We start from the raw sequence: 44351 nt of genomic DNA on the forward strand, positions 1-44351 counted from the left end.
ACGGATGAGGCTTTGAGAAAAATTATTTATTTAGCAACTATAGAGGCTTCAAAAAAATGGACTATGCCGGTGAGAGGTTGGAAAGAATGTATATCACAGCTAGCCATTCATTTTGAAGACCGTCTAAAGCCCGAACTATCAGCCTAAGCGGTTGGTTGGTGCCGGCTTGACATGGAGCCTCTCCACGTAAAGCCTTTTTACTTTATTAAGAGCAATTCCCATTTACACAAAATAATTTATACTCCCATTTTAAGGTTTGTTATTTTTGGTTTTACATCTGTCCACATTAAATCTCGACATTACATTATTTATCTTCGTTTATAATCCTGGTCTCACCTTTAGTTTCTACATCTACTTCTTTTTTGGGAGACATACCACGAACTTGTTCAGTTTCCTGAACCTCAATTTTATTAAAAGAATTTTCTCCTGTTTTCGCGATATCATTACTTACATTCTTCATATGGGAATCAGTACAATCGAGATGGATATCCTCTTTAGTCATCGCTTCATTATTTATTTTATCCTTAAGCGCTTTCTTTCCATAAACTACAAAACCACGTGAACCGAGGACTGGCTTGCTAGCATTCCTCACATTTCTGATTAGTTTATAATTAGTTATCGTCCCACTCTCGCTTCTGATTAGTTTATAATTAGTTATCTTCTCACTCAATTTTTGCTCTAATTCGTTTTGTAGTTTATTTACACTACTAAAACCGGCTATTGCACTTGCGTAGAGAAATGGGTTTCGAATTATTTCACCATATAGATTTGAATCATTAATTAAAGAAAAGCTTTTATATCCATACCTTTTATTTATTTCCAATATCCAGACATGTAAATCGTTATCTAGAATAAAATCGATAGCAACGTCCCCGTAACAACCATGTTGATCAAGAAGCTGACATGCTTTTATACAAATATTTACAACCTTTTGCTCTAGTAACTCCATTTCATCTTGATCTAATCCGAAGAGTTGTTCAAAAGCTTCTTTTCCTGGAAGCAAATAATCAAGATATCGTAAATTAGTAGTAATGCTGCCCGGTTTGGAAAATCTAGCAATTAAACCCGAACATTTCCATTGAGTCGTTTCATCTTTTTGCATGTAAATTCGAAAATCAACATTTCTTGAATCATGCTTTAAAGGAACTCCTTGCTGGATCATATATTGATTTTTCCTCTTCAGAACACTTTCAAAAATCGGATGCTGATCTAAACTATCGACCTTTGTTACTTGATTTTTGGCAGTTATTTCAAGTGATTGATCATCACGTTTAATCTGAATAATCCCTTTCCCTCCAGATCCATTTTTTGGCTTCAAATAAATAGATTGAAAAACATCTAACATATTATTAATTTCATCTAAGGTGGTTAACTCTGTTGTGTAGGGCAGATGGTTTCGTATAAATTTATCAGGTGCTAACCACTCCCACATTTCCCATTTACTAAAGAATTTAGAATTAAATATGCAGCCATTCGTCATTTCGTATAAATGTTCATTTATACTGTTTGGAAGGGGAACTCTTTTAAAAATAGCCCCTGGGTACGGAAAAATCCCTTTTTCCCAATTAGATTCACTTGTATCAGAACTAGGTTGAAGATAGTACCCTTCAATCGTCTGCTGTTCGGTATTAATTCCTGACACAGTACTAATAAATATCAAACCATTGAATGGAGAAAAGTTTTCAATACGTGCTTTTAATTTATCCAAACGTTTTATAAGTCGCTTTGATATTAAATACAAAATAACTGGTCCTAAACTCACACTATCTTTTGTAATATTTGTTTCATATGAAATATCATCCGGAATGAAAACATCATCTTTTAAATTTCTAGAAAGGCCAATTGTATCATTAGGAAGATCTTCTATAAACCGTACAGATAGTTCTCTTTTCCAGGAACCAAAGTGAAAATTAATTTTGTCTGAAGAAGCCATTTCCGCTCTTTGAAAATTCTCTGGAAAATAAACTTCGTCTACCTCCCATGTTGTTATCCATTTAATATACAAGCCTACACCTCCTTACATAACTTCTTCATAGTATATGAAGAAGTTGTTGAGCCTAAATAGACTAATAGATGGAGGTTTTCGCCCTTTTTTTAAAAATAAGAGTCGTGGATTTCGATGGTTATTTTCAATGCTCAAGAGGTTTCGATTGCTATCTATTCCCAAGTCAACCCCAAAAATTTCCTCAGCACCATCAAAGGAAATTTTGACCGTTTTCTTTCTAATTTTAATAGCCTCAAACTTGGCATTGATAATAAATTGACAAGGCTGAATTTTCACTCTTCACCATACCTATAGTACTCACAATCCCAGTTGCTCTAAAACAAAAGTCCTCAAGAAGCCTGAATTTATTAGTGTATACAATTGTTTTCCTCCAAAAACAAAAAATATAATAATCCCAAATTAGTATACTCATTAGATAATAAAAGCTATCTATCGTAGAAAAATCTACAATAGATAGCCCCAATTTCGCAACAACCTAACTGTTATCCCAATAACCCTAATATTCTTCTAACAATCCCAAGAACTTCTTCTACAGTTTCATCTGGCAAGTCCGTCCCTGCTGGAATTTGAATACATAAATCTGAAATTCGGAGACTAACTATCCCTCCTAAAAGAACGACGTCAATACATGGAGCTCCTACACAGACAAGATCATCCGGGTTACAGCAAGTTTCGCACTCATTATTAACTCCCATTCTTTCACCTCCTTTCTGTTAAAGCTAATAACATAAGTATGAAATAAAAAGAAAACTTGTTTGTGTTCATTCCCTATATAAATATGTTTATTTTCTTAGGTAATGTTTTCCTTTTAAATAACGGATATATGAATAGCTCATCCAATGAAGCCTGAATTTATTAGTATTTACAATTATTCCCTCCAAAAACAATTGTATTTATGATTCGTAGAAACTACATTATAATAATCCGAAATTAGTATACTCATTAGATAATAAAAGCTATCTATCGTAGAAAAATCTACAATAGATAGCCCAAATTTCTAAACAACCTAACTGTTATCCCAATAACCCTAATATTCTTCTAACAATGCCAAGAACTTCTTCTACAGTTTCATCTGGCAATTCCGCTCCTGCTGGAATTTGAATACATAAGTCTTCAATTCTTAAACTAACTACTCCTCCTAAAAGAACAACATCAATACATGGAGCTCCTACACAGACAAGATCATTCGGATTACAACAAGTTTCGCACTCATTATGAACTCCCATTCTTTCACCTCCTTTCTGTTAAACCTAATAATATAAGTATGAATTAAAAGAAAACTAGTTTGTATATATTACCTATTTTAAAAAAATTAATTAAACTTTTCCCTTCCAAGTTACGTCGATATTAATTACCCTTTCGTCCATGCTCTTTATACATGTGAATCATAAAATATAAAAGTAGCTAAACAACCTTTAGAAAGTGGAAGTTACAGAGGGGTGAAAATTTTGGAGAAACAAATCAGAATTAATATTGTAGATTCAGATCAAAACCTTTTGATAATTAACCCTAATACAATATTAGATATTAAAAGTTTAGAGTACTCTCTTTGTTTTGGGATAAAAGAAATAAAAATTATGGTGTCTACTACTTTAAATATGAAGGTAAATGAAATTCAATTATCAAGAGCGGTCATTGACTATCTAAATATACCAACCTCCTCTCAATTTGAATATAATTTAGTGGATAACCAGCTTATAATAGGACCATTTATTGGTATTTTGGCAACAAGAAAACGCAAAAAACTAAAGAAAAAACTAATGAATATAAATAATTATGTTAAATACTATGATAAAATCGGGGGAGCTGTAATAGCGTTCTCCTTAGAAGGAATAAATAAAAACAATTACACGGTTGAAGGATATTATTATAACCCTCAGAAAAATGATTGGGAGTTTGGTATATATCCTTATCCAGGAGCTATAATTAAAACAATTAAAATAAGCCAATATTGGAAGGACCATTTCCAGACTGTGTTAAAAAATAAAGTTTTCAACTTAAATACCTTTAATAAATGGGAGATGCATCAATGGCTTAGCAACGATAGCAAGATCAAGGATCATTTACCAGAAACTCTTCTTTATCAAACTCCCTCAGATCTCATAGATTTTTTGGATAAACATTTACATGCCTATATTAAACCAATCAATGGTAGCTTCGGTAAGAAAATAGTTAAAGTATCAAAAACTACAGAAGGTTATTTAATTTATTATCGTAAAAAGTTAAAGCGCTATGAATTAACTTTGGAAGATTTTCAAAGAAGCCTAAGTAAGGGCAAGTACATTATACAAAAACCTTTAGACATTTCGGTAAATAATCGAATCGTTGACTTCCGCCATATCATTGTTAAAAATGAGCTTGGTGAGTGGGAAGACATGGGGTGTATCGGAAGACGCGGACCAGTGGGAAGCACTATTACTAATCAAAATAGTTATATTAATATGGGCTATCCGATGCTAACAACTGTACTTTCATTCAAGAAAGAGGAGGCACTTTATTTAAGTGAAAAAATGTCACAGCTTGCATTACAATCAGCTGAAAGTATAGAAAACCATTCACCATTCTGTGGAATATACGGAAACTTTGGAATTGACCTTGCAATTGACAAAGATAAAAGAATATGGTTGATAGAAATAAACAACAGAAATCCCCGTCATACCATGGCGACCCTTGCACGCCAGCCCGATGTTTATTATGAAACTTTGTTATCTCTTATGCAATTTGCAAAACGACTTAGTTTAAATTAATAATACTTTTGTACACTCCTAAGTTATAGATTAAAGAGGTCATTGTTTTAATTATAATTAAGCCTAATAAAGCAAATGCTGATGATGAAAGCATGAATATTGCTAAAGATAAAATGATAATAACTTTAGTTTTTATTGATGTGATAAATTGTCTTGGCACATACTCACGTTGCACTTTCACCAACTAGCAATTTAACGGCTTGCTGGGCACGCTAAAAATAATAAGAGCCCTTCTTAAACGAAGAGGCTCTTTCCTCACTGTTATATCTCTTATGGATCGTCAACACTAAACTAGACAACTTATTAAAGTGTTCAAGTTTGTATTCAATTGGGCTTAAATATCCTAATGTTGATCTAGTTAATATTTCCTTTCATGGCAAGATTCAGTTTTCTTTTATGATCTGTGTTATCTTATTATTCTCATCCATTACAGCTACAGTTGCTTTATGATTTGTCACATCTTCATCTAATACTAAAACATAAGAGAGGATGATGATTATATCATCCTTTTGAATAAGGCGTGCAGCTGCTCCATTCAAACAAATAATTCCACTACCACGTGTTCCTTTAATGACATATGTTTCAAAACGGGCCCCATTGTTATTATTAACAATCTGAACTTTTTCGTTAGGAGAGATACCTACTGCGTCCAAAATCTCTTCATCAATCGTAATACTACCAATATAATTCAGGTCAGCATCAGTGACACGAGCCCGATGTATTTTAGCCTGCATCATTGTCCGATACAAATTTATTCCACCCTGCTTCATTCATTTAAGATTGGTTGAATTTATCTTGTTACTCTCAAAGCAATTTATGAAATCTGTTCTAAAAAGTTCGGCTGGAATCACTATAAGAAGGCAATATGATTAATTCGTTTAAAAACTCCTTATATCATCTATACATTTTTTCTCATTACAACATAACTTATAAGAAAACAGAAAAGGAGGTTAATTATGTCACAGAAACCGTATGTAGGAATTATATATTCGAGATTAAAGTACAACCGGATATCTAGAGGAGAAGAGAAAATAAAGAAACAATTATTATATATTGAAGAAGCTGCAAAAAAAAATGACGTCATTCCTTGTTTTTTTCGTCTAGATAACATTGAACCTGAGAATCATTATATAAAAGCTTATGTATTAGGTAAAAATGGCTATGAACTTCAAATAGTTCCTCGTCCAACCGTCATTTATAATCGTGGATACGATAGAAAAAATGTCAGACCAAAGATTCAGCAGTTAATAGCAGAGGGGATCACGATCTTTAATGTGAGAAATCTTAGTCATGGCAAATTCTATATTAAGAATATACTTTCAGAAAATATCGACATTTCCAAGCAACTACCATTTACCCTTAGAGCTACAGAAACAAATATAAAAGCAATGATGAAAAAATATAATAGTTTAATAATAAAACCTAATAAAGGATCTTATGGAAGAGGTATAATGAAATTAGAAAAAATAGAAGAGAAGTGGTGTTTTACATTTACAGAGAAAGAAGGTACTACAGTAATAAAGAAGAATATTTATTTTAAAACCAAACTTCCATTCACATTAAAAAAACGAATAAAACAGGCTTTTTATATTGTACAAGAACGAATCGATTTGGCGACGTACAACAATAATCCGTTTGATATAAGAGTAGCTGTTCAAAGAAATAATAATGGAGAGTGGGAGACTACCTCCTTTATCACAAAGGTAGCACAAAAAGGATATTATATAACCAATGTAGCTCAAGGTGGAACCACCTATACATTAGAAACCATATTAAAGGATCATCCTTATCTATCTTATAAACAAGTTATTGAGAATACTACTAATTTCACAAAAAATATTGCAAACCTTTTAAGTAAGCGATTACCGCATATCGGATGTTTAGGCATGGATATTGGAATAGCAAAGGACGGAACACCCTATTTTATAGAAGTAAATTATATATCTGATTTTGAAGGTCTAACCTTCCAAAATAATGAACTTGTTGTTGAAGAATGGAAAAAGGTATTTACAACACCAATAGACTATGCAGCATATTTAGTTAAGAAAAAGAAGTAACTATTTTTCAAAAGACATAAAAAAACTTAATATACTATTTAACAATAACTCTGACTTTCGCCCATGGAAAAGCTAGCTTTGTGTAAGTTTACAAAGTTTAGATTGTACATTGCTTTACAAGTACCTTTTAAACAGGAAAAAGCACCCCATTCTTTGGTATAATGGAATAAATTTGAATTCCCTATTATCATTACCACAATGAAGAGGTGCTTTTCTAATTGAGATAAAATACACTCGAATCAGCAACTATAAACTTCTGCTTCGTAAAGTCCTTTTACGTTCTAAACAATAGAGAACTCTCAAATAAAGTATAGTCGTCTTGCCGATAACCATCCTTTCAAAATCTTTCCACGGATTGGATGCTACTTCCTTATGCGCTTATTTTCAAATATCATGCAATCTTAATCTCCGTCCTTCCTGAACATCCACGGTTATGGTACATATCGAATTTCGTCTTGTTCCCATAATACAAAAAGAACGCAATGTGCATAAATAAGTTACTATAGCAATAATGCCAAGCATAATCCCTAATAAACCTAAGAGGTAGCCATACTAATTAAAAGCGTCGTTAGAACCATTTCATGATGATATGTTAAAACAGCTACATACAGCGAAGGTAATAAAAGAGATATTACAATAAATAAAGAACGCAACCAGCGAATAGCTGCACTCAACATCAAACGTTGGTAATAATCTTCTGACGCCTGAAATGTAATAGGCGCAACGAGCACAAAAGGAATGCCATCCACTAAGATTGCTGCATGACCTTCTAATAAATAAGACGAAATGAATCGACCCGTTCTGAATTTAATAGATGTGGAAAAGGAATAAGGGTTAACCTTGATAAATTCCTCAATATATTCGCTTTCTAAGATACCGTCGACATCAATTCGGTTCAACCGACTTTTTGATTCATCGATTAAGGTCTGATCTGCTACTCCCTCAATATAAGCAAGTGCTACACTTGGTTTCGTTTTACTCCCCAATTCCATTTCTTCCATTTTCAACTTTGGACTTCTAATCTTTTGTCAAAGAAGAGCGATGTTTATCCCAATTGATTCAATAAATCCTTTTCGAGGTAGCTCAAGTTATGGAAACCCTAACATTTTATAAGAGTCTTTCATGCTAGAACTATTGAAACAAGGGAACAAGTCTTCTCTCATTTGCGTCACTCGTTAATCTTTTAATTGCAGGTATTCGAGGTGGTGCGTGGTTTGTCACAGGCAATACCGCAATGTTTTCCGAGTTTATGCATGCCTTAGCACATTCTGCTAACCAAGGGTTTGTCTTTATTGGGACTGCCCTGTCAAAAAAAGCGCCGACTCCTCGCTTTCCAAATGGTTTCGGTCGTGTTGTAAACCTTGTATGTCTTGGTGCTGTTTTAGTTGTTGTAATTATGTCTTATGAGACTGTAAAAGAAGGAGTTCACCACATTTAGAGCAAGCCTGTATCCTTATTCTTTGTCTACTTCCTCTGTTACATTAAGACCTGCTGTAACTTCAACAAGGCCTGGAATCTGTCCCTTAAAAGAAAGGAGCTTTTGTACAAGTTCCTCTTCCTTTTCGGGTGTGATCGAATCATTAAATTGAAATAAAACGAGGTGCTCAATCATTTGTACCCTCTCCTTTATTTTGTTCCTGGCTCGAAAAATTCAATTCTTTCTCGATCAGGGCCATAAAAAAAGATAAGTTTTGATCCATTAGGAAGCGTACTGATGCTTTCATTTACAAAAGAAATATCCATAGATTTTAGACATTCAACTTCAGCCTCCAACCCTTTTACAGTATTGATGATTCCATATCCGATACCATAATACCAACATGTTCTATTTTTTCAACTGACATTTCACTTTCCTCCCTACTTTAAAATCTCCCTTTGCTTCGTTGTTCCTCAGCATCTAGATTGTATGGATAGGTGACAAACAAGTCACTCGCTTGATTTAGCTGATCCATCTGTTCGTTCTTTAATGCCCAGGCAGAAGAGCCGAGATTGGCTTCAAGTTGCTCCATCGTTCGTGCCCCGATAATTGGAGCCGTTACCCCACGTGATTGTAGCAACCAATTAATCGCTACTTGCGCAGGTGTTTTTTCAACTTTCTTGGCAACATCATATAGTGCATCAAGAACTCGCCACGTATTCTCGTTGTTGTATTTGCTTCCATGATTCACCCCACCCATTTTCTTCTGCTTGGGCAATGCGAGTATCTGCTGGAGGCTTGTTCATATCTCGTGTAAATTTACCACTTAGCCAGCCACCACGTAACGGGCTCCATGGCATGACACCTAATCCTTCATTCACACATACATCAATTAATTCCCATTCAGTTGCACGTGAAAGTAAATTATATTGAGGCTGCAAGCTGATAAACAATTCCCAGCCATTCTGTTTGCTGACATCAATGGCTTTTTGCAGCTGCCATCCTTTGAAATTGCTTGCTCCTGTATATCTGATGAGTTCCTCGCGCACAAGGTCATTTAGTGTACTTAATGTTTCTTCAAGCGGGGTAGCCGGGTCCATGCATGAACTTGGTAAAGGTCAATATAATCGGTTCCTAACCGCTGTAAGCTGTCTTTTACCGTTGAGAGAATAAGTTTGCGACTAAGTCCGACTTTGTTCGGTCCTTGTCCCATACCAAAGCGGATGGTGATGTCAGGGTCGATCAACATTAGAAGTTAATTCATTTAGCGCCAGGAGAGATAAGAAATGTAGTTGGATTAGATTATGCCATAAATGTAATTTGAAATTACACAGTAGCCGTCATTGATTGCCCTGTCACTTATCATATTATTGAATAAAATTATATAGTAAGAGAATTCTCATAAAATTCAAATAAGGAGGGATTTTCCATGTCTCATGATAAAAAGCCAAAAAATGATTTTCCTTTAGTCGTTGTGTTGTTTATCTTATTAATCATTGTTGGAGCAGCGTTTGTTAGACCTTCTTACTACTAAGAAAAAAACGAAAACCTTAGTAAATTAATCATTAAAGAGCCAATATAATTATATGTTGGCTCTTTAATGAATTAATTTAAAAATAGGTTTGTAACGGAAGAAGATTATCACGTTCAAAGAGCAAAGGTAAAAGATAATGCTGTTAACCTAGTAACAGCACTTGTACCATGTAGTGACCCACACTTTTAGGCTATTCACTCAATGGTTATTGGTGTTTTAGGAAAATATTATGTCGGTACTAGAAACGTAGTTTATGCGACAATAAAGAAAAGTAAATCATTCCCTAGGACAGTAAAAAAGCCCCAAGAGATTGCAGTCTCTTGGGAGCAACTTTCATTATAAACCCATGATAATTATAAAATACCCCGGGAAAAGGCATCAAGAGTTACCTTAAGTATTACCAAGAAGTACCTCCTTACTTTAAAGGAGAGTGTCCTTGTATTCAATGGACGATATCTCCGTTCAGTCATCAGAAGACAGAAGATTTCTTGGATTCCCATCTACCGATGGTTATGTCTAGCATGTGGGAAAACATTTTCAGACGAAAAAATTAACGAATCAACAAACGTTGTTATATTTACTCAACAGACTCTGGCCTAAAAAAAGAGAGGACACCCCCTGAGGAAAACCCAATCCGCTTGCGTCGATGCGAATCGATGAGTGAATTTGGTGGAGAGGTCGTGTGGAAACCATAAAATTTTCTTTCTCTCGACATCGGAATCCTAGCCACGGCAAGAGTCTTCCTCCCCTCTCTCCATTCGAGGCTTTCTGTTTTCCCCCCGTGGTGTCTATACTAAGACATGGTTGTTTTGAACAGACTATATAAAAAAACTACCAAAGAACGTGCAAAAGTATACATTTCTTTCATTTTTCGCTAATCTATTTAATTCAGTATAATATTTTCACTCTTTTGACATGTGTACCGTTTTGCAGTTCCGTTGATGACCGTTTCAAGATGAACCGGCTTGCCCCAGAGCGAACGGACGTAAGGCAACGTTTTTTCGACATAGTGACGATCTAGGTCCATTCCCTCATGTTTGTGCTTAATTAACAGCTCTCCACTTCCATGATAGTCTCCGTCCAATACAACTAAATAAGGGAAGCCGCCATTTACTTTTTGCTGTAATAATTTTTTCTTGACTTCATTCCATTCTTTATTCGTGATCACATAGCCCTGCTTACGCCAACCATACAAATACATATCCGATTTTGCGATGAGATCCTTGGTCAGAAAATTACGTAAAAAAGATAGATCATTGTACGTCTCTCGCGCTTCAAACAAAAAAGCTTCCCCGTATTCCTGTTCCAATGCTTCAAATATTTTCAAACCGAGAAAGTAAGGGTTAATGCCTTGCTGAGACGGACGAATGATCTTAGCATTGGCTTTGGAAAATTCAATCAACTCCGCTTCACTTAGATCTATTTCGCGCATAAGACGAATATGCCAATACGTCGCCCAGCCTTCGTTCATGATCTTCGTTTCAATTTGCGGCCAAAAGTAATACATCTCCTCTCGAAGCATATATATCAACTGTTTTTGCCATTCTTTCAGCTTACGGCTGTTTTCGGCAATGAACAGAAGCAGGTCTTTTTCCTCATAACCATATTGTTCCCCTGTATCCTCTTTAGCCTGTTGACTCTCATGTTCTTTACCGCTCCGAACATTTGCCCCCGAAAGTTCTTGACCATCAACAGTATGATGATTTCTCGGGGAAGTGCCATTCCGTTTCGACTTCAGCCCTTGTCGTGTTCCATCATGAAAAACACGCCACGGATCAATGTGCTCCTGAATAGCTAAAATCGCATCCAGACAATGTTCAACCTCATCTAAACCATAGGCAAACTCCATTTCCTTGATCTGATTAGCATACAGTGACATCATCTGCACCATATCCCGATTGGTCAATGAAAAATAGACATTATTTTTGAAAAAGTCACTGTGTCCCAGTACATGAGCGACGATCAGTTTGTTTTGCAACAATGAATTGTTTTCTAAAAGAAAGGCATAACATGGATCTGAATTGATAACAAGTTCGTAAATTTTGCTCAGACTGAAATCGTATTCCATTTTCATGCGGCTGAACACTTTACCAAAGCTCCAGTGGGAAAATCGAGTTGGCATCCCGTACGCCCCGATTGTATAAATTATATCGGCAGGGCAAACTTCGTAATGCATAGTGAAAAAGTCCAGTCCTCGTTCCATGGCAAGCACAGTCAACTCTTCGATCCCTTGACTTAATTCTGTATAATCTTGGACATTCACAACCTTCACCTCCCACCTTCTCTCATTCATTGAGGCAATTGTGTACCAAAAAAGGTCTTTAACGCACTGTAAACGTCCTCCTTTTCACGTATTGTACAAGTAATAAAAGCCGGATCCTTAACCTCTTTGACAACTTCCATTAATGTCGAAACACTTCCGCGTGGATTGATTTCACCATACCCCGTCATGCTACATTTTCCTACCAATTCAGTGGCATATTTAATCGTCAAATGATTATCTGAGGGCCAGTTGTCTCCATCTGAAAAATGAAAAGCATAATTGTTATAAAATTCAGGAGAGTAACGTTCATCGATAATTTCATTAGCCAGCCTATATACTGAAGAACATTTCGTTCCCCCGCTCTCTCCTTTTTGGAAAAATTGCTCCTCCGTAACTTCTTTGGCTTCTGCATCATGGGCGAGAAAGAGAATCTCTACTTGCTGATATTTCGACCTTAAAAAGCGTACCATCCAAAAATAAAAACTGCGGGCAATATATTTCTCAAACGTCCCCATCGAAGCGGAGGTATCCATCATAGCTAAGACAATCGCATTCGTGATTGGTTTTTCTTTCATATCCCATGTTTTAAAACGTAGGTCATCAGGTGTAATGTTAATCTCTGGAACACTGCTTTGCGCAGTGAACACATTGCCACGTGCCTGGCGTTTAAAGCTTTCGATAATCGTTCGCTTTTTGTCGATATTGCTCATGATGCCTTTTTTGCGAATATCGTTAAATTCCACTTCCTTATCAGTTAGTTCATTGTGTTGTTTTGGTTTCAAGTTAGGCAGGTGCAAGTCGGCAAAGATCAGTTCAGCAAGCTCGTCTATATTGATTTCCGTTTCATAATAATCTTCACCAGGAGCTTCTCCAGCCTGATCAACCTGTCCCTTTTTTGCCTTGTCGATGATATCCCCTACACTGGAGTCGCCACTTCCCTGTCCGACCTGCTCCTGATCCTTGTCATTAAAACGAAATTTGAACTGTTTGATGGAACGGATCGGTACCTTGATTATATCCTTGCCACCTGACATGATGATTGACTCTTCACTGACGATATCAGCTAGATTTTTCTTGATCGCTTCTTTTACTTTTTGTTTGTGCCGCTCCTGATCCAGATGCCCTTTGCGGTGCAAGGACCAATCATCTCGGGATATCGTAAATAAGGGTTCCATCTCCACATACCACCTTTCTGTCATTCATTTGATGTCTCTATCGGTGATTTGAATCATGGTAGATCATCTTTAATCCTACCTATTTAACAAACTGCCCACATATTGCAGCAATTCATTAGCACAGGAGGAACAATAACCGTGATTCTCCATGAGTCGTTTGCTCACCTCATTTATCCGTTTTAACTGGTACTCATCCGGTGTTTTCGATGAAGTCGTAATTTTAACGACATCTTTCAGGTCGGTAAACAACTTTTTCTCAATTGCTTCCTTCAACCCTTTATGGGAACTATAATCGAACGTTTGTCCTTTACGAGCATAAAGAGAAATACGAATTAAAATTTCCTCTCGGAACGCTTTTTTAGCATTTTCGGACACTTCAATTTGTGCTTCTATGGAACGCATTAATTTTTCATCGGGATCCATTTCTTCACCTGTAATCGGATCTTTCATCTTATGCCCGTGGCAATAAACTTCAACATTGTCCAAATAATTGTCCAGCAAACTTTTGGCTGACTCTTCAAACGAATAGACGAAAGCGCGTTGCACTTCATTTTTAGCCAGATCATCGTATTCCTGGCGAGCAATTGTAATAAACTTCAAAGTGCGTTCTTTTTCATCAGAAGTGATTGATGGATGCTGATCTAACCCGTCCTTTAAAGATTTCAATATGTCGAGTGCGTTGATGCACGTTTTATCGTCTTTCATTAAAGCGCTGGAAATCCGGTTTAACACGTAACGAGGATCGATACCAAACATGCCCTCATTTTCCGCTTCCTGCTTTAATTCTTCCACATCTTTGTCCATGTAACCTTCGACGGTCTCTCCATCATAAAGGTACATTTTTTTCAACAGATCCATGTTTGTTTTTTTAGAAGGTTCCAAGCGGGTTAATATTGAGAATGTTGCAGCGGTTCTTAATGAGTGCGGGGCAATGTGCATGTGATGCAAATCACTCTTTTTGATGAGCTTGTCATAAATGCGTTCTTCCTGACTCACTTTCAAATTGTAGGGGATCCGCATAACCAAAATACGTGAATGTAACGCTTCATTTTTCTTATTACTAATAAAATTGCGGTACTCTGTTTCATTCGTATGAGCGACAATCAGTTCATCGGCACTGATCAAAGCAAACCTTCCCGCTTTAAAATTTCCCTCCTGAGTCAGTGAAAGCAAGTTCCACAGAAATTTTTCATCACATTTCAACATTTCCTGAAATTCCATCAAACCACGATTGGCCTTGTTCAACTCTCCATCAAAACGATAGGCTCGCGGGTCGGACTCTGAACCATATTGACCAATCGTGGAAAAATCGATGCTCCCGGTTAAATCGGAGATGTCCTGTGATTTCGGATCTGACGGAGCAAATGTACCGATACCTACACGGTTTTCTTCTGAAAAAACAATGCGCTCCACAGGCATCGCTTCCATATTTCCACCATATTCTTCCTTAAGGCGCATTCGGCATATAGGGCACAAGCTGCCTTCAATTTTCACACCGAATTCTTTTTCTACCTCCGGCCTAAGTGATTCAGGAATTAGATGCAAGGGTTCTTCATGCATCGGACACCCTTTGATGGCATACACCGCTCCTTCATCGGTGCGAGTGTACCTTTCTAAGCCTTTTTTTAGCAGCATAACGATGGTTGATTTCCCCCCACTGACTGGCCCCATCAGCAGTAATAGACGTTTGCGTACGTCAAGCCTTTGCGAGGCTGGATAAAAGTACTCCTCCACCAGTTTCGTAATGGCATCTTCGAGACCAAACAATTCCTCACTGAAAAACAAGTATTTCCTATTACCCTTGTGTTTTTCAATTCCGGCACTTTTAATCATGGCGTACATACGGGTATGTGCGGGCATGGCAATGTGCGGACTCCTTTTTACTAATTCTAAATATTCAGAAAATTCACCTTCCCAGTTCAACTTTTCCTCTTCTTCTCGATAAATACTAAGCTTGTCTAATAAATTCATCGAATCTCCCTCCTCAGAATAGAAAATTGAGATAGACGATACGTTTATTCTTCTCTCTTAAGTCATATCGTTACTAGTATGCTTTTCAATGACTTTGTGATCCATCACCCCAAAAAGAATGAAAAAAAAGCACAGACGATGGTCTTTGAAACGGCAACAACTGTTATATTGCAAACAACATAAAATGCAACCTTCTGGCTGTTCATGTCAAAGAACCCGATAAGTACTTTTTTCGAAATATTCAATTTTCTTTATTATACCACGAATTTACTGTTTTGAATATGGTAGAGCTTTTATTCCAAAAGTAGACTCCAAAGCGGCTCTTCTAAAACCCCTTCACACTGTTAGTATCTTCTATGGAAGACAAACATATAAATTCTTATAAAAAAACACCGAAATTCCATACGTATCAATGGGTTTCTGTATTTCACCTATCTTCTGGTTAATAATCTAATTAAGAAAGACTTTACTGCGGCAGCGTATTTACCGTTAGTTTTGTACAATAAATTCACGAACTTAGATAAGCTCGTGAATGTCTTTCATGACTTTTTTCAATTACTTCCCTACCGCCCAATTTTCTTCAACACATCATCAAGCGGCTCCGGCTTCAAAAACTCCACAGGCGAAACCCCCTTCTCAAACGTAAACGCATCCCCTTCAATCACAATTACGTATCTTCCATTCACCTTTGCAATATGAAGAGATTCACCAAAATCAGACAACATCGCCTTTACATCAATATGGTCAAGTTTAAGCTTCAACGGAATTTCTGGCTGATGTTCAATGATCGGAGCTGATGCTTCTACAACTTGTTCTGGTGTCCACTTTTCCTGCATTTCACGTACAGGTGTATTCGACCAAGCCTCGATGTACTCCTCTTCTTGAATTCGTTCAGGACTTTCCTCTTGATACGTCTCAGCAATATGCTGCTGTGCCATTTGCACGACTTGTGTTTTGACGATTTCAGGCACGGATTGATGGTACTCGACGAATTTTAAGAAGTCTTCAAAGTATCTTGCATGAGAAGATTGATGAATTTTCAGTTCCCACTCTTCAACCATTCCCTCTTCCGGCATGTAGGGGTCAACTTTCTACCACCCCTATATACAAGCCTCTTGATATCCTTTGTTTCGTAAGGTTTCTTCTATGCCTTTAACAGTATATCCAAGACTTACGAACTCTTTTAAATCGTTTATATATGGATCAATGGAAGAAGGACGATATCCACGTTGAGTATTTGGTGGTTCTTTCATGTCGATATACTTAGTTACCGTTCTTCGGTTGAGATTAAACATACGGGCAATTCGTTGGATTGGTAACCCCTTTTGACGCATTGATTGTACCTGTAGGGCCAATTCCCATTTCTTCTGTGCATTTTGTTCCCGTTTCTTTTCTTGCTTCGTAAGTGTAGACGTTTCATTTGAGCTTTCCATAGCGTAGGAAGAATAATTTTTTATTCTTATTTTCGCAGGCAATTCCTTAGCTAGGACTCTATCTAGTAAGAAACCTAAATTGTGAACAAGATGAAAGCGATCGCTTATTTGAATAATGGAGTCATTAGCCCGTTCAATAGCCAGTCTAAACGTACGTGAACGGTCCCGACTAACCATGAGAGTAGAAGGGTGTTTAGTGAACCAGTTTCTCACTGTTTCTTCCTCTCGGTTTTCTAATAGATCAACAGGTTCATGTGTTTTTAAATCACATAATAAAGTGCCATAATAATGACCTTTCCTCCAAGCGAAGTCATCCAATCCGACGAAAGGGAGATGGCGACTTCACCACCTCTTTTCGATAGATTAAAGATAATAATGCATCATGACTTACAGACATACAGAGATTTTGACAGATCTTTTCAGCTTGAAGACAACTCATTGAAAAGGCAAGTTGAGTTAATTTTTCCTCTAAGCGCTTGGTTTTTCTACGATAAGATTCTAACCAAGGTAAACGTTCCGTAAATATACGAGCTGAACAATCAGATTGATCGCAAAACCACTTGTTTGAACATAGAAGGATATGAACTTCCTTATCGTCTAATGGTACATCCTTCAGAATACGTGTATAGCGGCTATGCTTACGTGTTGATAAGGAAGAGCACTTAGGGCAAACTGCATTTTTTGATAATAATTCCATAACAAAAGAGAATTGACCTTTCCCCTGCTGCTGATGTAGTAATTGAAGATTATAATTAGACTCTTCTGCTAAAATCATTTTATAATCACCCCTTACAGGTCTTTACCCATAAGGGAAACATAGAAACAAAATCACCAAAATTGCGTAAGAGCCACTTTTATTTTGCAATAAACAAGACGTTTGACTGTATGAGAATTATTATAATCTAACTTATTAATTTACGTCCCAAAATAAAAGCTTCTGCAGCATTTACACCAGTCGAAGCGCCTCTCCATTTAGCTAAATAATCGACAGCCAAAATAGAACGAGGATGTGGCCAATCACGCATCTCACTTTCGTATTCCTTTAAAGCTTCCAACTTCAGATCTAATGTTTCTGATATATCAACATACCAATTAGGAACAAAAGGTTGAGCAGATCCTGAAGGCTGCCATTCGGTACTGGAAGGAACTTCAAAAAATAATAACTCATTTACTTTATGTTTGAAAGGTATTGGTCTACATGCAGTTACTACTGCCTGATGGATACAACGATGGTCTATATTCACATCTCCAATATGATGTGAATATATAATATGAGGTTTATGCTTATCTACTATTTGTTCTATTAACTTTGTAACATCTAAACGATCGATAGAATCCATGCGATTATCAGGAAGATCATACAATTTTAATGAAGATACCCCTAATACTTTGTTTGCTTTTTCAGCTGCCAAAGCCAATTTTGACAATTGATTTGAATAGAATGTTCTATCCCTTTCATTTTTTCTACTAGTAAGTCCCTCTGCAAGGATAACTACATGTACTTCGTCACCTGCTTTAGCATGCTTTGCTATTGTACCTCCACACCCTAACACCTCATCATCTGGATGAGCTGCGATTACAAGAATTATTTGTTTCATAGAAAAAGATCGTCTCCTACCTTTGTTTATTTTGCCAAATTAAATTATATTGGTCTGTATTCATCCAAAAATCTAAAATACTCATATTCGGAAGGAATTCTCCCCATAATTGTTCATATTTAGGATATTCAAAATTTTGATATTCAATTGATATTCCTTCCAGCTTAAAATCATAATCAATTAAATAATCCTTTCCTTTTTCTCCTGAAATATATTTTTTTACATTAAAGTGTTTACATATATCTAAGATCAAATCGGATTTTCGACTCTGTATATAAAGGTCTTTTGATCTAACTATTGTTGTTGTAATGTCTAATTCATCTAACCAAAATAATAAATGATCGTAACATAAGTCCGCTAAATACTTGTGATCCTTTGAATACAAGTTTTCTAATTTCGCAAAACACTTTTCAAAATGTTTTGCTTTCTTATAATTAAAATATATAGAATTCAAATGCTTTTTTTTCCATTTTTTATTCGTGTCAATAATGACTTCCTTAATTTCAGGAAAACTTCTACTCTTTATGATAGGAACAGTAATCCAAGTAGAACCTTGTGGTGTCTTTATTTTGTTTCTATTTATAAAACTATTTTTTTCAAATTGAACAGAATCTAAGAATATAAATATATCACTATTTTTTATCCTCTCAAAATAACCCAACCAAGGAAGATATGCTGGTTGATTAATTGAAATGCAGCTCATTATGACTCCCCCAAGCTAAACTTTTTCCTTTAAAACGTACATAATGTTATTCGATTTTTAATTTTAAAAACAGAAATTCGTGATCCTTAGAAAAAAGAGTGAAATGATTTCTTTTAAAGAAGTTTAGAGAAGTTTCATTATTATGTCGGATTCTCGCAATAATTCCCTCTATATTTGTATTTTTCTTTAAAAATTCAATACCCTTTATTAATAAACATCTTCCATAACCTTTATGTTGGTATTCTTGTGGGTAAATTGAGATACTTACTTCACTGATATTAGATAAGTTATTAAATGGTTGAAACCTTACTACCCCAATTCTTTCATTATTGAATTCACCAATAAAATAAAAGTTATTTTCCGATTGTAAAAATTGATTTAACCAAATTCTATGCTTTTCTCTACTTACAACTTCATTCACCCCTGAAGTCGTTCTTATTTTCATATCATTTCTTATATTCAGAATATAATCAGCATCTTCTATTGTAACTTTTCTAAGATTAATCAATTTATCCCCCTCGCTTTTTCTTATTCACCTATTTTTCCAAAAGCATTAACAAATCTCCATCATCTTCTATTCCTATAACTTTAAATCCATGCTTCTTATAAAAATTAAACGCTCTGATATTATCAGGTCCCACCTTTAAACTTAAGCCTTTTAATTCATTTGAGTGTTTTTCTTTCAATCTTTTCATTACCATATTTATTAAACTTAATCCAATACCTCTAGATTGATATTTTTCTTTTATCATTAAATGATGTAAATGAATATATTCATTTTTTTGAGAACAAATAGCATACCCAATAATTTCACTTTCTTCGACAACATAAAAACTATATTCCCATTTACATGGTAAATCTAAAATAAGTTGTTGTTCTGTCCAATAATATGGGCTATCTCCTTTTACTACTTGTATAAACCCCTTTATATTTTTTTGTAAAAAATCTAACGATAACTTTCTAATTTCCATTTTTATCAGAATCTTTATCTTTTAATATTTTAAAATGCTTCCATTCCAAAACCGTATTTTTCGGTAAATTTTGAGTTACCTTCATTCCGATTACTTCATTGATAAATTTTGATGGGATCCCATATCCAGGCCTTGTTATTTGTAGTTTTTCTTTAGTTATAGTTTCATTCTTACTTATTTCAACTTTTGTAACAATACTTCTTCTAAAAGTCTCCCTTTTTTCTGTTTCTGCTAAACTAATTACTCTGTTAGATCCAATTGCTAATTCAACTTCTCGAATTCCATTTACCAACATTTTTACTTCATTTGGTTCTAGAGAAAACGAATGGTCTGGTCCGTTCATTTTTCGATCTAATGTTATATGCTTTTCTATTACCTTTGCTCCTAGTGCAACAGCTGCTATACTGCTATTTACTCCTAAAGAATGATCTGAAAATCCTACTGGTACATTGAAACTCATTTCTAACAAAGGGATTTGTTTTAAATTAAGTTGCTCAGCTTTAGCTGGATAATTGGAAACACAATGTGTGATAATAATCTGATCGTTTCCATTTTCCTTAATAAATCGAATTGCTTCGTCAATTTCAGATAGGTAACCCATACCTGTAGATAATATGATAGGTTTATTTGTCTTTGCCAACTTCTCTAAAAGCGGAAAATAATTTAAGTCCATTGATGCAACTTTGAAAGCTGGGGTATTTAAGGTCATTAAAAACTCTGTACAATAAGAACTTACTGCAGTAGAGAGCACAATTAATCCTTTTTTGTGAGCATAATCCCATAATTCAGAATACCATTCTTCTGGCAATACTAAATCATTTAGTATTTCAGCCCAATACTTATGATTCTCCCCCTGATAATGACCGTAAATATTAGCTGGTATTTCAGAATGAACAATATCGGTTGGACGAAACGTCTGAAACTTAACAGCGTCAACCCCAGCATCTGCCGCAACATCAATTAATTGTTTTGCAATCTCTTTATTTTTATTATGATTTGTGCCGATTTCTCCAATAATAAAACATGGTTTATTGCTACAAATTTCTTTGTTACCAATCTTTATTACTTTCATTTTCTAGCACCCCTCCTCATCATGAAGAATCATATTCATTACCCTATATATTCCCTTCCCATCTACTAATTGCATTGCTCTTTCCGACATCCCTCTAATCGTTTCCGGTTCCTTAAAAAGTCGACATAAAGTTTCGTAAATATCATATGCAGATACATCAGTATGCTCTCCTAAATAAATTAGACCACCAAGTTCTTCAACTTTTTTTGTTAAACTTCTCTGGTTTTCAGCAACTGTAATAACTACACTAGGTAAACCTAAACAACATCTCTCCCAAGTTGTACTGCCACCAGCACCTATTGCAATATCTGCCTTATGCATTAAACTAGCCACATTATTAACTTGAAGTAAATAATTTACATTAGGAATTGAAGAACACAACTCTTTAATTTGCTCCTTTTGTAAATTTGTACCTCCAATTACAACATCAACAGTCAAACTTCCATTATCTTGAATGAGAAGTTCAATTGCTTTTATTGCTTTTGCAGTTTCATTAGTAGGATCAGTTCCTCCTAACGAAATGAAAATTGTATGAATGTGACCTTTTTTAACTTTTACCTTCTCTCTAAAGATCCTAAATTCCGGGCGCAAAACTGCATACTTAGAGCCTAATAACGTTTTACAGTAGTTTGGTACTAAGCTAATATATCGGGTTTTCCAGTTCTCAACTAAATTTTGATCTAATAGCAAATCACAGTCATGAGGTCGATCTGCTAAATCATCTATAACCATTATTTTTTTTACAAAAGAGCGGATTTCTTTCTCCCAATTTTCATCAATTGCATAATGATCAATAATTAACCAATCAGAAGTTCCATACTTATTAAATATTTCTTTAGTTTGGTTTACATCTGTCTCCCAATTAACTCCTAACCAATTTGAATGTTTTATATTCGGATCAGTTTTAAAAGTTATCTTAATTGGGTCAGGTAAAGAAAAAACAAAAAAACCTTTTTGCTTTATATACTGATGGCAGTTCCCCTTATGATTCCGACATATGAACTTGACATCTGCCCCTTTACTTCTTAGTTCCTCAGCAAGTGTTAGACAGCGCATGACATGACCCGTACCAATGTCGATCGACGCATCGGTTCGAAAGTAAACTTTCATCAAAACCACCAACCTGAACTTATTTAGATTATCTTATTACCAAGCAGTCCAACCACCATCAACACAAATATTCTGGCCTGTAACATAACTTGATGCTTGTGAAGATAAAAAAATCGAAACACCTATTAAATCTTTTGGTTCACCAATTCGATTAAGTGGATTTTTTTCAACTAACTTCTTAATAAAATCTTGGTTCTTTTGAACTTCACTATTTGGAAACGGACCAGGAGATATCGAATTTGCTCTTATTCCATGTTTACCGTAATGACACGCGACATATCGAGTTAATTGAAGAATAGCAGCCTTTCCAGCTCCATAACTTGGAGGATTATGTGAGTTACTGCTTACATAGATTTCAGGATTGGGAGACACAACACCATACATAGATGAAATATTTACGATTGAACCACTTTTTTGTAACACCATATACGGTAGCACTGCTTTTGTGCATCGGAAAACACCATTAATGGTCCCATCCATACCTAATTGCCAATCGTCTTCCGTCATTTGTTCAATAATTCCACTTTTTCCGTAATATGCATTGTTTACTAAAATATCAATTGATCCAGTTTCTTGATTAATCTTTTCTAGTCCTTCTTTAATTGAAATAGGATCTGCAATATCCAAATTAATCGAATGGCAATTTACATGGAGATTTTCGTTGAACTTATCAGCTATTTCTTTACCTTTCTTATCATTTCTGCTTCCTATATAAACTGTTGCACCTGCTTTTGCAAGCCCTTCGGAAATTGCCAATCCAAGATGGCCGGTACCACCTGTGACAACAGCGGTTTTACCAGTTAAACTAAAAATTTCTTCTAACATACCTTATCCCTACTTCCACAAGCTTGGATTGATTATTTTTTCAGGCATACTATTAAACAGATGGTAAATTTCCTTCACTATATCCTCTTCTAATTTCGGGCTAGTAATTAGATTTATATTATCTTCTAATTGAGTTTTAGTATCACAGCCGATAACAATTCTGTCTATTTCAGGAAGGTCTCGAACAAAGAGCATTGATAATTTAGCAGGATTTAAATTTGTTGCAGTCGCTAATCCATAAAGCTTCTTTAAAGGCTCTTTAGCAACCTCTAATTGATTTGGTAATTGATTAATGTTTAAAAATAGTAACCCTTGCAAATATACACTCCTTGCATATACTTCTATTTTTCGATTTTTTAATTCATTTAATAGACCACTTGTAATAAGCCGATGATCAAATACATTAATTGGAACTTGGATAACATCAAAGCAACCAGCAGATAGGAACCTCCTTACTTCTTCTGGCTGATATACTGATACACCTATTTTTTTTACAAAGCCCTGTTCCTTTAAGAGCAATAGGCTCTTTACAATTTCGCCATTAAATGTAATCATGTCCTCAGGGTCATGTAATAAAACGACGTCAATTGATTGGACTTTTAATTTGCTCATTGATGACTGAAGGCTATTCTTTACATACATATATATTTCGTCAGGCATAGAATGTTCTTGAAGCATAACCCTTGGAATTTTAGTGACAATACTAGGTAAGTTTATATCCTCTGTTTTATATTGTTGAAGAAATTCACCTATTAAATGCTCACTTTGACCGTAACTTGGAGCTGTATCTATCATGTTAATTCCCATTGAAATTCCATATCTCAGAATTTCTAAAGCGTCTTTTTTGTGTCGTTTTCCAAACATATTTGAAATTCCATAATTTTGACCTAACTGTGCAGTTCCTAACATTAATTTTGAAATGGATTTTTGGTTACTAGTTTCCATAATAATTAATCCAACTTTGTTCGTTCATTAATTTCTTTAAATAACGACTCATCATCTCGCCACTTTATTGAAACATCTGCATTGAGTTTTTTTATTTCTGGGTTTTCTTCTAAATACTTGCTTATTTCCGACAAAAACAATGGTTCCTTTCCTACCTTTAATCCACTATAAAGCTCTTCAAACATATCTAGATCTTGTTTTTCATCTAACGTTAAACGACAATTAGGGATTTGAAATTCAACAGGCATATCAACTACATTCACATTAAACTTATTTGTATTATTCAAATAATAACCTGAAAGATATTCTGTATGCGTTAACTGTTTTGGATAATTAGATAGACGATATAGTGACTCTAAGGTTATGACATCAGCAGCAGTACCGATTGGGGAATTTACTGCATTAGTAAAATCGACTCCGCTCTTTAAATGGCTATTAATTAAATAAGTTAAAATTTCAGGTGAAACAGCTGGATTGTCTCCTGTGACTCGGAGGGCGATATTAGCTCCTGTTATATTCGCAGCCTTAATCATTCGTTTTACAACGTTATCTGGATCACCCCTTACAACCTTAACTCTTCCACCTAGTGTAAAATTCTCCAATGGATCATCTTCTGGCAAATTAGATGTAGCTAATACAACGTGGTTAACATTTTTCACAGCTAGACAATTTAATAAGCAACGTTCAATAGATGCAACACCATTGATTGGTAATATCGCTTTTTTTCTTAAGCGAGTAGATTTCAAACGACAGACAACAACAATTGTAATAACTGGATCATCAAGGCATTCAGGGGTAATTGGTTGATCAGCAAGTATAGATGATTTTGAAATTCGTGGTAAAATTTCACGAGCTCTATCTGGCATTAGTGCCTCTTTTGAACTCCTTTTAAATGAAACCTTATCTATATTTATAATTTCACCGGTGGCTATATTTTCTTTAGCTACCGTTCGTAATGCGTCTTTGAGATAATTTCGTTGCGTATCATTCACATTCCCATCTCCCATAATGACCTCCGCAACTCGTAATCTTTCTACCATTTCTTTAAATTCTATCGGTTCTAATGAAGAAAAGTAATCATAGCCTTTTGTAGCACGATTTAGAGTTATATGTTTTTCTATTACTTTTGCTCCCATGAAATAAGAATAAACTGGGAGGTCAATCGCAAGTGGATTAGAGCCGTCTATATGATCGGCAAAACCAATTTGTAAATGGTATCGCTTGCTCATATCGTAAATACGTTTTAAATTTGTATCTTTTATACGAGTAGGATAACCTTGAAAACCGTGCATTAAAATGATTTCACTATTACATATTTCCTTTAAATTTAGGATTATTTCGTCTATTTCTTCATAGTACCAACCACCTACTCCTATTAAAATCGGCTTATTTAATCCAGCTATTCCTTTTATCATTTCATCTGATTGTAGTACTGTGGATGGCAGTTTCAACCCATCTATCAGATGATTTAATTTAGTAACAAGCTCTAATCCCCAAGAGTCAATTACATCAATCCATATTTCTAATCCAAGATTATTCGCTAACAACAACATATCCACCCATTTCTCCTCTGGAATGAATAATGTTTGATAAATTTCGTAATATCGATAATCTTTCGTTGCTATACAATCATACTTAAACCATTGAAACTTGATTGCATCTGCTCCACTTTCTGCTGCAACTTTGATTAACGATTTTAAAATTTCAGGATCACCTTGGTGTGCATTTGCTACTTCAGCTATTATTCTTAATGATTCCATTCTGTTTACCCCCAATCATTGTTCACAATAAAAACTAATGACTTTTTTTACTGCATTAATCACATCGAATGCATCATCTTGGGACATACTAGGAAAAAGCGGTAACGTAATTATTTCTTCATAGATCTGTTCAGCTAGTGGACAGGCACCTCTATTGTAGCCAATTTTCTGATAATAAGGATGATAATAAACTGGAATATAATGCACATTAACACCAATATTTTCCGCTTTTAGGGCATCAAAAATCTCTCTTCGTCCAACTTTTAATTTTTCTACGTCTAGCCTAATGACATACAAATGCCAGCTTGATTGTCTATCTATATTTATACTCGGAATTTTCAAACAATTTAAATCTTTAAATGCACGATTATATAGGGAAACTATTTTCTTTCGTTCAGAGATAAAATGATCAAGCTTTTTTAATTGACTTATTCCTAAAGAAGCTTGAAAATCAGTCATTCGATAGTTATAGCCAAGAAATTGCATTTCATAATACCATGGTCCATGATCATCTATTAACTTTATTCGATCTCTTGTAATACCATGAGTTCTGAACAGTACGAGTTTCTCCTTTAACTCTCTACAATTAGTTGTAATCATCCCCCCTTCACCAGTTGTAATATGCTTAACAGGATGAAAACTAAACATGGTCATATCACTAAATGTGCCAATTTTTTTACTCCTATAACTTGCCCCAAGTGCATGAGTTGCATCTTCAATGACGATTAAGTTATGATTTTTTGCAATATGATCTATCTCATCTATATCAACAGGTTGACCTGTAAAATGAACAGTAATGACAGCTTTCGTTTTATCTGTAATTAGTTTCCTTATTGAAGATGGATTTATATTCATAGTATTATAATCCACGTCTGCAAAAACGGGCTTACCGCCTAAATATAGAATACAGTTAGCTGTTGCCGGAAATGTAAGTGGAGTTGTGATGACCTCATCATCTTCACATACTCCAGCCGCATAGCAAGCAGCGTGTAACGCAGCCGTACCACTTGAAAATGCAACCGCATACTTGCTTCCAACATAATTAGCTACCTTCTCCTCGAACTTAGTAATTGCAGGACCGGTTGTTATATAATCACTCCGTAAGACGTTAACGACAGCTTGAATATCATCATCATCGATCCATTGTTTTCCATAAGGAAGATACTGTTTACGAACAGCCTCCCCCCCTCTAATTGCCAATTTAGATTTATTGGACATTTGAAGAACTCCTTATTAATTAGAATGAAAATTATTATCAAACAATTTAAACTTATGTTAAGAATAGAAGACTATTTTAGTTAGTATTTTAGTTAATACATTATCATTAAGTTGATAAACATCTTCCTCTTTCAAACCTAAATTTTCAAAGACCTTTTGGTTAGCTATCAGACATTTTATACCATCTTTTATCATATAACTTTGGACCTGAAGCTTTAATAATCATTCCTTTTGAAATACTGCACGTTACAGATAACTTCTAACACCAGAGAGGGTATATATTAAATCTGAAAGTTTCTTACCTGAAATTTGTTGAGGATAAGCTTTAGATATAAATGCTTTTCGCTGTCGTGCGGCATACTGTTGAAATTTTCTATCTGTAGTCAACTTAATAATAATATTTGCTAAAGGCATTGGATTAGGTTTAATCAGTTTGTCACAGTAATCATAATGTGCGCCCTCAGAGGAGTTTCCCCTAAAGTAGACAACAGGCTTTCCAAACAACATTGCTTCTATTCCAGTTGTTGAATTATATACACAGACTACATCAACATTTGGTATAATATTGTATAGTTCAGGATCAAACTCAATCAGTTTAATCGACGTATTTTCTTTAACAAGCCTCCTATATCCTTCAAGCATGTTACGTCTTATTTCTGTTGGGTGCGGTTTAATAATTACTTCAATATTCTTATCTTGTAAAAGACATTTAATCAGTCTTCTTAATTTTCCCAAATCCAATATAACTGGTTGAGTTGTAATTAATACTGTTTTTTTATTAGGACTAATCCCTATTTTTTTATATAAATAATGTTTACCCATATATTTTTCAGTAAAAATGCGATCAAAACGAGGATGACCAATTATTTCAATACGTTCTTTAGGAACACCAGCGTCTTGGTAGAATTTGGTTTCAAACTGACCAAATGCCGCTACTTTAGTTGAAAGTATTGGCAACCATCCTCTATCAGAACCAATTATTCCATGTTGCAAACAGATACTAGGAATTCCTTTTGTTTTTGCAACGATGATAAGCATTCTACTTATATAATCCACTTCTCCTCCAACTAAGACGCATGAAATTGATCTTCGCTCAAAATAATTCACAATTGCTACTAAATAAGTAACGATTTCAGGGAGTTCCCGTTTAATAAATCTTTTTTGAAATACAGGTAAGCTAAAAATAGGGTGATTCTTATATGAGTGTAAAAGCTTTTTTGCCTTTATTTTATATTCCTCTATTAAGCCTTCCACGTTGTTTTTATAGTCTTCGATCTTATCAATAGGTATCCCTAAATAACTATTTATTTTTGCTGTCTTTCTCAATATTACTGTTGTGGACGAATCAAAATACTCTAAATAATTATTTGGTGTAAAACGAAGATTTGATTCATCATAAAGCAAAATTTTTCCATCTTTTAAGTTGTGATTTACATGATCTTCAATCGGATCCATAACTCTATTAAAACCAGATTGAATTTGTTTTTTTGTTAATACTTTGTTTTTTAAACACTGTTCAAACCCTGGTTTTATTAACTCTTCATTTACCTCTTTAATTCTTAGATAGTTCCAATAGTATACGAACCATGATATCGAAATCCCTTTGTAGGTCAAACTACTAAATGCATCGATAAAATCCAAATACAAGGACCAACTATTCCTTTTTACGATCTCCATAAATACCCATCCTTTATAAGTTTCTAAATTATATCCATTAATTATAGAAATATAGGTGTTTGAAGTATACTGAGGTAATAATCATCTTTACTTATAACAAAATCCTGTACACATACATTAATATGTATTTCGCAAGTGAAAAGTGAGCCATTCGCAATTTAATTTTGAGCCACTTCTTCTTCAGTACTCTTTTTCATCCATTCTTCCGTTTCTCGCATCCTAAATGATGGTGTAACCATATTAACAACGTGTGATTTATGCGTGAGACGATCTGTCAACGCAGCTGTCAGAACTGGATCGTGAAAGGTTTCCTGAAAGTAAAGAGCATGATGACAACTCACCAACGAAAAACGATACCAAAGATGCCACCCCTCTAAATGTTTTATTTTTCATTAGCATTGCATAAATAAGTATCTCTATTGTCAATCGAACCGTTTCGTCGTAGATTGAATTAGAAAGAATATTCTGTTTTTATTTTTGTGGATCTAAGTGAAAAACGGATAACACTTATGTGTGCAGTAGTCCTTATCCACAATTTTACATTTATAGATGTTCCTAGTTAGCAAATACTGGATCGCACGTTAAGTCGTCTAAATGGCTCACCTCACCTTCAAGGAATTGTTGCTCAATCACTTGAAATTCTGCCTCCCAGTTTAGCTTTCGTCGTCCTTTTGATGAACGGGTTGGCTGCCTGAAAAGTGCGCATCGAAATGCATCAAATCCATCAAATAAGAGGGTTTTCAACGTTTGCTTGATTTCAAGTAAGGGTCCCTCGTGATAGATGCTTTGTTGTAAGAGAACTTGTAAACAGTACGTGATGAGAGCGATCCAGATTTGATTACAAACGGCATTCTCACTTTTTCCGTAGAAGCTTTTGACTTTGAGGTGCTGTTTCATCCACTTAAAGAAGGTTTCTATTTTCCAACGATAGCGGTAGAGTTCGCCGACTTCGTTAGCTGAGAGTTCAAAGCAATTTGTGACGATGATCACCTTGTTTCCTTCGCGATCTTTGGTTTCAACGAGACGTAAAGGATGGGTCATTTTCGTTCCGTTCTGTCCATTGCCAAGAAACACTTCTTGATCTCTGAAAATAAGAGATTCAGGATCAGGCACTTGTTCAGAGAGCACCTCAATTTGTGCGTTCTTCTTTAAGCGAGTGATAAAACGAACATCCTGTAAACAGAGTTCGTCAAACTTCTTGTAGTCGTTGTATCCTCGGTCAAATAAGTGGATCGCATCTGAATCAATGTCGATGAGCTCACTCATTTGTGTACGATCTGCGTGTTTGGCTGGTAGTAAAACACCTTTATCAGGAATCGTCATATCTTTCGTCACGATCACTCGTAAATGAAGCCGTATTCCAGCTTTCGTTTTACGGAATGTGGCCCAAGGATATTGGCTCAGACTCATACTCATCGTCGTTGAATCAATCACGTATAAACGACCTATATCACGAATGATTGCAGGTTGTTTGATGTTCGCTTGAACCTTTAAGACGAGGTGATGAAAGATCTTTTCAAAGATTTTAGGTGATAGGCTCCCAAGTTTTCTAGAAAGTTGCGATGTACTGATTGTGTCCAACGCTAGTTCAAGCTGATGGGCTTTCTTGTCTTTCACCTGCTTTGATAAGAACGTTAGGCTTTCCGTTTCTTTCAATTGAGAAAGAATGAGCAGTTGAAAGAACTTGTATGCCGTTAATTTCTTCACATACTTATCAAGGTCAATGACGTTAATCAGCTTAGAAAAAGTCTGTTCATCTATTCCATTTAGTAGTTCATTAATTGTAGATTTTATGGTATTCTTGTCCATGGTGAGCTCCTTTTAATTGGGATTTGGACAGAACTACCAATCCTAATTATAAGGAGTTTTTTTGTGCCTTGAAACCATAAATTACTCAAAACCACTTAACAAACTCGAAGAAATTTTATGCAAAGCTAATGGTATAAAATAAAATTATTTTATTTTTTAATAGGGTTTTAGATTATATCTATAATAAAAGCCCTCTCAGTGACGAGAGGACTTAACATTACTATTCTCTATTTCTAATTTTTATTTATTGATAAAAGCTCCTCCAACGCAAAATTGATTAAAAACGTTTTGAATCCAGAGATCTTCTTTCCACTTTCGTCTTCGCAACGCTTGTCCAATTCTGCAATAAGGTCGTTCTGGATCCAAAACGTTCGCTTAGTATGGGTTTATTCCAGTTTCTCTCTTCTGATACTTTGTGAATAAAATGATTCCAATAAATCAGGGTGACTTTCTTGAGCTTCGCAATTATTTACTAGTTGCAATATTTGATCATGCAGCTCCTCTTGCTTACGGAGTAACTCAGTTATATTTTCTTGATTTTCCTGCATAAGTGCTGTTAGTTGACTTTGTAAATTTTTCATTTATATCTCCCTTTATTTCTTTTTGTTGTAGGAAGCCTATACACATAGACATTGAGGGAGATTATTTATTTTGGTCACATTTTTGGTCACAATTCTGGCTAAAGTCCTCATGAGAGGTATTTATTTCCCTACCTCCCAATCTTCCTCAAAACCTCATCTAAAGGCTCCGGTTTCAAAAACTCCACAGGCGAAACCCCCTTCTCAAACGTAAACGAATCCCCTTCAATCACAATCACATATCTTCCGTTCACCTTCGCAATATGAAGAGATTCACCGAAATCAGACAACATCGCTTTCACATCAATATGGTCAAGCTTAAGTTTTAACGGAATCTCAGGTTGATGCTCGATGATAGGAGCAGAAGCTTCTACCACCTGCTCAGGTGTCCACTTCTCCTGCATTTCTCTCACAGGAGTATTTGACCAAGCTTCAATATATTCCTCTTCCTGAATCCGTTCAGGACTCTCCTCGTGATATGTTTCAGCAATGTGCTGCTGGGCCATCTGAATCACTTGAGTTTTCACAATCTCAGGCATCGATTGGTGGTACTCAACAAACTTCAAGAAATCCTCAAAATATCGTGCATGCGAGGATTGGTGAATTTTCAGCTCCCATTCCTCAAGCATTCCCTCTTCTGGCATGTAGGGGTATTGAATCGATTTCATGTTCTTTGTCGTAATCGCTCGTTCCACATTCCGTATCATTGTTTTTTCATCCGTAATCGTTGCGACTTTTTGTTCAAAATCACATTTCAAAACGAATACAAAAGGATCATCGAAATACTTGTTAAATTTTGATCGAATGACAAGCAAGGCCCCACCTCGAATGGCACTCGTATCCATATAAGCCCGGACTAACTCTTCACTGTTATTTTTAAATTCATCAGTCGAATCCGCTGTTCGAATGCGATGGAACAAATTATAATTCGGGTTTGTGTCTAAGTCATAACCTGGTTCGACGATAAAACGTCCAATTTTTGTGGGAACTGATTCAGATTTTGGGTTCCGTTCGACTTTGCGTTTCACTACTTTCATTAATTCTCCATCAAGAAAACCTTTTAATGCACTATCCTCATACATCGGTTCATCAAGGGTTTGGTAATGCTTATATCGTTTATCCGCTTGTTCTCCTTGTCCTTCTACTTGGATCACAAAAAAAGATAAATAGTTTATTGAAAAATCCATCAAATCACCTTTACTTCTCTAGAATAATCAACATAAATAACGTTGGTATTATACCATAACTCTAGAAAAAGCAGGCTAGTTATCGGACCATTCACACCAAATTGATCATCGACATACGATGCTATTGTTTCTTCTAACAATCCAAAACAGAATGACTAGTAAACTATTTATCATCATTACATTCCATCTTCTTCAAACCGTTTCAAATCATTCTTATGGCCAATGACGATTAAAAGGTCTTTCTCATAAATAACTTCATTTGGTACAGGCGATACATGGACGGTTTCTCCACGCTTGATTGCTAAAATGGTGCATCCATACTTCGCGCGCACATTTAAATCAACCAAGGATTTATTATGAATTTTACTTGTTGCGAGTAACTCGACAATGCTATATTCTTCTGATAACTCAATATAATCAACAATCTTTTCTGATGTTAAATGTTGAGCAATGCGTATGCCCATGTCTTGTTCAGGATGTATGATTCGGTCTGCGCCAATTTTTTCAAGCACTTTATGGTGATAACTATTTTGTGCTTTAACCCATACATTTGGAACATTCATCTCTTTCAATAATAGGGTTGTTAAAATACTCGTTTGAATATCATCCCCAATTGCGACAATGACATATTCAAAGTTGCCTATCCCTAACGATTGTAATGCCTTTTCATCTGTTGTATTGGCAATAACTGCATGAGTGGCAAATGGAGCAAATTCATTTACCTTCTCATCCCGGACATCAATCGCCAACACTTGATGTCCCATATTATATAACTCTTTACAGATACTTCCCCCAAAACGACCTAAGCCAATAACGGCAAATTGCTTTTTTTTCATAGCAATTTTCCCCCTACTCCTTTTTTGTAGACCACTTTCATACTCACGTTTTAACCAAAATATGGAAAATTTTCCCACGCAGAAAAAAAGACCATCACAAAGAAAAGGGACACTGAGGGCCTAATTTAGGCTCTTGCATCATATGTATGCATCTCCACTTTACTTGCTCGAGTGACTTTTCCGTTTTGCTGCATGATGATCAAACCGTCTACTCCAGTTTATGACGACTTTGACACTAATTGATGATTTTCTATTGAACATTTATGAAAATGCCTAATTTCACCTTTGACACTTTCTACATCTACTGCTAATACTCCTGCTAATATACGAGTATCATCAGGTTGCCCCAGCCAGTTGCGTACAAGGCAAAGGCAGTCTGGTCTAATACAACCTACCACCTCTTCGCTTCATCTTGCTATTATGCATGGCTTTGAGTTGTAAATTCTTGTTGATAGGCATTTTGGTAAAATAACTTTTAATCCATCGATTACTCCGTCCTTCCCATCATTTTACTGCCACTTTCTTATAGTAGCACTTATACCGGGCGAATAAATCTTCTTTGTTAAGGGATACTTCTTCAAGAAGGGAGTGTTTACTAATGACACAAAATTTAAGCGAGATTATGTCAAAAGACATTGTTACAATCGATTCAGCACAATCAATTCAAGAAGCGGCTTCCTTAATGCAAAGCCACGATATCGGATCGATTCCAGTTGTGAAAAACGGGGAGCTTGTTGGGATTATTACCGATCGAGATATTACCCTCCGTTCAACTGCAAGCGGGAAAGATTCCCACGTTCCAGTTGAAGAGTGTATGTCAACAAATCTAACTGTTGCTTCTCCATCAACCGATCCACACGAAGCGGCAAATATGATGGCACAACATCAAATTCGTCGTTTACCTGTCGTCGAGAATGGACAAATAGTTGGGATGGTAGCCATCGGTGATTTAGCGGTTGAGAATGTTTATGAGAATGAAGCTGGAGAGGCTCTCCATGACATTTCACAAAAAGGTCAGAACCATTAATCTTAAGTAAGAAAGGTCCCAAAAGGTCAGAGTTTGATCTTTTGGGACCTTCTCCTTTTATGCCTAAAAAAGCAACTTGAACACTACATTCAAGTTGCCTTATCCATTTACTATTTACTTATTGTATCCACCAAACTGTTGTTCAGCTTGTTGGACAAGACGCTTCGTGATTTCTCCTCCGACTGATCCGTTAGAGCGTGAAGTTGAATCTGATCCAAGTTGAACACCAAACTCTTGAGCAATTTCATATTTCATTTGATCCAATGCTTGCTCTACTCCAGGTACAACAAGTTTGTTGCTACTATTGCTTGCCATTTTGTATCACCTCACTTTGTCTGTTGTACTAGTTATCCTGTGTAAGAGAGTCAATCTTATGTACTGATCGAACTGGCAATGTTTACTACTTTAAACATGACGAAAAGAGGGCCGACCCGATTCGAGTCAGCCTACTTTAGCTTCCTATGTGTGTACTTTCTTTCTTAAAATCTTATGTCTTATTTATTGTTTTTACGATTCTTACGGTTGTTGCGACTGTTAAGATTTTGTGCTTCATTTTCCTCTGCAAATTCAACAGGTGCATTTTCTGCTTCTAAGTTGTTGTTGTTATTTTTGTTGTTATTTTTATTACGTTTTGCCATCTTGATCACCTCCTTAACCAAGATTATTATTACCAAACCAGTAAAAGTCCATTCCAACATTTAGTTTTTTTTATTTCTTGAAAAGATTAATTCTATAGGGCTAAAAACATGCAACTAATCATTGTTTTGTTATATAATAAACATAAGTAAGGAGGTTGATTTAATGGGAATTCCTAAACCACTCGTTCAAGCAAATCAGCTGTTTATTGTGCTCACTGTCCTTGTTGCGCTTCTACTATCGAAATGGATTTTATTTCTTCCCTTTTTAGTCGGTGTAATGACGCTTTTAACGAAACGTAACGTAGTCATGATGGTAGGAAAGACATTGCTACAAAAACCTGCTGATCAATATCCCAAAGAAGATTCGGATCAGCAAATCTTTAACCAATGGATTGCGACGATCTGTTTAGGTTTGTCATTGCTGTTCTTTTCTATTGGACTTCATACATGGGGTTATATTTTTAGTATAATGGTCATGCTCGCAGCTGGCATTGCATTACTTGGTTTTTGCATTGGCTGCACGATCCGTTACCGATATATGATGTGGAAGCATAAGAAAGCAAAACATTCTTGATGAATACCAAAAGGCCTGACCGACTAGTTGCACACTATATAGTGCAACTAGCGGATCAGACCTTTTTTTCAGTCAAAGGACTGAAATATGTTCATTGCTATAATTTTGCTTTCAATATAAGTAATAGATCACCATTAGTATTCAAGAATATGATCAAGATTCTTTAACTCTAACTCTTCAAACTTCTTCCTCATTTTTATAAGATCTATGGTCCATAACGCCTCTTCTAACCCGCAGCATACATCAACTTCACAATTAATTGTAGCAAGCTCTCTACATAAATGAAGCATGTCTAAATCGCTCTCAATTTTCTGGCGTTGGGATTTCGTTAAAGAAGCGATATTCTCCAATATCCCTTCAATGGTCCCGTGTGTTTGAAGCAATCGGACCGCCGTTTTCTCACCAATTCCTTTAACACCAGGATAATTATCACTGCTATCACCCATCAGTGCTTTTAAATCAATCATTTGCCTCGGTGTAATTCCTTTTTCAGAATAAAACAGTTCTTCATTATAAACGGCATAATTGCCATATCCTTTTTTTAAAAGAATGACAGATACATGTTGCTCTAACAATTGCAATATATCTTGATCACCAGTTAGAATCTGCACTTGGGCATGTTGACTAAGTTCCTTTGCTAACGTTCCAATGCAATCATCCGCTTCGAAGCGTTCTAGTCCAACATTCGGGATATCAAGCTCTGCTACCACTTCTTTTACAAGATCAAATTGCGGAATTAATTCAACTGGCGGCGCTCCTCGGTTTGCTTTATAATCTGGAAACATTTCTGTGCGGTACGTCTTGCTTCCCATGTCCCAGCAACAAATAACATGTGTCGGTTTAAACGTATTCACAGCCGTAAATAAATGTTTCGTAAAACCGTGAATCGCATTTGTTGGAACTCCTTTGCTATTCACCATAAAATAACCACTCATCGCCGTCGCGTAAAAGGCTCGAAATAATAAAGCCATTCCATCTACTAGCAATACTCGATTGTTTTTCTCCATTCTTTTCACTATCTCCTAACAAGTAAAAGACATGTGAATGTAATACACATGTCTTTTACTTCTTTATTTCGCAATTATATCATAATCCTAGGACAATATTGTACGTCCCTTACCCTTTAGATGATATTGGCCACCAGTGGAAGCCATCTTCTGCAAGTAATTTATCAGCTTGCTTTGGCCCCATTGAACCCGCCTCATACGTCGCTAGTTCCACGTCTTTGCTTTCCCATGCTTTTGAAATGGTATCAATAAATGTCCAAGACAAGTCAACTTCATCCCAGTGAGCAAAGTTAGTTGCATCCCCTTGGATACAATCATAAATTAATCGCTCATATGCTTCAGGTGTATTGGACGTATCAACACAATCATGACAATAATCCAATTGAACAGGAGTTGTTCCACCTGACATGCCCATTTTCTTTCCGTTTAGCTGCAACGTAATTCCTTCATCTGGCTGAATGGAAATGACGAGTAAGTTCGAATTCTTTTTATCGTTTTCACTATAGTAAAGATTCATTGGTCTGTCTTTAAATTGAACGACGATTTTTGTTGACTTTTGACTCATCCGTTTCCCTGTTCGGATGTAAAAAGGGACACCCGCCCAACGATGATTATCAATTAATAATTTTCCGCCTACATACGTCTCAGTATATGAATCCGGGTCTACATTTTTCTCGTCACGATAACCTTGAACTTCTTCACCATCAATAATACCAGCCTCATATTGGCCTCTGACAAAATATTCAGGAGTTTGTTCAGGAGTAAAGTGTCTTAATGCACGAAGTACTTTAATTTTCTCACTTCTTATTTCATCCGTTGTTAGGCGAATTGGCGGATCCATTGCGAGCAACGATACCATTTGTAACATATGGTTTTGCACCATATCACGAAGGGCACCAGATGTCTCATAATATCCACCGCGGTCTTCTACCCCTAATGTTTCACTTGATGTAATTTGAATATTGGATATGTATTGATTGTTCCATAATGGTTCAAAAATCGCATTAGCAAAGCGGATAACCTCAATATTTTGTACCATATCCTTACCCAAGTAATGATCGATTCGATAAATCTCATCTTCTGAAAAGGCTTGGCGAATTTCGTTGTTTAATTTTTCAGCGGATGGAAGGTCTCGACCAAATGGTTTCTCGATAATCAGTCTAGTCCACCCATTCGAGTCAGTAAGTTTTTCTGACTTCAAATTTGATGCAATTGTACCGAAATACTCCGGTGACATTGCCATATAAAAAATTCGGTTACCTGGTATGTGATATTGTTGTTCCAATTGATTTAGCATTGTATCTAACTCTTGATACGATTCTTTATTCGTTACATCAAATGAAAGATAGTAAAAATGAGAACAAAACGTTTGAACAAGATTTGGATCTTCTTCATCTGGCAATGAGTTCGTGATCGTTTCACGGAGGATTTCATTCGTCCATGCTCTTCTTGCAGCTCCAATCACCGCAAAATTTTCAGATAATTTTCCTGCTTTATACAATTTGTATATTGATGGGAATAACTTTCTTTTAGCTAAATCTCCTGTCACACCAAAAATAACAAGAGATGTTGTAGGATTATTTGTTGTTTTCATTGTAGTCCGGCCTCTCTTTACATGGTTACTTCTTCATATAAAAAAGTAACGCAAACTTACTTGATAAGTCAACTTATCTAGACTAATATTATTTATTTTTTTTCGTGCACACAAGAAAAAAGTTCATTTTTCATGCTTACCCTTTAACTGCAAAGGGCAACAACAGTAACAAATGTTACTCCTTCTCGCTCTTTATTTTCAGAAAGATTTATCGTTCAACGACATCAGCACAAAAGGGTGAATCCAAACCTCAACATCAAATACTTCTCCATTACACCTATTCATTCACTATTCCATCTGTGGAACCTTAATTAACAACACCTTTCAAACAATGATGGCTAGTATTAGTACTTATGAACCATAAATATTCAGACAATTATTTTCATTTAATCATAAGTTTCCTCTTTAAACAAGTGTTATACATATACTCGAATGATTTAATTATAGTACCATAGTTTATTTCTCACAACGTAGAATTACATTTCCAATTTTCCCATCAAACTTCTTCACTAACCTCTCATGTTCATCCAACATATCCAACAACACTGGATTAAGTTCAACAGACAAATCGATTTGATTGGCTTTTTTCGTTCCCCTTAGCGGTACATTTAACGTGTCAATCTTAGTGAAACCAACTTGGCAAAGAAGATCTTTCCATTGATGAACTTCATAACATTCTGTAAATCCGTAAAAAGACTGTAACTCTTTTTTTTCATTTTCTGATAAAGGTTGTAACAACGTCATTTCATTCAATATGAATACACCGTGATTGGTAAGTACTCTACGGCATTCCGTTAAAGCTTTTCTACAATGGACAAACGATAAAACCGATTCAGATAAAAGATAGTCAAAAACACCATCTCCAAATGGGAGCGCTTCAATAGAAGCATCTCGCAGCATAATTCTATTTTTGTTTTCTTCTAGCTTCTTCTTTGCTTTTTCTATCATGATAGGATGATTTTCTATAGCATACACTTGACATGCAAATTTCTTCTCTAGATAAGAGGCTGTTTCTCCTAGCCCGCAACCTACATCTAAAATAGTCATCTCTTCCATTATAGATTCCTGCTCAAAAATACTTTCTGTGCATGCCATTCCTCCTGGATGAGCGCTTCTGATCCCAAATTGTGCAAGAAAATCAATATAGCTGTACTGTTTCATCGTTTCACTCCCAACTCACTTTTCTATATCGTATGAAAATCATTACTTACAGGTTCATTCTATGACAAATGCTCATCTTTCCTCTTAATTAGGCTTATTTACAATCAAGAGAACAAATCAAAAATAGAATGAAGAGAACGACTAGTTAAAGAAGAAAGGAGTGACAAATTTGTCTTATTATGATCTTTGCTGTCGGTATCATGGAAGGGTTGTCACAATTACAGATCGTCAAGGGAGAACACATACGGGGAGAATCAAGCAAGTAACAAACTCTCATGTTTATCTAGAATCTACTGGGTCTAGACAGTTTGGGGGATTTGGTTACGGCTATTACGGAGGATACGGTTTTCGTCGTCGGCGCTTTCCAATTGCTTTTGCTGTAATCGCAGGTATAGCACTAGGAGCACTTCTGTTCTGGTAGGTATCAATCCCTTCGTTTATTGTGTTTAAAATACTAGCTTGGATCGAATCACTCAGCTTCAAAAGACTGATAGCTTAACGCCTGCGATGAGACTCATAGCAGGCGTTATAGTATTAGAGCATCTAAATCAAGTAGCTATCCAATCCATTATCGATCATAGTCTTTCTGAAAAAGAACAAAGCGTTAGAAAAAGAAAAGTACACCAAATGAGCCAACAACAATTACGACTATTATGAATGTAAAAAAAGAGAGGTCATAAAACTATCTGACTCTCTCTAACTTACTTCTTCAATTTATTTGTGGCGGTTTAGTTTCGGCAATAAGTAAGTTTTCTTACATTGATTCTAACTCGACTCCGACAATGTTGTCCATTTGCTTTAACGTGTAGTAAATGTCCGTTGTATAACGTTTGTCATCGACAAGCAACCTTACATCCATTTGCTGATAACTAGAATCTCTTAAATCTTTGACTCTTACTTTTCTTGCTTTCATTTGTTGTCGCTTCATTTCTTTTAAAATATCCGTTAGTTTATCTTCTGAGTCGACTATAATTTTTACTTTTAGTTCCTTTTCCCTTAACGCCCTCGGTCCGATAAATCTAAATAAAAACGGCAAAAATTCTACACTGACAAGTAATAAAACCGTCGCAACAACCGCTTCTAACCAAAATCCAGCCCCACAAGCAATCCCGATTCCACCCGCTCCCCAAATCATTGCAGCGGTTGTGAGCCCGGAGATCATGTCATTGTTTCGTCTTAATATAACCCCAGCTCCTAGAAAACCTATTCCAGAAACGATTTGCGCTGCAAGCCTCAACGGATCCATTGGTTTGCTATAAGCCACTGAATATTGTTCAGCACCTAATATCGAGACATAAGTCAGCAAACAACTCATAATCCCAATGACAAGACACGTTTTTAGACCTAATGGTTTTCGTTTTAATTCTCGTTCAATCCCAATAATCGTACATAAGATTGTAGCTATCGCAAGTTTAAAAACAAAACTATTTGGTTCAATTTCAATCCACATACTTTTCCCCCAATACGTACAAACCCAATTATTACATTCGCCATATTCACGACGAATTCCTCTATTTCCTTCTTTCCAATAAGACAAAAAGGCCCAACTCCATTTTTGAGAAGGGCCTATTTCATTACTTATCTAGCTTGAATAAACATTTGTACCCATGCTCCGTGATAAAACCCAACACCAATTGTATCATACTCGGGCTTAAGAATGTTCTCCCTATGTCCAGATGAATTCATCCAATCTCGCATTACTTGCTCAGGAGTTGTTTGTCCTTTTGCAATGTTTTCTCCTGCAGACTGATAACTAATACCAAAGGAACGGAGCATATCAAATGGAGATCCATAATTGGGACTATTATGGGAAAAATAATTCGCATTAATTAAATCTTGTGCTTTCTTATGGGCGACATTTTTCACATCAGCGCGGTGTTGAAGCTCTCTTAATCCACGTTGTCTTCTTTCTTGATTTACAAGTGCAACAACTTGATCTTCAAATGCACTATGATGTGAAGCTTCTGGCTTTAAACGAATCACTTCACCTACTTGCATATTTGTCGGAACAACATCTGGATTTAACCTCATTAGCTCTTTATAATCCAGACCGTACCGTTTTGCAATAAACCAGAAAGTATCACCTCGCGACACCTTGTAATGAGAGAATGGTGGGTCGTTAAACATTTTCACTTCAGCATCAGCCAAGGGTTGTACAAAGAAAATCGTCATAAGAACAACTGCAACCATTAATACATGTAACTTCTTCATTTTTCCCCTCCGTGTATTGTTATTTTCAGCTTTATTTTCTCTAGCTTAGAAAAAACGATACATAATAAATAAAAATACTTTTTTTGATTTTTATTTAGGGAAAAAAGAAGATGTGAATTTGATGTACGGCATGAATTATACTTATATTTCGAAGTTGAAATTTTTAATATTTTATTTAAAAGAGGTGCCCGATTTTTCATGAACATACGTAAATGTTTCTTGTGAGATATTAGCTAATAACGGACTCATTTTCTTTACAAAATAAACATCCAATGAATGCATCGCTCTTGTACAAATCGTGTAAAGAAGTTTTCTTTCACTTTCTTTAAAATAAGAATCGAATGAGGCATTGTAAACAAGAACGGCATCAAATTCAACACCTTTTGCTAAATAAGATGGGATGATCAGAACACCTGCGTCATACCCAGTTGAATCTTTTTCCATTAAACGTACATCAACTTTCTTTTTTAAAGTCTCATACAAGGCCTTGCTTTCCTTTGCTGTTTTACAAATGATCGCAACAGTACGATGCTTCTGCTTCAACTCCTTAATTCGCTCAATTATACGTGTATGCATCTCATCAACGTTACTCGCAGGAACAATTGCAGGCTTATCCCCGTCTCGATTAAAAGGCTCAATATCTGCATCGATAATTCTCTTTGCAAAATTAATAATTTGTCTTGTCGAGCGATAGCTTTGAGTTAACTCATATTTCTCTATTTCACTTGACGGAAATAAGGACTCCAACGATGAAAAGCTACTTACATTTGAGTGGGCATAGATCGATTGATTCGCATCGCCTAGTACGGTCAATTTAGCTCGCGGAAACATGTTCTTAATAAAAGCGAATTGAAACGGTGAATAATCCTGAGCTTCATCAATAAATACATGTCTGATTGTTGTATTAACTTGAAATCCCTCAAGTTTTCCTTTTATATATAAATAAGGTGTTGCATCTTCATAAGAGAATATCGACTGACGGATTTTCTGGACAGACTCTATATAGTGTTCTGGCTTTAGTGATGACTCCATTAGTTGTACATAAATAGATGCTACGTCTAAAAAACGAATTTTCTTAATATCACTTTTTATTTTCTTCATTCTTCTTTTAACAACAAGTGCTCGTAATAACTCTTCCTCACGTTCAAACTCATAAAAAGAATCTGTTTCTTTTTTCTTTTGTTTTTCTATTTTGTTGTGTACTTTTAATAAAACTTCATTGTCGAGCAATTCAATTTCCTGTTCAACCCACTCTTTTTTTCTTTCTTTTAGTTCAAATTCTCTAACCTCTTTCAGTATTCTCTCCACTAGCATATGAAAGCGGTTTGGAATCGAGATTGTATCAGGTAGTTCATAAAAGTACGTACAAATCTTTTCTGCAGATATCAATAGTTCTCCTCTAAAAACTATGTCAGTAAAGATCATTCCTTCTTTCTGAAGAGAACTGATATATTGGTCAATTAATTGAATATATTCGAGAGAGGATTTCAATTTTATACTTTCAATTTGCTCAGTATAGATAGAATCCTCTTCAGCTGTTAACACGTATTCCATTTGCGAGAAAGGATCTTCAAGCTTCCAATCGCCACCAAGTCGATGTTCCAAATAAGCCTGGAATGTTGTCTGCTGCATATTTTCTTCTCCAAGTTCCGGGAGGACTGTTGAAACATAACTATTGAACAATGGGTTTGGTGAAAATAACACAATTTGATCGGCCAAAAGTATATCTCGATAACGATACAGTAAATATGCTACTCGTTGCAGGGCTGCCGATGTCTTACCGCTTCCTGCAACACCTTGAACAATTAAGAGACGTCCTCGTTCATTTCTAATGATTTGATTTTGTTCTTTCTGAATGGTAGCAACAATGCTCTTCATTTGTGAATCAGATTGTCCCCCTAACACTTCTTGAAGCATTTCATCACCAATTGTAATCCCAGTGTTAAACATATGCTTAATTTGGCTATTCCGAATGATGAACTGTTTTTTTAACTCAACTTCTCCAGAAATTTTGCCAGATGGCGTATCATAATTTGCTTGTCCGGGTCCAAAATCATAATACAAACTCGAAATGGGCGCACGCCAGTCGTACACATAAAATTCAACACCACTTTCATCAACAAAAGAAGACGTGCCAATATACACAGACTCCGCTTCGTCTTCTCCATTTTCTAAGAAATCAATTCGTCCGAAATAAGCTGATTCCTTTAACCTATGTAGATTTTTTAATTGTTTAAGGTCGTGCCGATGACTTATTTCTCTCTCTGACATTAACTCTGCCTGTTGCTTAATACTCGCATAAGTTTCCGCGGCTTCTTCGGCATTATCAAAGTTTACTGTTATGTCCTCCCAAAATTTTTTACGAATATCAATTACATCTATTTTGATGTCACCTAGTTTATTCTGTAATATTTTTTCTCGTTTATTGATTTCCCTAACAACTTCATCAACTCGTTGTTGTTCTTTGTGCCAATCAGACTTATTGCTCATTCTTTAACTCCTTTCAAAAAAACTCTTTCACATATAGCTGTTATATACACATTTCAATAAGGATATGCATCTATCCTCTTTCTTCATTCGTTTTTATGTATAAAAGAATGACGATTCACGTAAATTAACGTTACGATAGTAAGATACGTACGAGAAACAAAGGAGAAATTCATGGCTAATGAGGAATATATCGAAGAATGCTTAAATAGAGCACAACAAACGATTGATCGTGCATTGACAGAATTAATGGAAGTAAAGATGATTCGAGAAAATGATCCGACAGAATTTGCTTTTGCTCAAAAAGAATTAGATGAACTTCAGTCTGAAATTGATACACTCGTTAATGAAAACGATTCTGATAGCCCGCAATTGCTAGAAGCTCAAACACGTTTGAATGAGGTACGTGAAATTATGATAAAAGGTATTTAAAAGGGAGTATAAATTATTTTGTGTAAATGGGAATTGCTCTTAATAAAGTAAAAAGGCTTTACGTGGAGAGGCGGGCATGATAGGCTCGTCAGCCAGGGCGATACATTTTCATAAAGTATCGTCTTATCGCCAGTGATCCATGCCCGCAGAGGCTCCATGTCAAGCCGGCACCAACCAACCGCTTAGGCTGATAGTTCGGGCTTTAGGCGGTCTTCAAAATGAATGGCTAGCTGTGATATACATTCTTTCCACCCTCTCACCGGCATAGTCCATTTTTTTGAAGCCTCTATAGTTGCTAAATAAATAATTTTTCTCAAAGCCTCATCCGT

44 protein-coding genes and 5 pseudogenes are annotated in these 44351 nt (G+C 35.7%); 9 read left to right on the top strand and 40 right to left on the bottom strand.

Translation table 11 applies throughout. The annotated features are described in order from the left end of the window. Positions 1 to 147, top strand: a pseudogene (locus tag SAZ04_RS17485) (IS256 family transposase); the annotation flags it as partial. A 157-nt stretch (positions 148 to 304) separates the two neighbouring features. On the opposite strand, the gene SAZ04_RS17490 reads toward SAZ04_RS17485, so the two are convergent. The 4 genes from SAZ04_RS17490 to SAZ04_RS17505 all read right to left on the bottom strand — a co-directional run bounded on the left by SAZ04_RS17490 (position 305) and on the right by SAZ04_RS17505 (position 3231). Next, positions 305 to 2005 (bottom strand): YheC/YheD family endospore coat-associated protein, encoded by a 1701-nt coding sequence (locus tag SAZ04_RS17490; protein WP_332697616.1) that lies wholly within the window; start codon positions 2003 to 2005, stop codon positions 305 to 307. A gap of 12 nt (positions 2006 to 2017) precedes the next feature. After that, complete coding sequence (locus tag SAZ04_RS17495; protein WP_332697618.1) at positions 2018 to 2281, bottom strand: hypothetical protein; 264 nt, start codon at positions 2279 to 2281, stop codon at positions 2018 to 2020. Between the two features lie 206 nt (positions 2282 to 2487). Then, entirely contained in the window at positions 2488 to 2700 is a 213-nt protein-coding gene (locus SAZ04_RS17500; protein ID WP_332697620.1) for a hypothetical protein, read from the bottom strand. Positions 2701 to 3018: 318 nt separating this feature from the next. Further along, positions 3019 to 3231 (bottom strand): hypothetical protein, encoded by a 213-nt coding sequence (locus SAZ04_RS17505; RefSeq protein WP_332697622.1) that lies wholly within the window; start codon positions 3229 to 3231, stop codon positions 3019 to 3021. Between the two features lie 222 nt (positions 3232 to 3453). Between SAZ04_RS17505 and SAZ04_RS17510 the strand changes: the two genes are divergently transcribed. Continuing rightward, a complete protein-coding gene (locus tag SAZ04_RS17510; protein WP_332697624.1) occupies positions 3454 to 4752 on the top strand; it encodes a YheC/YheD family endospore coat-associated protein in 1299 nt (432 codons plus the stop codon). A gap of 383 nt (positions 4753 to 5135) precedes the next feature. Here SAZ04_RS17510 and panD read toward each other — a convergent pair whose 3' ends face one another. Beyond that, positions 5136 to 5501, bottom strand: coding sequence for an aspartate 1-decarboxylase (gene panD / locus SAZ04_RS17515; protein ID WP_332697626.1), 366 nt, complete (start codon positions 5499 to 5501; stop codon positions 5136 to 5138). A gap of 207 nt (positions 5502 to 5708) precedes the next feature. Here panD and SAZ04_RS17520 point away from each other — a divergent pair, with 207 nt between their 5' ends. After that, positions 5709 to 6809, top strand: coding sequence for a YheC/YheD family protein (locus SAZ04_RS17520; protein ID WP_332697628.1), 1101 nt, complete (start codon positions 5709 to 5711; stop codon positions 6807 to 6809). 536 nt (positions 6810 to 7345) lie between these two features. Here SAZ04_RS17520 and SAZ04_RS17525 read toward each other — a convergent pair. Beyond that, positions 7346 to 7810, bottom strand: a complete 465-nt coding sequence (locus SAZ04_RS17525; protein WP_431309026.1) for a spore germination protein — start codon at positions 7808 to 7810, stop codon at positions 7346 to 7348. 121 nt (positions 7811 to 7931) lie between these two features. On the opposite strand from SAZ04_RS17525, the pseudogene SAZ04_RS17530 reads away from it, so the two are divergent. After that, positions 7932 to 8244: pseudogene (locus SAZ04_RS17530) on the top strand (cation efflux transmembrane domain-containing protein); the annotation flags it as partial. Positions 8245 to 8262: 18 nt separating this feature from the next. Here the strand turns inward: SAZ04_RS17530 and SAZ04_RS17535 are convergent. From SAZ04_RS17535 to SAZ04_RS17545, 3 genes and pseudogenes are all read right to left on the bottom strand, one after another. After that, positions 8263 to 8421 carry a Dabb family protein gene (locus SAZ04_RS17535; protein ID WP_332697630.1) on the bottom strand — a complete coding sequence of 53 codons (159 nt, stop codon included), beginning with the start codon at positions 8419 to 8421 and terminating at the stop codon, positions 8263 to 8265. A gap of 250 nt (positions 8422 to 8671) precedes the next feature. After that, positions 8672 to 8977 carry an aldo/keto reductase gene (locus tag SAZ04_RS17540; RefSeq protein WP_332697632.1) on the bottom strand — a complete coding sequence of 102 codons (306 nt, stop codon included), beginning with the start codon at positions 8975 to 8977 and terminating at the stop codon, positions 8672 to 8674. Continuing rightward, positions 8928 to 9475 (bottom strand): annotated as a pseudogene (locus SAZ04_RS17545) (aldo/keto reductase). The gene SAZ04_RS17540 and the pseudogene SAZ04_RS17545 overlap by 50 nt, the downstream one beginning before the upstream one ends. A 180-nt stretch (positions 9476 to 9655) precedes the next feature. Here SAZ04_RS17545 and SAZ04_RS17550 point away from each other — a divergent pair. Then, entirely contained in the window at positions 9656 to 9760 is a 105-nt protein-coding gene (locus SAZ04_RS17550) for a YjcZ family sporulation protein (protein WP_332697636.1), read from the top strand. A gap of 883 nt (positions 9761 to 10643) precedes the next feature. Here SAZ04_RS17550 and SAZ04_RS17555 read toward each other — a convergent pair. The 22 genes and pseudogenes from SAZ04_RS17555 to SAZ04_RS17660 form a co-directional block, all read right to left on the bottom strand. Continuing rightward, on the bottom strand, positions 10644 to 12023 hold the full coding sequence (locus SAZ04_RS17555) for a SpoVR family protein (protein WP_332697638.1): 1380 nt from the start codon (positions 12021 to 12023) through the stop codon (positions 10644 to 10646). Positions 12024 to 12049: 26 nt separating this feature from the next. Next, a complete protein-coding gene (gene yhbH / locus SAZ04_RS17560; protein ID WP_332697640.1) occupies positions 12050 to 13198 on the bottom strand; it encodes a sporulation protein YhbH in 1149 nt (382 codons plus the stop codon). A 75-nt stretch (positions 13199 to 13273) separates the two neighbouring features. Then, positions 13274 to 15169: a PrkA family serine protein kinase gene (locus tag SAZ04_RS17565; RefSeq protein WP_332697641.1), complete on the bottom strand. Its 1896-nt coding sequence runs from the start codon at positions 15167 to 15169 to the stop codon at positions 13274 to 13276. A 563-nt stretch (positions 15170 to 15732) separates the two neighbouring features. After that, positions 15733 to 16251 (bottom strand): annotated as a pseudogene (locus SAZ04_RS17570) (DUF3900 domain-containing protein); the annotation flags it as partial. An 18-nt stretch (positions 16252 to 16269) separates the two neighbouring features. Then, positions 16270 to 16920 carry a transposase gene (locus tag SAZ04_RS17575; protein WP_332697643.1) on the bottom strand — a complete coding sequence of 217 codons (651 nt, stop codon included), beginning with the start codon at positions 16918 to 16920 and terminating at the stop codon, positions 16270 to 16272. Next, a complete protein-coding gene (locus SAZ04_RS17580) occupies positions 16913 to 17377 on the bottom strand; it encodes a transposase family protein (RefSeq protein ID WP_332697645.1) in 465 nt (154 codons plus the stop codon). Before SAZ04_RS17580 ends, SAZ04_RS17575 begins: the two co-directional genes overlap by 8 nt. Positions 17378 to 17504: 127 nt before the next feature. Continuing rightward, the gene (locus tag SAZ04_RS17585) at positions 17505 to 18200 is read right to left on the bottom strand and encodes a PIG-L deacetylase family protein (RefSeq protein ID WP_332697647.1); all 696 of its coding nucleotides are present in this window, start codon (positions 18198 to 18200) and stop codon (positions 17505 to 17507) included. Between the two features lie 16 nt (positions 18201 to 18216). Continuing rightward, the gene (locus tag SAZ04_RS17590; protein ID WP_332697649.1) at positions 18217 to 18903 is read right to left on the bottom strand and encodes a WbqC family protein; all 687 of its coding nucleotides are present in this window, start codon (positions 18901 to 18903) and stop codon (positions 18217 to 18219) included. Positions 18904 to 18949: 46 nt separating this feature from the next. After that, positions 18950 to 19411: a GNAT family N-acetyltransferase gene (locus SAZ04_RS17595; protein ID WP_075387728.1), complete on the bottom strand. Its 462-nt coding sequence runs from the start codon at positions 19409 to 19411 to the stop codon at positions 18950 to 18952. Between the two features lie 28 nt (positions 19412 to 19439). Further along, entirely contained in the window at positions 19440 to 19874 is a 435-nt protein-coding gene (locus SAZ04_RS17600; RefSeq protein WP_332697654.1) for a GNAT family N-acetyltransferase, read from the bottom strand. Next, positions 19864 to 20946 (bottom strand): N-acetylneuraminate synthase family protein, encoded by a 1083-nt coding sequence (locus SAZ04_RS17605; RefSeq protein ID WP_332697656.1) that lies wholly within the window; start codon positions 20944 to 20946, stop codon positions 19864 to 19866. The genes SAZ04_RS17600 and SAZ04_RS17605 overlap by 11 nt, the downstream gene beginning before the upstream one ends. A 3-nt stretch (positions 20947 to 20949) precedes the next feature. Then, positions 20950 to 22056 carry a UDP-2,4-diacetamido-2,4,6-trideoxy-beta-L-altropyranose hydrolase gene (gene pseG, locus SAZ04_RS17610; RefSeq protein ID WP_332697658.1) on the bottom strand — a complete coding sequence of 369 codons (1107 nt, stop codon included), beginning with the start codon at positions 22054 to 22056 and terminating at the stop codon, positions 20950 to 20952. 36 nt (positions 22057 to 22092) lie between these two features. Beyond that, positions 22093 to 22881, bottom strand: coding sequence for an SDR family NAD(P)-dependent oxidoreductase (locus SAZ04_RS17615; RefSeq protein ID WP_332697660.1), 789 nt, complete (start codon positions 22879 to 22881; stop codon positions 22093 to 22095). A 9-nt stretch (positions 22882 to 22890) separates the two neighbouring features. After that, on the bottom strand, positions 22891 to 23826 hold the full coding sequence (locus SAZ04_RS17620) for an aldo/keto reductase (protein WP_332697661.1): 936 nt from the start codon (positions 23824 to 23826) through the stop codon (positions 22891 to 22893). A gap of 5 nt (positions 23827 to 23831) precedes the next feature. Further along, positions 23832 to 25586, bottom strand: coding sequence for an N-acetylneuraminate synthase family protein (locus tag SAZ04_RS17625; RefSeq protein WP_332697662.1), 1755 nt, complete (start codon positions 25584 to 25586; stop codon positions 23832 to 23834). A 15-nt stretch (positions 25587 to 25601) separates the two neighbouring features. Beyond that, positions 25602 to 26804 (bottom strand): UDP-4-amino-4,6-dideoxy-N-acetyl-beta-L-altrosamine transaminase, encoded by a 1203-nt coding sequence (pseC, locus tag SAZ04_RS17630; protein ID WP_332697664.1) that lies wholly within the window; start codon positions 26802 to 26804, stop codon positions 25602 to 25604. 246 nt (positions 26805 to 27050) lie between these two features. Next, entirely contained in the window at positions 27051 to 28481 is a 1431-nt protein-coding gene (locus SAZ04_RS17635) for a capsular polysaccharide export protein, LipB/KpsS family (RefSeq protein WP_332697666.1), read from the bottom strand. A gap of 158 nt (positions 28482 to 28639) precedes the next feature. Further along, on the bottom strand, positions 28640 to 28822 hold the full coding sequence (locus tag SAZ04_RS17640; protein WP_332697699.1) for an ATP-binding protein: 183 nt from the start codon (positions 28820 to 28822) through the stop codon (positions 28640 to 28642). A gap of 214 nt (positions 28823 to 29036) precedes the next feature. Then, the gene (locus tag SAZ04_RS17645) at positions 29037 to 30290 is read right to left on the bottom strand and encodes an IS4 family transposase (RefSeq protein WP_332697668.1); all 1254 of its coding nucleotides are present in this window, start codon (positions 30288 to 30290) and stop codon (positions 29037 to 29039) included. Positions 30291 to 30676: 386 nt separating this feature from the next. After that, a complete protein-coding gene (locus SAZ04_RS17650; RefSeq protein WP_332697670.1) occupies positions 30677 to 30871 on the bottom strand; it encodes a hypothetical protein in 195 nt (64 codons plus the stop codon). Positions 30872 to 30999: 128 nt separating this feature from the next. Then, on the bottom strand, positions 31000 to 32055 hold the full coding sequence (locus tag SAZ04_RS17655; protein ID WP_332697672.1) for a DUF3900 domain-containing protein: 1056 nt from the start codon (positions 32053 to 32055) through the stop codon (positions 31000 to 31002). A gap of 176 nt (positions 32056 to 32231) precedes the next feature. Continuing rightward, a complete protein-coding gene (locus SAZ04_RS17660) occupies positions 32232 to 32891 on the bottom strand; it encodes a potassium channel family protein (protein WP_332697674.1) in 660 nt (219 codons plus the stop codon). A 598-nt stretch (positions 32892 to 33489) separates the two neighbouring features. Between SAZ04_RS17660 and SAZ04_RS17665 the strand changes: the two genes are divergently transcribed. After that, positions 33490 to 33918, top strand: a complete 429-nt coding sequence (locus SAZ04_RS17665) for a CBS domain-containing protein (RefSeq protein ID WP_332697676.1) — start codon at positions 33490 to 33492, stop codon at positions 33916 to 33918. Positions 33919 to 34032: 114 nt separating this feature from the next. On the opposite strand, the gene SAZ04_RS17670 is transcribed toward SAZ04_RS17665, so the two are convergent. Beyond that, a complete protein-coding gene (locus tag SAZ04_RS17670) occupies positions 34033 to 34233 on the bottom strand; it encodes an alpha/beta-type small acid-soluble spore protein (RefSeq protein WP_332697677.1) in 201 nt (66 codons plus the stop codon). A gap of 179 nt (positions 34234 to 34412) precedes the next feature. Next, positions 34413 to 34556 carry a hypothetical protein gene (locus tag SAZ04_RS17675; RefSeq protein WP_332697679.1) on the bottom strand — a complete coding sequence of 48 codons (144 nt, stop codon included), beginning with the start codon at positions 34554 to 34556 and terminating at the stop codon, positions 34413 to 34415. 163 nt (positions 34557 to 34719) lie between these two features. Between SAZ04_RS17675 and SAZ04_RS17680 the strand changes: the two genes are divergently transcribed. Beyond that, positions 34720 to 35130 carry a DUF4395 domain-containing protein gene (locus SAZ04_RS17680; RefSeq protein WP_332697681.1) on the top strand — a complete coding sequence of 137 codons (411 nt, stop codon included), beginning with the start codon at positions 34720 to 34722 and terminating at the stop codon, positions 35128 to 35130. Between the two features lie 134 nt (positions 35131 to 35264). Here SAZ04_RS17680 and SAZ04_RS17685 read toward each other — a convergent pair whose 3' ends face one another. From SAZ04_RS17685 to SAZ04_RS17695, 3 genes are all read right to left on the bottom strand, one after another. After that, positions 35265 to 36137 (bottom strand): 5'-3' exonuclease, encoded by an 873-nt coding sequence (locus SAZ04_RS17685; protein WP_332697683.1) that lies wholly within the window; start codon positions 36135 to 36137, stop codon positions 35265 to 35267. A 109-nt stretch (positions 36138 to 36246) separates the two neighbouring features. Further along, complete coding sequence (zwf, locus tag SAZ04_RS17690; RefSeq protein ID WP_332697685.1) at positions 36247 to 37731, bottom strand: glucose-6-phosphate dehydrogenase; 1485 nt, start codon at positions 37729 to 37731, stop codon at positions 36247 to 36249. 456 nt (positions 37732 to 38187) lie between these two features. Further along, complete coding sequence (locus SAZ04_RS17695; RefSeq protein ID WP_332697687.1) at positions 38188 to 38892, bottom strand: class I SAM-dependent methyltransferase; 705 nt, start codon at positions 38890 to 38892, stop codon at positions 38188 to 38190. A gap of 160 nt (positions 38893 to 39052) precedes the next feature. Between SAZ04_RS17695 and SAZ04_RS17700 the strand changes: the two genes are divergently transcribed. Further along, complete coding sequence (locus SAZ04_RS17700; protein ID WP_431309025.1) at positions 39053 to 39313, top strand: hypothetical protein; 261 nt, start codon at positions 39053 to 39055, stop codon at positions 39311 to 39313. 333 nt (positions 39314 to 39646) lie between these two features. On the opposite strand, the gene SAZ04_RS17705 is transcribed toward SAZ04_RS17700, so the two are convergent. The 3 genes from SAZ04_RS17705 to helD form a co-directional block, all read right to left on the bottom strand. Then, the gene (locus SAZ04_RS17705) at positions 39647 to 40342 is read right to left on the bottom strand and encodes an MgtC/SapB family protein (RefSeq protein WP_332697701.1); all 696 of its coding nucleotides are present in this window, start codon (positions 40340 to 40342) and stop codon (positions 39647 to 39649) included. A gap of 128 nt (positions 40343 to 40470) precedes the next feature. Further along, positions 40471 to 41103, bottom strand: coding sequence for a CAP domain-containing protein (locus tag SAZ04_RS17710; RefSeq protein ID WP_332697691.1), 633 nt, complete (start codon positions 41101 to 41103; stop codon positions 40471 to 40473). 171 nt (positions 41104 to 41274) lie between these two features. After that, positions 41275 to 43593 carry an RNA polymerase recycling motor HelD gene (gene helD / locus SAZ04_RS17715; protein ID WP_332697693.1) on the bottom strand — a complete coding sequence of 773 codons (2319 nt, stop codon included), beginning with the start codon at positions 43591 to 43593 and terminating at the stop codon, positions 41275 to 41277. A gap of 171 nt (positions 43594 to 43764) precedes the next feature. Between helD and SAZ04_RS17720 the strand changes: the two genes are divergently transcribed. After that, the gene (locus SAZ04_RS17720) at positions 43765 to 44022 is read left to right on the top strand and encodes a DUF2524 family protein (protein ID WP_332697695.1); all 258 of its coding nucleotides are present in this window, start codon (positions 43765 to 43767) and stop codon (positions 44020 to 44022) included. A 182-nt stretch (positions 44023 to 44204) separates the two neighbouring features. Here SAZ04_RS17720 and SAZ04_RS17725 read toward each other — a convergent pair. Further along, a pseudogene (locus SAZ04_RS17725) lies at positions 44205 to 44351 on the bottom strand (IS256 family transposase); the annotation flags it as partial.

It is taken from the genome of Halalkalibacter lacteus (assembly GCF_036663595.1).
In the GTDB taxonomy this organism is placed as follows: Bacteria; Bacillota; Bacilli; order Bacillales; family Bacillaceae_D; genus Halalkalibacter; species Halalkalibacter lacteus.

What these genes read in the sequence shown, in the direction of transcription:
- pseG (WP_332697658.1), bottom strand. Translation starts at nt 22,056, where the DNA reads ATGAAAGTTTACTTTCGAACCGATGCGTCGATCGACATTGGTACGGGT.
- pseC (WP_332697664.1), bottom strand. Translation starts at nt 26,804, where the DNA reads ATGTCCAATAAATCTAAATTGGCAATTAGAGGGGGGGAGGCTGTTCGT.
- SAZ04_RS17665 (WP_332697676.1), top strand. Translation starts at nt 33,490, where the DNA reads ATGACACAAAATTTAAGCGAGATTATGTCAAAAGACATTGTTACAATC.
- SAZ04_RS17635 (WP_332697666.1), bottom strand. Translation starts at nt 28,481, where the DNA reads ATGGAGATCGTAAAAAGGAATAGTTGGTCCTTGTATTTGGATTTTATC.
- SAZ04_RS17620 (WP_332697661.1), bottom strand. Translation starts at nt 23,826, where the DNA reads ATGGAAACTAGTAACCAAAAATCCATTTCAAAATTAATGTTAGGAACT.
- SAZ04_RS17710 (WP_332697691.1), bottom strand. Translation starts at nt 41,103, where the DNA reads ATGAAGAAGTTACATGTATTAATGGTTGCAGTTGTTCTTATGACGATT.
- SAZ04_RS17625 (WP_332697662.1), bottom strand. Translation starts at nt 25,586, where the DNA reads ATGGAATCATTAAGAATAATAGCTGAAGTAGCAAATGCACACCAAGGT.
- SAZ04_RS17660 (WP_332697674.1), bottom strand. Translation starts at nt 32,891, where the DNA reads ATGAAAAAAAAGCAATTTGCCGTTATTGGCTTAGGTCGTTTTGGGGGA.
- SAZ04_RS17650 (WP_332697670.1), bottom strand. Translation starts at nt 30,871, where the DNA reads ATGAAAAATTTACAAAGTCAACTAACAGCACTTATGCAGGAAAATCAA.
- SAZ04_RS17600 (WP_332697654.1), bottom strand. Translation starts at nt 19,874, where the DNA reads ATGGAAATTAGAAAGTTATCGTTAGATTTTTTACAAAAAAATATAAAG.
- SAZ04_RS17680 (WP_332697681.1), top strand. Translation starts at nt 34,720, where the DNA reads ATGGGAATTCCTAAACCACTCGTTCAAGCAAATCAGCTGTTTATTGTG.
- SAZ04_RS17655 (WP_332697672.1), bottom strand. Translation starts at nt 32,055, where the DNA reads ATGGATTTTTCAATAAACTATTTATCTTTTTTTGTGATCCAAGTAGAA.
- SAZ04_RS17505 (WP_332697622.1), bottom strand. Translation starts at nt 3,231, where the DNA reads ATGGGAGTTCATAATGAGTGCGAAACTTGTTGTAATCCGAATGATCTT.
- SAZ04_RS17685 (WP_332697683.1), bottom strand. Translation starts at nt 36,137, where the DNA reads ATGGAGAAAAACAATCGAGTATTGCTAGTAGATGGAATGGCTTTATTA.
- SAZ04_RS17500 (WP_332697620.1), bottom strand. Translation starts at nt 2,700, where the DNA reads ATGGGAGTTAATAATGAGTGCGAAACTTGCTGTAACCCGGATGATCTT.
- yhbH (WP_332697640.1), bottom strand. Translation starts at nt 13,198, where the DNA reads ATGGAACCCTTATTTACGATATCCCGAGATGATTGGTCCTTGCACCGC.
- SAZ04_RS17605 (WP_332697656.1), bottom strand. Translation starts at nt 20,946, where the DNA reads ATGAAAGTAATAAAGATTGGTAACAAAGAAATTTGTAGCAATAAACCA.
- SAZ04_RS17615 (WP_332697660.1), bottom strand. Translation starts at nt 22,881, where the DNA reads ATGTTAGAAGAAATTTTTAGTTTAACTGGTAAAACCGCTGTTGTCACA.
- SAZ04_RS17645 (WP_332697668.1), bottom strand. Translation starts at nt 30,290, where the DNA reads ATGGACAAGAATACCATAAAATCTACAATTAATGAACTACTAAATGGA.
- SAZ04_RS17565 (WP_332697641.1), bottom strand. Translation starts at nt 15,169, where the DNA reads ATGAATTTATTAGACAAGCTTAGTATTTATCGAGAAGAAGAGGAAAAG.
- SAZ04_RS17590 (WP_332697649.1), bottom strand. Translation starts at nt 18,903, where the DNA reads ATGAGCTGCATTTCAATTAATCAACCAGCATATCTTCCTTGGTTGGGT.
- SAZ04_RS17525 (WP_431309026.1), bottom strand. Translation starts at nt 7,810, where the DNA reads ATGGAAGAAATGGAATTGGGGAGTAAAACGAAACCAAGTGTAGCACTT.
- SAZ04_RS17520 (WP_332697628.1), top strand. Translation starts at nt 5,709, where the DNA reads ATGTCACAGAAACCGTATGTAGGAATTATATATTCGAGATTAAAGTAC.
- zwf (WP_332697685.1), bottom strand. Translation starts at nt 37,731, where the DNA reads ATGAAAACAACAAATAATCCTACAACATCTCTTGTTATTTTTGGTGTG.
- SAZ04_RS17550 (WP_332697636.1), top strand. Translation starts at nt 9,656, where the DNA reads ATGTCTCATGATAAAAAGCCAAAAAATGATTTTCCTTTAGTCGTTGTG.
- SAZ04_RS17535 (WP_332697630.1), bottom strand. Translation starts at nt 8,421, where the DNA reads ATGATTGAGCACCTCGTTTTATTTCAATTTAATGATTCGATCACACCC.
- SAZ04_RS17580 (WP_332697645.1), bottom strand. Translation starts at nt 17,377, where the DNA reads ATGATTTTAGCAGAAGAGTCTAATTATAATCTTCAATTACTACATCAG.
- SAZ04_RS17695 (WP_332697687.1), bottom strand. Translation starts at nt 38,892, where the DNA reads ATGAAACAGTACAGCTATATTGATTTTCTTGCACAATTTGGGATCAGA.
- SAZ04_RS17720 (WP_332697695.1), top strand. Translation starts at nt 43,765, where the DNA reads ATGGCTAATGAGGAATATATCGAAGAATGCTTAAATAGAGCACAACAA.
- SAZ04_RS17585 (WP_332697647.1), bottom strand. Translation starts at nt 18,200, where the DNA reads ATGAAACAAATAATTCTTGTAATCGCAGCTCATCCAGATGATGAGGTG.
- SAZ04_RS17675 (WP_332697679.1), bottom strand. Translation starts at nt 34,556, where the DNA reads ATGGCAAAACGTAATAAAAATAACAACAAAAATAACAACAACAACTTA.
- SAZ04_RS17670 (WP_332697677.1), bottom strand. Translation starts at nt 34,233, where the DNA reads ATGGCAAGCAATAGTAGCAACAAACTTGTTGTACCTGGAGTAGAGCAA.
- helD (WP_332697693.1), bottom strand. Translation starts at nt 43,593, where the DNA reads ATGAGCAATAAGTCTGATTGGCACAAAGAACAACAACGAGTTGATGAA.
- SAZ04_RS17705 (WP_332697701.1), bottom strand. Translation starts at nt 40,342, where the DNA reads ATGTGGATTGAAATTGAACCAAATAGTTTTGTTTTTAAACTTGCGATA.